Annotated in this window: 35 protein-coding genes; 18 read left to right on the top strand and 17 right to left on the bottom strand. The window is 69.4% G+C overall.

Translation table 11 applies throughout. From position 1 onward, the window contains the following. The coding region (locus HHL10_RS27565; protein ID WP_310734693.1) for a WD40 repeat domain-containing protein at positions 1–447 on the bottom strand (447 nt) is incomplete at its 3' end. Between the two features lie 615 nt (positions 448–1,062). Here HHL10_RS27565 and HHL10_RS27570 point away from each other — a divergent pair. The 9 genes from HHL10_RS27570 (at position 1,063) to HHL10_RS27610 (ending at position 12,008) form a co-directional block, all read left to right on the top strand. Then, positions 1,063–1,980, top strand: a complete 918-nt coding sequence (locus HHL10_RS27570) for a LysR family transcriptional regulator (protein WP_169163628.1) — start codon at positions 1,063–1,065, stop codon at positions 1,978–1,980. Positions 1,981–2,087: 107 nt separating this feature from the next. Next, on the top strand, positions 2,088–2,396 hold the full coding sequence (locus HHL10_RS27575; protein ID WP_169163629.1) for a hypothetical protein: 309 nt from the start codon (positions 2,088–2,090) through the stop codon (positions 2,394–2,396). Between the two features lie 276 nt (positions 2,397–2,672). After that, a complete protein-coding gene (gene aspA, locus HHL10_RS27580) occupies positions 2,673–4,112 on the top strand; it encodes an aspartate ammonia-lyase (protein ID WP_169163630.1) in 1,440 nt (479 codons plus the stop codon). Positions 4,113–4,410: 298 nt separating this feature from the next. Next, positions 4,411–5,715, top strand: coding sequence for a dicarboxylate/amino acid:cation symporter (locus HHL10_RS27585; protein WP_169163631.1), 1,305 nt, complete (start codon positions 4,411–4,413; stop codon positions 5,713–5,715). A gap of 44 nt (positions 5,716–5,759) precedes the next feature. Then, entirely contained in the window at positions 5,760–6,614 is an 855-nt protein-coding gene (locus HHL10_RS27590) for an aldo/keto reductase (protein ID WP_169163632.1), read from the top strand. 13 nt (positions 6,615–6,627) lie between these two features. Next, positions 6,628–7,104 (top strand): hypothetical protein, encoded by a 477-nt coding sequence (locus tag HHL10_RS27595; RefSeq protein ID WP_205833253.1) that lies wholly within the window; start codon positions 6,628–6,630, stop codon positions 7,102–7,104. Positions 7,105–7,370: 266 nt separating this feature from the next. After that, positions 7,371–8,942 (top strand): methyl-accepting chemotaxis protein, encoded by a 1,572-nt coding sequence (locus HHL10_RS27600; RefSeq protein WP_235971838.1) that lies wholly within the window; start codon positions 7,371–7,373, stop codon positions 8,940–8,942. A 211-nt stretch (positions 8,943–9,153) separates the two neighbouring features. Beyond that, positions 9,154–10,284: a PEP-CTERM sorting domain-containing protein gene (locus HHL10_RS30815; protein WP_169163660.1), complete on the top strand. Its 1,131-nt coding sequence runs from the start codon at positions 9,154–9,156 to the stop codon at positions 10,282–10,284. Between the two features lie 260 nt (positions 10,285–10,544). Next, positions 10,545–12,008 carry a sulfatase family protein gene (locus HHL10_RS27610; RefSeq protein ID WP_169163633.1) on the top strand — a complete coding sequence of 488 codons (1,464 nt, stop codon included), beginning with the start codon at positions 10,545–10,547 and terminating at the stop codon, positions 12,006–12,008. A 119-nt stretch (positions 12,009–12,127) separates the two neighbouring features. Here HHL10_RS27610 and glgX read toward each other — a convergent pair whose 3' ends face one another. Continuing rightward, complete coding sequence (glgX, locus tag HHL10_RS27615; protein ID WP_169163634.1) at positions 12,128–14,269, bottom strand: glycogen debranching protein GlgX; 2,142 nt, start codon at positions 14,267–14,269, stop codon at positions 12,128–12,130. A gap of 274 nt (positions 14,270–14,543) precedes the next feature. On the opposite strand from glgX, the gene HHL10_RS27620 reads away from it, so the two are divergent. After that, on the top strand, positions 14,544–16,004 hold the full coding sequence (locus HHL10_RS27620) for a sulfatase family protein (RefSeq protein ID WP_169163635.1): 1,461 nt from the start codon (positions 14,544–14,546) through the stop codon (positions 16,002–16,004). A 40-nt stretch (positions 16,005–16,044) separates the two neighbouring features. Here HHL10_RS27620 and HHL10_RS27625 read toward each other — a convergent pair whose 3' ends face one another. Both HHL10_RS27625 and HHL10_RS27630 read right to left on the bottom strand, forming a co-directional pair. Next, positions 16,045–17,127, bottom strand: a complete 1,083-nt coding sequence (locus tag HHL10_RS27625; protein WP_169163636.1) for an alpha/beta fold hydrolase — start codon at positions 17,125–17,127, stop codon at positions 16,045–16,047. A 159-nt stretch (positions 17,128–17,286) separates the two neighbouring features. Continuing rightward, positions 17,287–18,609 carry a hypothetical protein gene (locus HHL10_RS27630; protein WP_169163637.1) on the bottom strand — a complete coding sequence of 441 codons (1,323 nt, stop codon included), beginning with the start codon at positions 18,607–18,609 and terminating at the stop codon, positions 17,287–17,289. 214 nt (positions 18,610–18,823) lie between these two features. Here HHL10_RS27630 and HHL10_RS27635 point away from each other — a divergent pair, with 214 nt between their 5' ends. Continuing rightward, the gene (locus HHL10_RS27635) at positions 18,824–19,513 is read left to right on the top strand and encodes a hypothetical protein (protein ID WP_169163638.1); all 690 of its coding nucleotides are present in this window, start codon (positions 18,824–18,826) and stop codon (positions 19,511–19,513) included. Positions 19,514–19,538: 25 nt separating this feature from the next. Here HHL10_RS27635 and HHL10_RS27640 read toward each other — a convergent pair whose 3' ends face one another. After that, positions 19,539–19,988, bottom strand: a complete 450-nt coding sequence (locus tag HHL10_RS27640) for a pyridoxamine 5'-phosphate oxidase family protein (RefSeq protein ID WP_169163639.1) — start codon at positions 19,986–19,988, stop codon at positions 19,539–19,541. A gap of 296 nt (positions 19,989–20,284) precedes the next feature. On the opposite strand from HHL10_RS27640, the gene HHL10_RS27645 reads away from it, so the two are divergent. After that, positions 20,285–20,494, top strand: coding sequence for a DUF3606 domain-containing protein (locus HHL10_RS27645; protein ID WP_169163640.1), 210 nt, complete (start codon positions 20,285–20,287; stop codon positions 20,492–20,494). Between the two features lie 113 nt (positions 20,495–20,607). On the opposite strand, the gene HHL10_RS27650 is transcribed toward HHL10_RS27645, so the two are convergent. The 10 genes from HHL10_RS27650 to HHL10_RS27695 all read right to left on the bottom strand — a co-directional run bounded on the left by HHL10_RS27650 (position 20,608) and on the right by HHL10_RS27695 (position 33,664). Next, positions 20,608–21,183, bottom strand: coding sequence for a transglycosylase SLT domain-containing protein (locus HHL10_RS27650; RefSeq protein WP_169163641.1), 576 nt, complete (start codon positions 21,181–21,183; stop codon positions 20,608–20,610). Between the two features lie 685 nt (positions 21,184–21,868). Next, positions 21,869–23,218, bottom strand: coding sequence for a sigma-54-dependent transcriptional regulator (locus tag HHL10_RS27655; protein ID WP_169163642.1), 1,350 nt, complete (start codon positions 23,216–23,218; stop codon positions 21,869–21,871). Next, the gene (locus HHL10_RS27660; protein WP_169163643.1) at positions 23,215–25,146 is read right to left on the bottom strand and encodes a sensor histidine kinase; all 1,932 of its coding nucleotides are present in this window, start codon (positions 25,144–25,146) and stop codon (positions 23,215–23,217) included. The genes HHL10_RS27655 and HHL10_RS27660 overlap by 4 nt, the downstream gene beginning before the upstream one ends. 107 nt (positions 25,147–25,253) lie before the next feature. Next, positions 25,254–25,988: an amino acid ABC transporter ATP-binding protein gene (locus HHL10_RS27665; RefSeq protein WP_169163644.1), complete on the bottom strand. Its 735-nt coding sequence runs from the start codon at positions 25,986–25,988 to the stop codon at positions 25,254–25,256. Between the two features lie 8 nt (positions 25,989–25,996). Next, on the bottom strand, positions 25,997–26,662 hold the full coding sequence (locus tag HHL10_RS27670) for an amino acid ABC transporter permease (RefSeq protein WP_169163661.1): 666 nt from the start codon (positions 26,660–26,662) through the stop codon (positions 25,997–25,999). Between the two features lie 79 nt (positions 26,663–26,741). Next, positions 26,742–27,485 carry an amino acid ABC transporter permease gene (locus HHL10_RS27675; protein WP_169163645.1) on the bottom strand — a complete coding sequence of 248 codons (744 nt, stop codon included), beginning with the start codon at positions 27,483–27,485 and terminating at the stop codon, positions 26,742–26,744. 330 nt (positions 27,486–27,815) lie between these two features. Then, the gene (locus HHL10_RS27680) at positions 27,816–28,883 is read right to left on the bottom strand and encodes a type II asparaginase (protein WP_169163646.1); all 1,068 of its coding nucleotides are present in this window, start codon (positions 28,881–28,883) and stop codon (positions 27,816–27,818) included. Positions 28,884–29,009: 126 nt separating this feature from the next. Next, positions 29,010–29,903 carry a transporter substrate-binding domain-containing protein gene (locus HHL10_RS27685; protein ID WP_169163647.1) on the bottom strand — a complete coding sequence of 298 codons (894 nt, stop codon included), beginning with the start codon at positions 29,901–29,903 and terminating at the stop codon, positions 29,010–29,012. A 219-nt stretch (positions 29,904–30,122) separates the two neighbouring features. Further along, positions 30,123–32,645, bottom strand: a complete 2,523-nt coding sequence (locus HHL10_RS27690; RefSeq protein ID WP_169163648.1) for a PAS domain-containing sensor histidine kinase — start codon at positions 32,643–32,645, stop codon at positions 30,123–30,125. Positions 32,646–32,887: 242 nt separating this feature from the next. Then, entirely contained in the window at positions 32,888–33,664 is a 777-nt protein-coding gene (locus HHL10_RS27695) for an SDR family NAD(P)-dependent oxidoreductase (protein ID WP_169163649.1), read from the bottom strand. Between the two features lie 169 nt (positions 33,665–33,833). Between HHL10_RS27695 and HHL10_RS27700 the strand changes: the two genes are divergently transcribed. From HHL10_RS27700 to HHL10_RS27725, 6 genes are all read left to right on the top strand, one after another. Continuing rightward, on the top strand, positions 33,834–34,679 hold the full coding sequence (locus HHL10_RS27700; RefSeq protein WP_235971839.1) for an IclR family transcriptional regulator: 846 nt from the start codon (positions 33,834–33,836) through the stop codon (positions 34,677–34,679). Next, positions 34,676–35,656 carry a 2-dehydro-3-deoxygalactonokinase gene (locus tag HHL10_RS27705; protein WP_205833256.1) on the top strand — a complete coding sequence of 327 codons (981 nt, stop codon included), beginning with the start codon at positions 34,676–34,678 and terminating at the stop codon, positions 35,654–35,656. Before HHL10_RS27700 ends, HHL10_RS27705 begins: the two co-directional genes overlap by 4 nt. Further along, complete coding sequence (locus HHL10_RS27710) at positions 35,653–36,324, top strand: 2-dehydro-3-deoxy-6-phosphogalactonate aldolase (protein ID WP_375138992.1); 672 nt, start codon at positions 35,653–35,655, stop codon at positions 36,322–36,324. The genes HHL10_RS27705 and HHL10_RS27710 overlap by 4 nt, the downstream gene beginning before the upstream one ends. Positions 36,325–36,444: 120 nt before the next feature. Further along, positions 36,445–37,410 (top strand): tripartite tricarboxylate transporter substrate binding protein, encoded by a 966-nt coding sequence (locus HHL10_RS27715; protein ID WP_169163653.1) that lies wholly within the window; start codon positions 36,445–36,447, stop codon positions 37,408–37,410. 58 nt (positions 37,411–37,468) lie between these two features. Next, a complete protein-coding gene (gene kduD, locus HHL10_RS27720) occupies positions 37,469–38,233 on the top strand; it encodes a 2-dehydro-3-deoxy-D-gluconate 5-dehydrogenase KduD (protein ID WP_169163654.1) in 765 nt (254 codons plus the stop codon). A 241-nt stretch (positions 38,234–38,474) separates the two neighbouring features. Then, positions 38,475–39,449 (top strand): sulfite exporter TauE/SafE family protein, encoded by a 975-nt coding sequence (locus tag HHL10_RS27725; protein WP_169163655.1) that lies wholly within the window; start codon positions 38,475–38,477, stop codon positions 39,447–39,449. A gap of 116 nt (positions 39,450–39,565) precedes the next feature. Here HHL10_RS27725 and HHL10_RS27730 read toward each other — a convergent pair whose 3' ends face one another. Together HHL10_RS27730 and HHL10_RS27735 are read right to left on the bottom strand one after the other, a co-directional pair. Next, the gene (locus HHL10_RS27730; protein ID WP_169163656.1) at positions 39,566–41,011 is read right to left on the bottom strand and encodes a sulfatase family protein; all 1,446 of its coding nucleotides are present in this window, start codon (positions 41,009–41,011) and stop codon (positions 39,566–39,568) included. Between the two features lie 382 nt (positions 41,012–41,393). After that, positions 41,394–41,530, bottom strand: a 137-nt coding sequence (locus HHL10_RS27735; RefSeq protein WP_169163657.1) for an NAD(P)(+) transhydrogenase (Re/Si-specific) subunit beta, incomplete at its 5' end; no start/stop codon positions are given.

Consider the following 41,530-nt stretch of genomic DNA (forward strand, 5'->3'; position numbering starts at 1 on the left):
CAGCAGCTTCTTGCCCGTGCCCGCGTCGAAGAGGTGCACGTCGCTGTCGCGGCCCACCACCCCGAGGCGGCGCCCGTCGCTGCTGAACAGCACCCCGGTGGCCACCGCGCCGATGTCGATGTCGAACCTGGAGACGTCGAGCACGCTGTTGGCGTCGAGCAGCCGCACCTTGCCGTCCGCGCGCGCCACCGCCACCGAGCCGCCGTCGGGCGACAGCGCCACCGCCGTGACGCCTTTCTTGACGTAGCGGCGCAGCAGCTTGCGCAGCAACTGCGGCTTCTCCGCCGCGGCCGCGGCGGCCTCCGTGTTCTGCGCCTGCGCGCTCGTCGCAGCCGCCGAGGACCTGCCCGCCTCGTCACCGCCGCCGCACCCGGCCAGCGCAAGGCCCAGCAACACGGCCGCCGACGCCATGCCGATCCGCCGGAATTGATGTTCTGCGTAATTCATACCACCCCTCTCCATCGCAAGGAATGCGTGGCGTGCCGCAAATAACACGACCCGTACGCGACCCGGCCACCTCACGCCGCGAACGGAACCGCAATATCCAATGGACTCAATTCAAAAGACCGCGCACGAATATCCACCCCAGAATCGTCCGGGCCGCCGTCAGTCTCACGCCATTTCTGCGAATCCCTCGCAAACCGATTTTTCTGGGGCCATCAGCCCAATGTCGAGAATCTACTCGGACCACCGCCTCTCCCGACACCAACCAATCAGGGGTCCGAGGGCATGATTTCTGGCACAAATTGTTAGATGCTCGAATCAAAAAGCATTTTTGTGTGGCAGACATTGCATATTGTTGTAATTCTTGCCGGGACCCCTTTGACGGTCAGGGGCATAACGGGAATATCTCTGCAAAGTACATTTGGAAATATTTCGCCCGCTGAGTTGCCGGGAGAGAAGGTGCGATTGCCCCCAGAGCGGTCGCCCCGTTGTGCGCGCAATCCAGACTGCCAGGCATCCGGGCCGACGCTCCGGTGTGTGGCCTGAGTCTTCGAGGAGCGCCGCTAGACTCCCGGCCCGCCCATCCCGCCGTTCCCGGCCCTGACAAGACCGCATCCCATGGAACTCAAGTGGCTCGAAGACTTGTTGAGCCTTTCGCGCACGCGCAGCTTTTCCCGTACCGCCGCCGAACGCTTCTGTACCCAATCCGCATTGAGCCGGCGCATCAAGGCGCTGGAGCTCTGGGTCGGCGTGCCGCTGGTGGACCGCAGCGCCTATCCGGCCACGCTGACGCCCGCGGGCGTGGTGTTCCGCGACACCGCCGAGGAGGTGGTGCGGCAGCTGATGGAGGTGCGCGACGATTTGCGCGACCGGCTGCAGCCCAGCAGCGACGCCGTGACCATCACCTCGCTGCAGACGCTGTCGGTGGTGTGCTTCCCGCACTGGCTACAAGCCTGCCAGCAGCGCATCGGCCCTTTCGACGTGCGCCTGGTACCGGACAACATGCACAGCTGCGCCCGTGCGCTCATCGAGGGCAGCTGCGACCTGATGCTGTCCTATGCGCACCCGTCGGTATCGGTGCTGCTCGATCCGGAACGCTTCCCCTCCGTGCTGCTGGCGACCGAGCGTTTCCTTCCGGTGAGCAAGGCCGACACGGCCGGACGCCCGCTGTTCGCCCTGCCCGGCACGCGGCGCCAGCCGCTGCCCTACCTGGCCTACGGGCCGGAAACGATGCTCGGCCACGCGGCCGATTTCGCGCTCAAGCAGCAGCAGCACCAGGGCGTGTACCTGCGCTGCTGCTACCAGAACCCGATCGCCGAGGGGCTCAAGCCCATGGTCAAGGCCGGGCACGGCGTGGCCTGGATGCCGGCGAGCCTGATCAGGCGCGAGCTCGAAGCCGGCGAACTGGTACCCGCCGGCGACGAGAGTTGGGAGCTGACGCTGGAAACCCGCCTGTACCGCCGGGCCGACACCACCAAGCCGCGCGTGCTGCAAGCTTGGTCAGCGCTGCAGGACGGCCTGCCGGCGCAGTTCTAGCCGGCATCGCCGCAGGGCAGGTCCGTTTCGCGCATCGGCACCCCGGTTGCCGCGTTCCGGCACCAGGCCGGCAATCTTGCCGGCCCCATGCTTTCGAAGGAACCGACATGAGCAACCCCAGCGGCAAACCCAATTCAACGGACCTGGACCAACCGGAGGCCCGGAAGACGGGCGAGCTCAACACGCAGGCCGGCTCGCGCATGGGCCAGGACCAGCTCTCCAGCACCAACCTGGGCCGGCATGGACAGCAGATGCAGGGCAGCGTGGGTGGCAGCCCCAGTGCGGACCAGGCGGACCCGGCCTGGGTCGGCAACCGGCAAGAGGCGTGGCAGCAGGCCCAGCCCGGCCAGCAGCTGAAGCCCGACAGCCTGGGCCAGCAGGGCCAGGAACAGAAGACGCCCAAGCAGACGCGCTGAGCCGCCACCAGCCGACTCCTCAGGGTAAATCCCAGGTCTTCGGCGGGCTCGCACCCAGGCGCGCGACGCCGGGCCCTCTTGCGCCGCACGCATGGCATGCGCGCCGCGCAACAGCCTATGCGCCATGCGCAACAGCCCATGCGCCGCGCATTGGCGTTCGCCGCATCGTCATTGGACGCCCCAGGGGCCGCTGCCTACGCTGACGGCCATGGAGAGAGCAACGAAAACGCCCGGCAGTTCCGCCGGGCGGAGCCCGGACTCTCTACCCACCCCGCCATGACGATCCAAAAGATTGACACCGCAACGACTACCCGCATCGAGCATGACCTGCTGGGCGAGCGCGAAGTCCCGGCCCAGGCCTACTACGGCGTGCACACGCTGCGCGCTGTGGAAAACTTCCCCATCAGCGGCACCGCCATCGGCATCTATCCCGACCTGATCCAGGCGCTGGCCTGCATCAAGGAGGCCGCGGCGCGCGCCAACCACGACCTGGGGCTGCTCGACGCGGTGCGCGCCGACGCCATCGTGCGCGCCTGCCGCGAGCTGCGCGCGGGCCGGCTGCACGAGCAGTTCGTGGTGGACGTGATCCAGGGCGGCGCCGGCACCTCGACCAACATGAACGCCAACGAGGTGATCGCCAACCGCGCGCTGGAGCTGCTGGGCCATGCCAAGGGCGAGTACCAGCACCTGCATCCCAACGACCACGTCAACCTCAGCCAGAGCACCAACGATGTGTACCCCACGGCGCTGAAGCTGGCCGCGCACTTCGGCATCCTGCGCCTGGTCGAGGCCATGACCGTGCTGCGCCGCTCCTTCGAGCGCAAGGCCACCGAGTTCGCCGACGTGCTGAAGATGGGCCGCACCCAGCTGCAGGACGCGGTGCCCATGACGCTGGGCCAGGAGTTTTCCACCTACGCCACCATGCTGGGCGAGGACGAGGAGCGGCTGCGCGAGGCCGTGGCCCTGGTGCACGAGATCAACCTTGGCGGCACGGCCATCGGCACCGGCATCACCGCGCACCCGGAGTACGCGGCGCGCGTGCGTGAGCATCTGGCGCAGGTGACCGGCATCGCGCTGGTCACCGCGCCCAACCTGATCGAGGCCACGCAGGATTGCGGCGCCTTCGTGCAGCTCTCGGGCGTGCTCAAGCGCGTGGCGGTGAAGCTGTCCAAGACCTGCAACGACCTGCGCCTGCTTTCCAGCGGGCCGCGCGCCGGCCTGGGCGAGATCAACCTGCCGCCGATGCAGGCCGGCTCGTCGATCATGCCGGGCAAGGTCAACCCGGTGATCCCGGAAGTGGTGAACCAGATCGCCTTCGAGGTGATCGGCAACGACATCACGGTGAGCTTCGCGGCCGAGGCGGGCCAGCTGCAGCTCAATGCCTTCGAGCCCATCATCGCCCACAGCCTGTTCAAGAGCGTCACGCACCTGCGCAACGGCTGCCTGACGCTGGCCGAGCGCTGCGTGGACGGCATCACCGCCAACCGCGAGCACCTGAGCGCGCTGGTGCGCGACTCCATCGGCGTGGTCACCGCGCTGAACCCCTACATCGGCTACAAGCAGGCCACTGCCGTGGCGCGCGAGGCGCATGCCACTGGCGGCAGCGTCTACCGTATCGTGCTCGACAAGGGACTGCTCACCCAGGCGCAGCTGGACCACCTGCTGCGGCCGGAGGCGCTGACGACGCCGCAGGTGCTTGATCTGGCTGGACGTTGACGCGTCACGCGCACTGACCGGCGGGGCGCAGGCCGGGAGCTGAAGCGCCCCGCACCCTGTTTCGTCATGCCCGCGCAGGCGGGCATCCACGAACGCCGAGACCTCACCCAAAAAACGCATTGCGGTAGGCCACCTTATCCGGGCTGCGCCCCGGTACGCGTGGATGCCCGCCTTCGCGGGCATGACGGCGTAACGGGTGGGCCGTGTCGCTTCCGGCCCTCCCCTTTCACTCACTCCTTTGCTCCTACACACGAGGTCCAGCCGTGACTGGGCCCGCTTTCCCGGAGACATCCTTCCCATGAAGAACATGAATCCCCTGGTGCGCCAGATCCTGGTGGCCATGGTGCTGGGCGTGGCCGTGGGCTGGGCCTGCCACGCCGCGGCAGCCGACGCCGCCGCGGCCAAGGACATCGCGCGCTACTTCGGCATCGTCACCGACGTGTTCCTGCGCATGATCAAGATGGTCGTGGCGCCGCTGGTCTTCGCCACGCTGGTGGCCGGCGTGGCCAGCATGGGCGACGCCAAGATGGTCGGCCGCGTCGGCACCAAGGCCCTGACCTGGTTCGTCACCGCCTCGCTGGTGTCGCTGGGCCTGGGCCTGGTGTTCGTGAACCTGTTCCAGCCCGGCGCGGCCCTGGGCCTGCCGCTGCCCGATGCCCACGCAACCACCAACCTCAAGACCTCGGCGCTGAACCTGGCCGACTTCGTCACGCAGGTCTTCCCCACCAGCATCGCGCAGGCCATGGCCAGCAACGCCATCCTGCAGATCCTGGTGTTCTCGCTGTTCTTCGGCTTCGCCATCGCCGCGCTGCCGCGCGAGGCCACGGGCACGACCGTGCGCTTCGTGGACGAGCTGGTGACGATCATGCTCAAGCTCACCGACTTCGTGATGCGCTTCGCGCCGCTGGGCGTGTTCGCCGCCATCGCCTCGGTGATCACGACCCAGGGCCTGGGCGTGCTGTGGACCTACGGCAAGTTCATCGGCGGCTTCTACGCCGCGCTGGCCGTGCTGTGGCTGGTGATGATCGTCGCCGGCGCCCTGGTGCTGGGTCCGGGCCCGATGCGCCGGCTGCTGGGCCTCATGCGCGAGCCGCTGCTGATCGCCTTCTCCACCGCCAGCAGCGAGTCGGCCTACCCGAAGATGCTGGAGCAACTGAAGACTTTCGGCGTGCGCCAGCGCATCGCCAGCTTCGTGCTGCCGCTGGGCTACTCCTTCAACCTCGACGGCTCGATGATGTACCAGGCCTTCGCCGCCCTCTTCGTGGCGCAGGCCTTCGGCGTGGAGATGTCGCTGCCCACGCAGGTCACGATGCTGCTGGTGCTGATGGTGTCGAGCAAGGGCATCGCCGGCGTGCCGCGCGCCTCGCTCGTGGTGGTGGCCGCGGTGCTGCCGATGTTCGGGCTGCCCGAGGCCGGGCTGCTGCTGATCATGGGCATCGACCAGTTCCTGGACATGGGCCGCACCGCCACCAACGTCATCGGCAACGGCATCGCCACGGCCATCGTCGCGAAGTGGGAAGGCCAGCCCACGACCGCGGAGGACGAGGAGGACGAAGCCCAGGAGGCCGCCGCGCCGGCCCGGGCCCAGCCCCAGCCGGGTTGAGCGCCGCGGCTACGATGCGGCGCATGCCGCTACCGGAGAACGCCATGCGCACCGTCACGCTCCCCAACGGAACCCCGCTGCCGGCCCTGGGCCTGGGCACCTGGCGCTACGGCGAGGCGCCGCGCAGCCGCGCCGCCGAGGTGAAGGCGGTGCGCCAGGCGCTGGAGCTGGGCGTGCGCCTCATCGACACCGCCGAGATGTACGGCGAGGGCGGCGCCGAGGAGGTGCTGGGCGAGGCGCTGGCGCAGGCTTTCCGCGCCGGCGATGTCAAGCGCGAGGAGCTCGTCATCGTCAGCAAGGTCTACCCGCACAACGCCAGCCGCAGCGGGCTGCCCAAGGCCTGCGAGCGCAGCCTGCGGCGGCTGCAGCTCGACCGCCTCGACCTGTACCTGCTGCACTGGTCCGGCTCGCACCCGCTGCGCGACACGGTGGCGGCCTTCGAGGCGCTGCAGTCCAGCGGCCACGTCACGCACTGGGGCGTGAGCAACTTCGACGTGGACGAGATGCAGGCGCTGTGGCGCGTGGACGGCGGCCAGCGTTGCGCGGTGAACCAGGTCTACTACTCGCTGTCGCAGCGCGGCATCGAGTTCGACCTCGTGCCCTGGCTGCGCGAGCGCCGCGTGCCGCTGATGGCCTACTGCCCCATCGACCAGGGCGCGCTGGCGCGGGAGCCCGGGCTGCAGCCCCTCGCGCAGCGCCTGGGCGCCACGCCGGCGCAGGTGGCGCTGGCCTGGCTGCTGCAGCGCGGCGACGTCATCGCCATCCCCAAGGCCGTGCGCGAGGCGCACCTGCGCGAGAACGTGGCGGCGGCGGACCTGGCGCTGGACGCCGCCACGCTGGACGAGCTGGAGCGCCTGTTTCCGGCGCCGCTGGCCAAGCAGCCGCTGGCCATTGTCTGAAAGGGGCCCGCCCTTGCCCCACCCGGCCCGCCCGCGCTTCACGCGGGGCGACCTGTTCTGGGCCTGGCTCATCGCCACCGTCTTCAGCGGCATCCCGTCCACCGCGTACGCGCTGCTCACCGACGCCGACCCGATGGAAGCCACCTGGGCCGCGGGCGGGATGCTGCTGTCCATGAGCGCCCCGCCCGTGCAGCTGTTCATGGCGGCGGGGGTGGCGCATGGCACGGTGTCGGCGTTCTGGACCCTGGTGTTCAGCCGCCTGCTGCCCCGGCGCCACGTGCTGCCCTGGGCGCTGGCGGGCTCGGCCGCGGTGGCGCTGCTGGACCTGCGGCTGATCGCGCCGCCGCTCTTCCCCTCGGTCGCCGCGCTGGCCTTCTGGCCCCAGTTCGCCGACCACCTGATGTGGGGCGCGCTGCTGGGCGGGACGCTGCGGTGGCGGCTGGCCCGCGCTTCCCGCCGTGGCGCACCACCCGCCGATGCCCCCACATGAAGCCCACCCGAGCCGGCGCGAGCGAGCCTGGTGCATGGCCCGCGCGCCCGGCTGCGCCGCATGCCCCAGGACGGAGCCGGCCGACGGTTAAGCTCCGGTCAGCGCAGGTATCAAAAGGTTGCACGAACCTTGCTGTGACCCCTGCCGTCAAGAGTCCGGTCATGGCCTGGTCCATGCGCCGGTCCCGCTTTCCGAGTGCCTGTATCCAGCGGCCCGACACCATCGGCCCAAGGGCCAGGCGTACTCGACCGCAAACAACGCGTCCCATGTCAAAGCTTCGCCAGATTTCCATCCGGGCCCGCTTCCTGTTGGTCATGTCGCTCGTTACCGCCGCGCTGACGGTGGTGGGCGTGTGGGGGTGGCTGTCCACCGCCAGCGGCATCGCCACGGTGTCGAACCTCTTCAACCAAGCCACCGCGGCCAGCGCCGCCGCCGGCTCGCTGCGCGAGGCGCTGGCCGGGCTGCGCCGCTACGAGGCGGCGATGATCGCCCAGTCGGTGTCGAACCCGACCGAGGTCCAGACCTACCACGCGCTGTGGAAGCGCGAGCTCGACGCGCTGTTCAGGAGCGGCCAGGCGCTGGTGACGGCCAGCGACAACTCGGCCGAGATCGTGGGCCTGGTGGCCCGGCAAAAGCAGCTCGCCGGCGAGTACGCCGGCCTGATCGCGCCCATCGCCGAGAAGCTGGAGGCCGCGCAGCTCGACGCCTCGGCCGCGCTGGCCTATGCCGCGCAGGCCGAGGACACGGCCAAGGCACTGCACGCCGTCATCGACGCGCTGAGCCAGGCGCAGCTGGCGCACCAGGACAGCGTGCGCGCGCAACTCTCCGCCGGCATGACGCTGGCCTCCGCGCTGCGCCTGGCGCTGGTGGGCGGCGTGCTGCTGATCTTCCTGCCGCTGATGCTGCTGACGTTGCGCTCGGTGTGCGGCCCGCTCGACGAGGCCGTGGCCCTGGCGCGGCGCATCGCGCAGGGTGACCTGGGCACGGCGCCGGCGGTACGCGGCCGTGACGAGACGGCGCGGTTGCTGGCGGCGCTGGGCGACATGCAGGCCAACCTGCGCCGCCTGGTCGGGCAGGTGCGCGACGCAGCCTGCAGCATCCAGCTCGCCAGCGCCGAGGTGGCCAGCGGCAACGCCGACCTGGCGCAGCGCACCGCCTCCACGGCGGCCAGCCTGCAGCAGGCGGCGGCGTCGATGGAGCAGCTCAACGGCACGGTGGGCTCCAGCGCGCAGTCGGCCTCGGCCGCCAGCCGCCTGGCCGTGGAGGCGGCCGAGGTGGCGGTGCGCGGCGGCACGGTGGTGTCGCAGGTGGTGGCCACGATGGAGGAGATCGACGCGAGCTCCAAGCGCATCGCCAGCATCGTCGGCACCATCGACGGCATTGCCTTCCAGACCAATCTCCTGGCGCTCAATGCCGCGGTCGAGGCCGCGCGCGCGGGCGAGCAGGGCCGGGGCTTCGCCGTGGTGGCCAGCGAGGTGCGCAATCTGGCGCAGCGCACCCAGGAGGCGGCGCGGGAGATCAAGGCCCTCATCGGCACCAGCGTGGACAAGGTCGGCAACGGCGCACGCCTGGTGAGCGACGCCGGGCAGACCATGGGCGAGATCGTGGACGGCGTGCGCCGCGTGGCCGAGCTCATTGGCCAGATCAGCGCCGCGACCGGCGCGCAAAGCGGCGACATCGGCCAGGTGCACGCCACCGTGCAGCAGCTCGACGAGAGCACGCAGCAGAACTCGGCGCTGGTCGAGCAGTCGGCCGGCGCGGCGCACAGCCTGCGCCAGCAGGCCGAACGCCTGGCCGGGTTGGTGGCGGTGTTCCGGCTCGAAGCCCGCCCGGCCTGAGCCCCCTGCTTTCGGGCGCCCCGGGCAGGCGCAGCGCTTGCCGCGCCGTGCCCCGGACTTCCCGCCCCGCGAGAAAGCGGCAAGCCCTGCCGGCGGCAGGCGCTGCGCGGCCTTCTCTGACCGGCCGCTGACCGGCACCAGCGTCCCGCAGCCGGGCCGGAGCTCCCTGGGCTTGCCGCGGCCGGGCGGCGCTTCGGCATGGAGAACGCGCATGAGGACACTGACGAGTGTGGCCACCCTCGCCCTGAGCCTGGGCCTGCCGGTCTTCCCGGCGCAGGCTCAGGCGGGCCTGCCCAAGTACCGCGTGGAGGTGCTCAAGGGCCCCGCCGACATGGACCCCAAGTTCATCGCCGGCCTGGCCTTCAACGACCTCGGCCATGTCACCGGCTATGCCCGCTTCGGCGACCCGCTGCAAGACCGCTACGGCAGCGCCTTCATCTACAAGGACGGCAAGCTCGACGCGCTGGGGCCCTTCGGCGGCGAGCCCTCGCGCGGCCTGGGCATCAACAACCGTGGCGAGATTGCCGGCTACTACGTCAGCCGCGGCGCCGGCTCCGCCGTGCCGGTGCTGTACCGCGACGGCCGCATCATCGACCTCGGCGCGTCGCTGCGCCCCGGCGATGTCGGCGAGGCCGTGGCCATCAACCAGGCCGGCCAGGTGGTGGGCAACATGGGCGCCAGCGGGCTGTCCTTCATGTACGAAAACGGCCGCAGCCGCTACCTGCCGCGCGATGCCGGCACGCGCTTCTACCAGGTCAGTGGCCTCAACGACCGCGGCGACGTCATCGGCCAGGTCTGGAACGACTGCTGCACCTACCAGGGCTTCGTGCTGCGCGACGGCGAGCTGCGGCGGCTGCCGAGCTTCGGCGGCGACTACAGCTTCGCCAACGCCATCAACGACCAGGGCCTGGTGGTGGGCAGCGCCTGGACGCGCGACATGAACGGCTACCTGCCCGTGCTGTACCAAAACGACGAGCTCCGCAGCCTGGGTACCCTGGGCGGGCGCACCGGCAGCGCCAACGACGTCAACGAGGCCGGCTGGATCGTGGGCCAGGCCGACCGCGCCGACGGCCGCGGCGCCGGCTTCCTGTGGCGCGACGGCGCGATGCACGACCTCAACGGGCTGCTGGCCGGCGACTACGGCAAGAACCGCCACATCAGCGGCGCGGTGGCCATCAACGAGGCCGGGCAGATCCTGGCCTACAGCCAGTACAACGGCCTCTACCACTCGGCCCGCACCGTGATCCTCACACCCGTGCCCGAGGCCTCCAGCGTGGCCATGACGCTGGCCGGGCTGGGCGTGCTGGGCTGGGTGGCGCGGCGCCGGCGCCCGACCGCCTGAAATCCGGCCCGGCTGGGCAAATGCCATACCGCAACCCCTCACTGGAATAAGGGGCCGCAAATAACCAAATATTTCAACGACCCACTTTTTTTCATGGGCGCGCCACAATAAACGACCTGACCCCGAGAATATCGAGGTCATTCCACCCGACCCGGCCGGGTGCATTACCGTAGCCATGGAAAACACCGGTTTTCCATGAATTCCTGCTGCCAGTCCGGCGGCCGGGTATTGCCTTGCCCAAAATAGGAGGAGCGGCTGACATGGCATCCGTGAATATGTCCCGGCGGCGTCTGAGCCTGGCCCTGCCGTGCGGCCTGGCGGCACCGGCGCTGGCCGCACCGCCCGGCGGCCCCCGGCCCAACATCCTGTTCATCCAGGCCGACGACCTGGACTACGAGATCTTCAGCCACATGGTGAAGGTGCGGCAGCTCATCACCGAGCCCGGCATGGAGTTCGTCAAGCACTACTGCAGCCTGCCGCTGTGCGTGCCCTCGCGCGTCACGATGCTGCGCGGCCAGTACGCGCACAACACGCGCGTGATGGACAACCGCGACCCCTACGGCGGCTTCGACCGCTTTTTCCAGGACGGGCTGGAATCCTCGACCGTGGCCACCTGGCTGCAGGGCTCGGGTTATCGCACGGGGTACATGGGCAAATACCTCAACGGTTACCCGGGCGAGGCGGTATCGGCAGGGCTGACCTATATTCCGCCCGGCTGGACCGACTGGTTCGTTCCCAACGGCGGCGATGAATACCGCCAGCTCATCTACACCGTCAACGACAACGGCAACACGCTGAGCTTCAACGGCGACCCCAAGACGCATTTCCACGACGTGATGACGCAGCAGGCCGTGCGCTTCCTGCGCCAGGCGGCCAACGACCCGGTGAGCCGGCCCTTCTTCCTGTGCGTGAACCCCTACCTGCCGCACGGCCCGTCCATGGCGCCGGCGCGCTACCTGCAGCTGCTGCCCGACGTGCGGCTGCCGCGCCCGCCCAACTTCAACGAGCTCGACGTCAGCGACAAGCCGCGCTGGGTCAAGCAGCTGCCGCTGCTGGACGAGGCCACCATCGCGCAGATGGGGCGGCTCTACCGGCGCCGGCGCCAGTCGGCGCTGGCGCTGGACGACATGGCGCAGGCACTGGTGCAGGCGCTGCAGAGCACCGGCCAGCTGGACAACACCTACGTCTTCTTCACCTCGGACAACGGCCACTTCCAGGGCCAGCACCGCATCAAGGGCGACAAGAAGCGCGTCTACGACGAGAACCTGCGCGTGCCGCTGGTGCTGCGCGGGCCCGGCATCGCCGCCGGGCGCACGGTGAGCCACCTCACGGCCAACGTGGACCTTGCATCCACCATCGCCGCCATGGCCGGCGTCACCCCGCCCGGCTTCGTGGACGGGCGCTCGCTGAAGCCGCTGTTCCGTGGCCCGGGCCCGGCGCGCTGGCGCCAGACCCTGCTGCTGGAGTGCCAGCCGCCGGAGGTCAACAGCGTCTACCAGTCCTACGCCGGGCTGCGCACCACCGACGACCGCACCTTCGCGCTCTTCGCCTACGGCTTCGGCGAGTACTACGACATGCGCACCGACCCGTACCAGCTGGTCAACCGCCACGCCGCCCTGCCGCCCGAGGTCCGGACCGCGTTCCGCGTGCAGCTGCGCTCCATGCGCGACGCCGCCGGTGCGGCGCTGCGCCGCGCCGAGGAAACGATGGTGCCGCGGGCGTGATCAAGCCGCACCGCACCATTCCAGGTTCAAGTCGGAAGTGAAAGATCACCGTTTGCCCCGAGCTTGGCGAAGGGCTCCGCCCGAACGGGTTTTCTTTCAGTGTCAGCGAAGCGCTGGCATCACTCCCGGCTCACCCACACCACCAGCGAGCGCCCGGCGAGGCTGAAGGCCTCGCCCGCTTGCGCCTCGCTCACCTCGCCCTGCGGCTCGGCGGTGTCGAGCAGCTTGCGCCAGCGCCCGCCCTCCTCCGGATGCGCGGGCAACGAGAAGGCGATGGGCTCGTGCCAGGCGTTGAACAGCAGCAGCACGCTCTCGTCATGCGCCGGGCGCGGCACCGCGGTGGAGGGGGCGCGGCCGTCGATGAGCATGCCGAAGCAGCGGGTGTTGGCGTCGTCCCAGTGCGTGGCGTCCATCTGCGCGCCGTCGGGGGCCAGCCAGGTCACGTCCTGCACGCCCGGCACGCCCTCGGTGGCCGACTCGCCGGTGAGAAAGCGCTTGCGCCGCAGCACCGGGTAGCGCGCGCGCAGCGCCAGCAAGCGCCGCGTGAAGTCCTCCAGCGCCAGCCCGCGCTCGTCGATGCCGCTCCACTGCACCCAGGAGATGTCGTTGTCCTGGCAATAGGCGTTGTTGTTGCCCTGCTGCGTGCGCCCGAACTCGTCGCCGGCCAGCAGCATGGGCGTGCCCTGCGACAGCAGCAGCGAGGCCAGCAGGTTGCGCTGCTGGCGCGCGCGCAGCGCCAGCACTTCCGCGTCGTCGGTCGGCCCCTCGGCGCCGCAGTTCCAGGACTGGTTGTCGGAATGGCCGTCGCGGTTGTCCTCGCCGTTGGCCTCGTTGTGCTTGTCGTTGTAGGACACCAGGTCGGCCAGCGTGAAGCCGTCGTGCGCGGTGATGAAGTTGACGCTGGCCCAGGGCCGGCGCCCGCGCCGGTTGAAGCGGTCGCCGCTGGCGCTGAGGCAGCGCGACAGCGCCGCGGCCTGCGCCTCGTCGCCCTTCCAGAAGGCGCGCACGGTATCGCGGAAGTCGTCGTTCCACTCGGCCCAGCCCGGCGGGAAGCCGCCGACCTGGTAGCCGCCGGGGCCGCAGTCCCAGGGCTCGGCAATGAGCTTCAGGCTGGAGAGCACCGGGTCCTGCCGGCAGCTGTCCAGGAAGCCGCCACCCTCGTCGAAGCCGTAGGGCTCGCGCCCCAAGATGGTGGCCAGGTCGAAGCGGAAGCCGTCCACGTGCATCTCGGTGGCCCAGTAGCGCAGGCTGTCGGTGACGGTCTGCAGCACGCGCGGATGACTCAGGTTGAGCGTGTTGCCGGTACCGGTGTCGTTGATGTAGTAGCGCGGGTTGTCGGGCAGCAGCCGGTAGTAGCTGGCGTTGTCGATGCCCTTGAAGCACAGCGTGGGGCCCAGCTCGTTGCCTTCGGGCGTGTGGTTGTAGACCACGTCCAGGATCAGCTCCATGCCGCGCGCATGGACGCGATCGACCAGCTCCTTGAACTCGTCGATCCACGGTCCCGACAGGTAGGGCGGGTGCAGCGCGAAGAAGCCCAGCGTGTCGTAGCCCCAGTAGTTGGCGAGGCCCTTGTCCTCCAGCAGCTGCTGGCTGATGAACATCTGGATGGGCAGCAGCTCGATGCTGGTGACGCCCAGGTTGCGGATGCGGTCCAGCACCGAGTCCTGCGCCAGCCCGGCGAAGGTGCCGCGCAGCTCCTCGGGCACGTCGGGATGGCGCATGGTGAAGCCGCGCGCGTGCAGCTCGTACAGCACGGTGCGGTCCCAGGGCACGCGCCGCCCCAGCGTTTGCCGCCACTGGAAGTGCGAGTCCACCACCACGCACTTGGGCATGAACGGGGCGCTGTCGCGCTCGTCGAAGCTCAGATCGCCCTCGGGATGGCCCAGCGTGTAGCCGAACAGCGCCGCGTCCCAGCGCAGCGAGCCCATCACGGCCTTGGCGTAAGGGTCCAGCAGCAGCTTGTTGGGGTTGAAGCGGTGTCCCTCCAGCGGCGCGTACGGGCCGTGCACGCGGTAGCCGTAGCGCGCGCCCGGCTGCAGCCCCGGCACGAAGCCGTGCCAGACCTCGTCGGTGTACTCGGGCAGCACCCAGCGGTCGATCTCGTGCTCGCCGCTCTCGTCGTAGATGCAGACCTCCACGCGCGTGGCATGCGCGGAGAACAGGGCGAAGTTGACGCCTTCACCGGTGAAGGTGGCGCCGCGCGGAAAGGGCTCGCCCTCCTCGGCGAGCTTGACGCCGCGGGACAGGATCGGATCGGACATGGTCTCCCCAGGGTGTTGATCGAGCGCCGTGGGCAAACGGCGTACCGACCCCGCCGCCGGCGTCCGGACACTTTTCGCACAGGAGATTGCAGAGCATTGCCGATATTTCAATTACGGCCATATCCTGCTCATCCGGATAACACCCCCAAATTACGATCAATGAAATAGCAACGCCGGCATGCCACGTATTCCGTATGCGTTGGGGGCAAAGCTGCCTATATTTGCCGCCTCATATCCTTTGGGCTGATTTTCCAGCCCGGAAAGGAGGAGCCGCATGAAGACGCCCGTCAATATCCGCCGGCGGCGCCTGACGCTGGCGATGTCGGCCAGCCTGGCCGCGCCGGTGCGGGCCGCGCCGCTCGGCGCCGCACGCCCGAACATCCTGTTCATCGCCGTCGATGACCTGGACTACGGTATCTACCGCTTCATGGGCAAGCTGCGCCGGCTGGTGCGCGAGCCCGGCCTGGAGCTGGGCAGCCACTTCATCAACCTGACGCTGTGCGCGCCGTCGCGGGCCACCATGCTGCGCGGGCAGTTCGCCCACAACACGCGCAATACCGACAACCTCATGCCCTGGGGCGGTTTCGAGAAATTCTTCAAGGACGGACTGGAAAGCTCGACTTTCGCCACCTGGCTGCAATCCGCGGGCTACCGCACCGGCCTGGTGGGCAAGTACCTCAACAATTACCCCTCGGTGGATTCCGGTGCGAATTACGTCCCGCCCGGCTGGGACACCTGGTTTTCACCCAACGGCGGAGGCTCTTACGGCCAGTATTGGTACAGCGTCAATGACGACGGCAGCACGCGCCATTTCGGCGGCGCGCCGCAGGACCATTTCCAGAACGTGCTGCTGCGCCGGGCCCAGGCCTTCCTGCGCTCTGCGGCCGCCGACCCGCCGGCGCGGCCCTTCCTGCTGTGGGTGGCGCCCTACCTGCCGCACAAGCCGTACCGGGCGCCCGTGCCCTACCTGGAGCTGTTTCCCGGCCTGCGCGCGCCGCGCCCGCCCTCGTTCAACGAGGCCGACGTCAGCGACAAGCCGGCCTGGCTGCGCGCGCTGCCCCGGCTGGACGCCGCCGCCATCCGGCAGGTGGAAGAGACCTACCGCAAGCGCCGCCAGTGCGCGGCGGCGCTGGACGACATGGTGGAGGGGCTGGTGAGTACGCTGGCCGAAACCGGGCAACTGGACGACACCTACGTGCTGTTCAGCTCCGACAACGGTTTCTTCCACGGCGAACACCGCATTCCCGAGGACAAGCGCCGCGCCTACGAGGAGGCGATCCGCGTGCCGCTGGTGATCCGCGGCCCCGGCATCCCGGCCGGGCGCACGGTGTACCGGCTCACTGGCAACGTGGATTTCGCGCCCACTTTCGCCGAGCTGGCCGGCATCACGCCGCCGGCCTTCGTGGACGGGCGCTCGCTGGTGCCGCTGTTCAGCGGCATGCCGCCCTGGCGCTGGCGCCGTGCCTACCTGCTGGAGAGCCAGCCCGCCGAGGCGACCGACGCGGAGCGCGCCTACGCCGGGCTGCGCACCAACAGCCGCCAGACCTTCGTGCTCTACGACAACGGCGACGCCGAGTACTACGACATGCGCACCGACCCCTGGCAGCTCCAGAACCGCTACGCCGACATGCCCGAGGCGCTCAAGGGCAGCCTCACGGCCCGGCTGCGCGCGCTGCAGGGGAGCGGTGGCGCGGCGCTGCGGCGGGCCGAGGAACAGGTGTTCGGCGGGCAGTGAGGCGGGCGGCGCCCGGCGCAGGGCCCCGCGCCGCCACGGTTCACGGGTACCCCGGCTGCGCCTCCAGGTGCGTGGTGCGCCGCAGGATGTCGAGCATGGCCTCGGCGAAGGGCTCCGGGTCGGTGAAGAAGGCGAAGTGGCCTGCGTCCTTGAGCACGTAGGACTGTTTCATGGGCGCCTGCAGCCGGCCGGTGTACTCGTCCACCAGCGCCAGCGGCGTGACCGGGTCCTTGTCGCCCGAGATGAAGAACACCGGCACCTCGAAGCCCTCGGGTGCCGGCGCCTTGAGCTGCCAGAAGCGCGTCCCTTCGCCCGCGGCCAGCCGCTCCAGCGCCGAGGACAGGCCCTGCACGTAATGCAGCACGTCGGGCAGCGAGTATTCGGGGCTGCGCAGCAGCGTCGGCAGCAGCGACCAGGGCGAGGAGGCGTCGTCCAGCATCAGGCGGTATTTCCACAGCGCGCCGTACTTGAGGCGCAGGCCCGCGGCGGCGTCGGCATAGGGCGGCGGGCCCAGCTCCTCCAGGGCGTCCAGCATTCTGTCGTCGCCCTGGGCGCGGGCGCGGTCCAGGGCGAGCTCGTGCGACAGCTGCTCCTGCTGCTGCAGGTCGATGATCTGCCCGGTGCCGATGTAGGCGTACAGGTTTTCCGGATGCTTGCGCGCCTCGGCCAGGCCGAGATGGCTGCCCCAGGAGTGGCCCAGCAGGTAGATGCCCTCGCGCTCGAAGCGCTTGAGCAGCCACAGCACCATCTCGTGCGTGTCGGCCTGCAGGCGCTCCAGGGTCATGGTGTCCGGCGGCGTGTCCGCGTAGGACTTGCCGCTGCCGCGCTGGTCCCACTGCACCACGACGAAATGCTTCTCCAGCTCGCGCTGGTAGGCGTGAGCCAGGCCCATGCTCGGGTCGCCCGGACCGCCATGCAGCACCAGCAGCACCGGGTTGAGCACATGCTCGCCGCGCATCAGCACCCACTGCCGCATGCCGCCGATGTCCACCGGCTCCAGCACGGCGATGCTCTCGTTGTCGGGCTGGCCGATCAGCTCCTTGTAGGGCTCGGTGCGGGACGTGCAGGCCTGCAGCAGCAACAGCAGCGGGGCGAAAAACCAGAGCAGCAGGAACGGCCTCATGGCACGGTGGGGAATTTCAATCCAGGCGGGGGCCCGAATTGTAGGAAGCGCTTTTCAGCCGCCGCCGCGCCAGGCTTTGCCCAAACTTGCCGCCGGCCTGACTTATTGCCGCCGCCCCTGAGCCATATCAAGCCCGGGACATATATGCGTTTTGCGTCCTCATTGCACGATGCGCACGTTGGCCGTGGCCGGCGAGGTGGTGCCGCGGTTCTGCAGGCCGATGATCTGCGTGAGCAGCGACAGCACGTGCACCGTGCGGTTGTCCAGCGCATAGCGGGGCACATGGTAGGTGTCGCCCTGGTACTCGAAGCTGAACACCGAGCGCGCCGGCGCCGCCAGCGGCATGTCGAACAGCACGAAATCCGCGTCCCGGCTCACCGAGCCCGGGAACAGCAGCGCCCGCCCGCTCTCGTTCTGCTGCCGCACCAGCTCGCCCAGGTAATAGACCATGGCCTCGGGCGAGCGCAGCACCAGCCGGGCATTGACCTTGTCGGCGGCGGTGGGCGCTCCAGCGGCAGGCGCAGACGGCACCGGGGCGCCGGCCCGGGTCGTGGCGCCCTGGGCCTCGCCCGCCTCGGGCCGGTCCACGCCGGCGCGGCTGGTGGCGACCATGGAGGAAACGACGCGAGACTGGTCCTGCGCGGCGCCGGTGCGGAACTTGTACTGGTCGCAGCTGGTGCTGCCCGGCTTGTTGACCATGGTCAGGCTCAAGTCGCCGTTGTCCGCCGCCAGCTGGAAACCGCCGGCCGCGTCCTTTTCGGCGGTGACGATCTTTCCTTGCGCCACCGGCACCAGCCCGGCGGTCCTGGCCGCCGCGGCGCCGACCGGATCGCTGAGCTGGGCGCCAGCCAGCACGCCGGTGTAATAGACGAATTCCCCGGTGGGCGTGCCGTCGATTTCACAATGGAACAGCGTGGCGACGAGCTCGCGGAAGCGGTCGAATTCCGCACCGCCGCCGGGCGAATTGCGCACCCGCTCCTTCAATTGGTTGTTCTCGTCGAAAAACTCGATGGACTGCACGAACAGCGGCAGCAGCACGGCCATGGGCCAGCCCTGGTCCAGGTAATAGAGCAGCAGCGCGGATTTCAAGGGCGTGGTGATGCCGCGGAAGAAATCCTGCTCGTTCAGCACCGTGACATCGACATTCTGCGAGGCATTGAGCGAGGGCCGCAGCGTCAGCGTATTGGCTGCGTCCGCGCCCAGCGCAAACTCGGCACCGATGCCCGGAATACCCAGCCCGAAGCCATAAGGCGCCGAGCGCAGCGCCGAGATTTGCGTGAAATGCATGGGCATGCGGTGCACGGCGCGGGCCACGTTGAGGGCCAGGAGCTTGTTGTGAGCTTCCTCCTGCACGAGATTGGCCGAAACGGCGCTCTGCACCAGCGGCGCGGTGGTGCAACCCGTGAACATCGCACAGGCGGCCAGTGCGGCCAGCGCGCCGGCATGGCAGCGCCAACCGCGGCGGTTATTCTGGAAAGCCAAGGAAGGAATGGGGTTCTGCGCCATCGAAAAGTCTGCCGGAATTTCAAAACGCGGCCGCCCTGGCTCATTTGCTCCAAGGCGGCTGCCGCAACCCTGAAACCAGGGCAGGGTCCAGGGGCAGCTTTCGTGCCTCCCCGGCGCTGGTGGAATGAGCCGTGAATTTGGAGCGGGGCGGTCTTCGAGAGGCGTGGAATATTCTTGATCGAATGCCACCATGGGAAAGCGATCCAAGATGATCGATATGGCAATGATTCAAAACCTTGAGCTGGCGCTGGACCAGGAGCCGCCCGCTTTCTTGAGCCGTTTGCTTGCCTTCATCCAGGACTACGGCATCGAGGATATGCCAGTGCTCGTCTGGCAATGCCGCCCCTGCGAGGAGGCCGAGATCGAGGTGCTGGGGCCGCCTTTTCTGGACGTCCTGCCAAGCGGCGCGGTGGCCAGCACCCGTACCGAGGGCTGGTGCGGTTTCCGTTCCACGCACAAGCCCGTACCGGTATTTGCCGGGCTGAGCTCGGCCGAACCGGCCGGCGCGCCCGGATGGGCCTCCGAGCTGCATACCGACGGACATTTGATCGCTGGCCTGTGGGATTTTTCCCACGCCTCACCCGCGCCGGGCCACGGGCACTGCATCACCGGTTCTCATGCCGAGGCTTTTCTGGATTTCGCCCAATTTGCCGAACGCGTGGCCCGGCTGGTGGCGCCGCAGGGGCGATTCCAGATGACGGCCACGCTGGTCCACGCCGCCAATCTGCGCTTCCGATGGAGTGATGAAATCCAGCATCCGGCGCCGCGACAGGTTCTGCGCGAGGTGCTGCAGTGGCGGGTGCGCAGCGGCCCGGTCAGTGAATTGCGCGCCATCGGCGCGCGCATGGCCAACGATTTCAGACGCGCTTACGGCATTTAGCCACGCAGCCACCTGAATATTCCCTTCAGCCGGCCTGGCGCGGCGCGCCCTCGCGCCCGCTCATTTTCCCAGGCCCGATGCGCAGCCAGATCAGCGCGCCGGCCCGGATGCGCGCCTCATACTGCCTGGCCGCCCAATCCGGCATGTCGGCGAAGCGGCTGAAAAACAGCGGGCTGACGGTGGCGATTTCTGTAGCATCGCTGACGAATTCCACCGTTCCCTCGCCCGTCACACTCGTCCAGTCAAAGGCGTCGCGCGTGGCCGAATCGTCCACCTGGAAAGCCACGCGTGGATTGCGCTGCAGCATGCGTGTTTTCCTGCCGCGGATGGTGGCGCAATAGATTGCCCCGTCGTGCCAGACATAACCCAGGGGCAGCAGATAACGCTCGCCGTCGGCGTCCATGGCGAGGCGCAGGATGCGCTCGCGGCGGAGGAATTGCTCGACTTCCGCTGGAGACAGGGCAGCGAGATCCATGGGTTTTCTCCATCAAGGCGACTACCGCTTCGGCAACCGCTGCTCCCGACAATCACCAGGCACGCTCCCAGCTCGGGATACCGCGCGTCGTCCGCTGGCCGGGAAAATCAAGGGTGCCGATCCAGTCGGTGGTCCATCGCGGGCGGTTTCCTGCAACGCTGACAAAGCGAATCTCGACCGCCTGGATACCGGCCCGCGTCGCCCGGTCCGGGCTTCGACCCGGAAAACCCCTGTCACTTGCGCAGGAACCGCAGTTGCCAGTTCCGCGCACCACTTCATTCCCAAGGAGAAACGCCATGACGCAGGAAACCCAGGCCGCGCACGACTCCGGCTCGCAGGAAGAGATCAACGTGCAGGACGCGGCCTCGGTGGCGCGCTGGAGCCAGGCGCTGGGCACCACCGACGAGGCGCTGATTGCCGCCACGCAGGCGGTGGGCACGCGCATCGACCGCATCAAGGACTACCTTGGCGCGGGCGGCATGGCGGGCGACCAGGCGGACGCCTGAAGGCCGCACGGCGCGGGGCCGTCCGGGCCGCCGCGCCGGTTTCAGACGGCCCATGGGCCGGCACCAACTGCAATCAGGACGGCGCTGACTGGGAGCGCCGTGCCGGCGAAGGGTCAGGCGTTCGCGCCACGCTCCTCATCGGCCTTCTGCCGCACGCGCTCGAAGGCGTCTTGCTCGCGCATCACCTTCTCCATGTAGCGGCCGGCGCGGCCCGAGTACTTCTGCAGCGCGCGCGGCAAGTTCGACTCGGTGTCGATGTACTCGGCCAGGATGCGCGTGCCGACCTCGATGTTGGTCTCGGGATGGAACAGCGAAGCTTCGGCCGTGACGGCGCGGGCTTCCTGGAGCTTGTCCATGTGGAAGCGCGGCACCACCTGCATCAGTCCCTGCGCGCCGTAACCGCTGGTAGCCCGCGGGTTGAAGGTCGATTCGCGCGAGATGATGGCCAGCAGCAGCGTGGGCGAGAGCTGGTAGCGCGCGCTGGCGGCATAGGCCGCGTTGACGATACGCGCAGCCAGGGCCTTGGTGGTGTTGTATTCGGCGGTGATGAAGCGCACCAGGGCGCTCTTTTCCTTCACCTCCGTCACCTCGGCGCTCACCCGCTGGGGCGCGGGAGCCGCCTCGGGCAGAACCTGCGCGGCAGGCGCGTTGGCGGCGGCCAGCGCGGGCTGGACCAGCGCTTGCGGCACGGCCGCGGCTTGTTCGTCTACAGGGCTGCAGGCGCTGCAAGGCAGCGCGATAAATCCCATGGCAGCCAGAAGCGCGGCACATCGTCGGCGCGGTGCGACCGTGTTCAGCATGAGCAATCCTTGTTGTGGAGCGCCGGCTCTTTCGGTCGGGCGCCCGTGTCGTCCATCAGCCGCGCACGCATGCTCCTCCACCGCTCGGTAGAGAAGTCAACGAACGCGAACCGGACGGGCCGGCTCACAGCACCCGGAGCGCCTCAACGGCAGCGCCAGGCGGCGAACCACGACTCCACGGAAAACGCCCAAGCCGTACGGCACCTTGGCCGATGGCAGTACCGGTTCGTGGCCGGTACCGCGGCAGCGCGTCTGCTGCACGCCGCGCAATGAAGGCGCGTGCACCGTGGGACACATCACGCAGGCGCAACCGCTGGGACTACAAGCCGTGAACTAGATCACGACACCTGCATGACGGGGCGAAGTCTATAGGTGCCCCACCAAAGAGGGATCAAGCCGTAGGAAATGTCCCCAGGATCACTTCAAGAAACGAAAAAGAATGCAACTACAGCGCCGGCATAGGGTCTTCGCCTTGACATGAAGGCGCAGCCCTGTTCAAGCCAATGGCGATGTCTGGATGCGCACGAAAGATTGAGCGCGCAACCTGATCGGGCACGAGCAGCGCCGTGCCGCCCTACTCGCCCTGCAGCCCGTACTTGCGGATCTTGTCGTTGAGCGTGGTCTTGGGAATGCGCAGCGCCTTGGCGCTGCGGGCGATGTTGCCGCCCTGGCGTTGCAGCTCGGCGCGGATCAGGCTGCGCTCGTAGCCCTCCACGCTCTCCACCAGCGACACGCCACCCTCCTCGCCGGCGCCTGACGGTGCGGACGCATCCATCCCGGGCAGGTTCGGGCGCACGCCCAGCACCAGGCAGTCGGCCACGTTGCGCAGCTCGCGCACGTTGCCCGGCCAGTCATGCGCCATCAGCCGGTGCATCTGCTGCGTGCTCACCTCGGGCTGCGGCCGGCCGTAGCGGCTGGCCCCCAGCAGCATGAAATGCTCCAGCAGCAGCGGGATGTCTTCGCGCCGCTCGCGCAGCGGCGGCAGCTCGATGGTGACGACGTTGAGCCGATACACCAGGTCGGCGCGGAAGCTCCCCTGCCTGGCGCGCGCCAGCAGGTCGTCCTTGGTGGCGGCCACCACGCGCACGTCCACCGGGTGCGGCACGTTCGAGCCCAGCCGCTCCACCACGCGCTCCTGCAGCACGCGCAGCAGTTTTATCTGCACGCCCAGGGGCATGCTTTCCAGCTCGTCCAGGAACAGCGTGCCGCCATGGGCATGCTCGATCTTGCCCACGCGCTTCTTCTGCGCCCCGGTGAAGGCGCCGGCCTCGTGGCCGAACAGCTCGCTATCGAGCAGGTTGTCGGGCAGGCCGCCGCAGTTGAGCGCGACGTAAGGGGCGCCACGCCGGCGCGAGAGCTCGTGCAGCGCCTGCGCCACCACCTCCTTGCCGGTGCCGGTCTCGCCATGGATGAGCACGTCCACCGGCGAGTCGGCCACGTCCATCACCAGGCGCCGCACGCGCTCGATCTGCGGCGAGCGGCCCACGATCTTGCCCTCCGCGCCCTCGCGCTGCGACAGTGCGCGCCGCAGCGAGGCCACCTCCAGCGTCAGCGCGCGCTTTTCCATGGCGCGGCGCACCACCTCCACCAGCTGCTCGGGCGAAAACGGCTTGGTGATGAAGTCGTAGGCACCGCTGCGCATGGCCTCCACCGCCAGGCTCACGTCGCCATGGCCGGTGATCATGATCGCGGGCAGGCCGGCATCGAGCTCGCGGCAGCGGCGGATGAGCGAGAGGCCGTCGGCGCGCGGCAGCCGCATGTCCGTGACCAGCACGCCGGGGAAGCCCGCCGCGAGCTTGGGGCTGGCTTCCTCGGCCGAGCCCACGGCCTCGACGGCGATGCCGGCCAGCTGCAGCGCCTGCACGCAGGCGAGCTGCATGTGGAGGTCGTCTTCGACAAGCAATACGGTCAGTTCGAGGCTCATGGTTCGGGATTCTCCGGCTCGGGCTCCGGCGCCGCCGGCAGCCGCAGCGTCAGCCGCGCGCCGCCCTCGGGACGGTTGGCGGCCTCCAGCTCGCCGTGAAAGTCGCGCGCGATGTCGCGCGAGATCACCAGCCCCAGGCCCAGTCCGGCACCCACGGGCTTGGTGGTGAAGAAGGGCTCGAACACGCGGTCCAGCGCCTGCGAGGAAAAGCCGCTGCCGGTGTCGAGCACGTCGATGCGCACGCCCGCGGGCTCAGCATCGGCCTCCACCTCGGCGCGCAGCGTCAGTTCCTTGCGCGGCGCCTCGCGCATCGCGTCCAGCGCGTTGGCGATGAGGTTGATCAGCACCTGCTCCAGCCGGTTCTGGTCGCACCAGGCGAAGACCCGGCCGCTGTCGCACTCGTTGCGCAGCGCCACGCCTTCCTTGGTGAGGCGCTGCTGGAACAGGAACAGCGCGTTGCCCATGGCGATGGCGACGTCGCAGCGCGCGGGGATGGCGGGCGACTTGCGGGCGAAGGCTTTCAGCGGCTGGATGATCCCGCCCATCTGGTCCGACAGCCGCGCCACCAGCTCCAGGTTGCCCGACACCGCCTGCAGGTTGCCGCGGCGCAGGAACTCCGCGGCGTTGCCCGAGAGCGTGCGGATCGCGCCCAGCGGCTGCGTCAGCTCGTGCGTGATGCCGGCAGCGAGCTGGCCCACCACGGCCAGCTTGGCGGCCTGCACCAGCTCGTCCTGCGCCGCGCGCAGCGTCTGCGCGGCCTGCACGCGCTCGGCCACCTCGCGGCGCAGCCGGGCGTTGGTGTCGGTCAGAGCGCGGGTGCGGCGTGCCACCTTCTGCTCCAGGTTGGCGTTGGCCTGCTCCAGCAGGCGCTGCGCTTCCAGGCGCTGGCGCTGGATGCTGCGCCGCTGCCCCAGGAACAGCGCCAGCAGCACCATGAAGCCCGCCACCAGCGCGGACAGCATGGCGTGCTCCAGCGCCTGGTTGCGCGCCTGGCGCAGGTCCAGGAAGGTCAGCAGCCGCCAGTTCATGCCGTCGATGGAGCGGCCGATGAGCAGCATGTCGCGGCGCAGCAGCTGCTCGCGCGGCGAGGCGCCGCCGCTGACCTGGCCGTCCACCACCTGCCCGTCCTCGTCGAAGCGCAGCTGCACGGGCAGCGGGAAGGGGTCGATGGGGCGGTCGTCGTAGAGGCGGCTGATCTCCACGTCCACGCGCTGCTCCAGGGGCAGGTCCACCAGCGCCGTGTAGCGCCAGGAAGGCTCGGAGGAAAGAATGACCACCTGGTTGGCGTCGGCCAGCAGCGCCGGCGCGCCGAGCATGGACCAGGCCTCGTCCACCGCCTGCAGGCCGATCTTGATGGCGGCCACGCCCACCACGCGCGCGCCGTCGCGGATCGGGTGCGAGACGAAGTAGCCCGGCTCGCCCTGCTTGACGCCGATGGCGAAATGCCGCCCCACGCGGCCGGACAGCGCTTCCAGGAAGTAGGGGCGGAAGGACAGGTCCTCGCCCACCAGGCTGTCGTCGCCCTCGCCGGCGTTGCTGGAGGCCAGCACGATGCCGCGCTCGTCCAGCACGAACACCGAGATGCTGCCCAGGTGCGCGTTGAGGCGGCGCAGGTAGGTGTTGGCGGTGTCCACGCGCCGGGCGTTCCCCGGCTCGCGCAGCAGCGCCAGGATGTCCTGGTTGAGCTGCACCGTGGCCGGCACATGCTCCAGCCGCTTGATGACGCCCTGCACCACCATGGCGAACAGGTCCAGCCGGTGGCTGGCCTGGGCGCGCAGCGCCTCGGTGGCCTGGCGCTGGCTGAGGGTGAAGCCCAGCCAGCCGCTGCCCAGCACCACCGCCAGCGCCGCCAGGCCCAGCAGCAGGCGCCGGCGCAGCGGCAGGCGCCTTTCGGGCCTGGGCTCGGGAAGATCGGAGGGAGAAGGCATGCCGGAGGGCGGGGGTACTGCGTCGCGCGGGCAGGCGAGAGTGTCCGTCATGCCGGGGTGGGAGCGATGGGCAAGGCGGGCTCAGGCCTGTCGCCCTGCCCGGCAGCTCAATGCTGCAGGATCTTCGACAGGAATTCCTTGGCCCGCGGCGAGCGCGCGTCCGGATTGCCGAAGAACTCCTGCTTGCTGCAGTCCTCGATGATCTTGCCCTGGTCCATGAAGATCACGCGGTGGCTGACCTTGCGCGCGAAGCCCATCTCGTGCGTCACGCACATCATGGTCATGCCCTCGTTGGCGAGCTGCACCATCACGTCCAGCACCTCGCCGACCATCTCCGGGTCCAGCGCCGAGGTGGGCTCGTCGAAGAGCATCACGATCGGGTCCATCGACAGCGCGCGCGCAATCGCCACGCGCTGCTGCTGGCCGCCGGACAGTTGCCCGGGAAACTTGTCCTTGTGCGCCATCAGGCCCACGCGGTCGAGCATCTTCAGGCCGCGCTTGAGGGCGTCGTCCTTGTTGCGGCCCAGCACCTTGATCTGCGCCAGCGTGAGGTTCTCGGTGACGGACAGGTGCGGGAACAGCTCGAAGTGCTGGAACACCATGCCGACGTGGCTGCGCAGCTTGGGCAGGTTGGTCTTGGGGTCGGCGATGCTGGTGCCGTTGACCTCGATGTCGCCCTTCTGGAAAGGCTCCAGGGCGTTGACGGTCTTGATCAGCGTGGACTTGCCCGAGCCCGAGGGGCCGCAGACCACCACGACTTCACCCTTCTCGATGTGGGTGCTGCAGTCGGTGAGCACCTGGAAGCTGCCGTACCACTTGCTGACGTTGCGGATCTTGATCATGGCTGTGCTCAACGGATGATGGCGATGCGGGCCTGCAGGCGCTTCACGAGCATGGACAGGCTGAAGGAGATGGTGAAGTAGAAGACCGCGGCGACGAGGTACGTTTCCACGGGCCGGTTGAAGTTCTTGCCGGCGACCTCGAAGCCCTTGAGCAGGTCGTAGGCGCCGATGGCGTACACCAGGCTGGTGTCCTGGAACAGCACGATGGTCTGCGTCAGCAGCACCGGCAGCATGTTGCGGAAGGCCTGCGGCAGCACCACCAGCGTCATGCTCTGGCGGTAGGTCATGCCCATGGCCTGGCTGGCGTAGACCTGGCCGCGCGGCACGCTCTGGATGCCCGCGCGCATGATCTCCGAGTAGTACGCGGCCTCGAACAGCGTGAAGGTGACGATGGCCGAGAGTTCCGCGCCCAGGGTGCGGCCCAGCAGCAGCGGCACGAGCAGGAAGAACCACAGGATCACCATCACCAGCGGCACGCTGCGCATGGTGTTGACGTAGGCCGCCGCGGGCACCGCCAGCCAGGGCTTGCCCGACAGCCGCAGCAGCGCCAGCAGCGTGCCCAGCACGATGCCGCCGATCATCGCCACCAGCGTGAGCTGGATCGAGAACAGGAAGCCCTTGGAGACGTAGTCCACCAGCACGGGGCCGGTGAGGAAGGAAAAGTCGAGGTTCATCATCAGGCCTCCTGCCGAGCCGTCTCAAGGGAGGCCTGCGCCCCCGAGGGGGGCAGGAGCGAAGCGACGTGGGGGCTGTTCATTTGGCGCCTCCATGGGCCAGGCCCGGCACGCGCACCGAGCGCTCGATGAAGCCGGCGACGCGGTTGACCGCCAGCGCCGACAGGAAGTACAGGCCCGTGACCGCCAGGTAGATCTCGACGCCGCGCGCGGTCTCTTCCTGCGCCTGCATGGCGAACATGGTCAGCTCGGCGATGGACACCGCGAAGGCCACGGCCGAGTTCTTGATGATGTTCATCGACTCGCTGGTCAGCGGCGGCACCACGATGCGCAGCGCGTTGGGCAGCAGCACGTGGCGGTAGGTCTGCGGCAGCGTCAGGCCCATGGCCAGGCCGGCCATGCGCTGGCCGCGCGGCAGGGCCTGGATGCCGGCCTTGACCTGCTCGGCCACGCGCGCCGAGGTGAAGAAGCCCAGCGCGAACACCACCAGCACCATCCCGGGCAGTGCCTGCAACTTCGGGAAGACCTGCGGCAGCACGTGGTACCACAGGAAGATCTGCACCAGCAGCGGGATGTTGCGGAACAGCTCCGTCCAGGCGTTGCCCACGAAGCGCCAGCGCGCCGAGGGCAGCGTGCGCAGGATGCCGATGACGATGCCCGTCGCCAGCGCAACGATCAGCGCCAGGGCCGACACCGACAGCGTCCAGCCCCAGGCCGAGATCAGCCAGTCCAGATACGTGATGTCGCCGTTCTGCCCGAAGCAGCTGCCGGTGGGCTCCTCGCCCAGCGTGCTGTTGCAGAAGACTTGCCAGTCCCAGGTCACGGGGTACTCCTTGATGAAGACTCACGCGGAGCGTGAGAGATGTTGTTGTTGCCCGGAGGCTCAAGCGCTCCGCCTACCACTTCGTCATTGCCGCGCAGGCGCCCACCCTTGGTGAGCGCCCAGGCGGCCCCACGTCAGAGCGCGAGCCCATTGGCAGCGCTACAAGCCCAAGGCCCAGGCATTCCCACCCATCTGCTCATGGCCGACTTGGGGCCCGCCTGGGCGCTCACCAAGGGTGGGCGCCTGCGCGGGGATGACGAAGTAGAGGGCGGAACGTTTCAGCGTTCCGGCCACCGTCAGGTCGTGCCTTCCTTGGGCGGTACCGCGTGCTCAGTACTCCATGAAATACCGCTGCACCTCGCGCGCGTCCGTGGTGCGGGTCAGGGCCAGCGCGGCCAGGATGCGGGCCTTCTGCGGGTTCAGGTCATGCGCCACGACCCAGTCGTACTGGTCGTCGGGCTGCTCGGCGTTGCGCAGCACGAAGCCGCCGCCGCCCACGCGCGTGGAGCGGATGATCTGCACGCCCTGCGCGCGCAGCTCGCGCAGCGCCGGCACCACCTGCGCCGACACCGAGCCGTTGCCGGTGCCGGCATGGATCAGCGCCTTGGCACCGGAGGCGGCCAGCGCGCGGTAGGCCACGTCGGTGGCATTGCCGCTGCCGTAGGCGATGCCCACGCTGGGCAGCGACTTGATCGCGTCGATGTTGAACTCGGAATTGACCGTGTGGCGCTTGACCGGGGCGCGGAACCAGTAGGTCTTGCCTTCCACCACCATGCCCAGCGCGCCCCAGGGGCTCTTGAAGGCCTCGGTGCGGATGTTGATGGCCTTGCTGACGTCGCGGCCCGAGTGGATCTCGTCGTTCATCACCACCAGCACGCCCTTGCCGCGCGAGGCGCGGTCCGAGGCCGTGGCCACGGCGTTGTAGAGGTTGAGCGCGCCGTCGGCCGACAGCGCCGTGCCCGGGCGCATCGAGCCCACCACCACCACCGGCTTGTCGGTGGGGACCACCAGGTTCAGGAAGAAGGCGGTCTCCTCCAGCGTGTCGGTGCCGTGCGTGATGACGATGCCGTCCACGTTGTCCTGCTTCGCCAGCGCCGCGACGCGGCGTCCCAGGGCGATGAGGCTCTCGTCGGTGAAGCTTTCGGAGGCGATCTGGAACACCTGCTCGCCGCGCACGTCGGCGAGCTTGCCGACCTCGGGGATGCCGGCGATGAGCTTGTCCACGGGCACCTTGGCCGCCTGGTAGGTGGCGCTGTTGGCGGCGCTGGCACCGGCGCCGGCGATGGTGCCGCCGGTGGCCAGGATCACGACCTGCGACTTGGTTTGCGCATGGACCGCGGCGGCCAGTGCCAGGCCGGCCACGGTCAGGGCCAACGCGCGGGAGAACTTCTTGAGCATGCTTGTCTGCCTGTGTGGTGTGTGGTTCGGGGGAGCGGTCCGCCCGCGCCCTCGTGCGGCGCGGGCGGACCCTTGCAGCGCCACGGCGGTTGGCCGCGGCACGGTGCTCGGTGGATCAGGACGCTGCTATCCCAGCGGCCGGTCGTTGGGGTGGCGGTAGAGCTCCAGCAGCGCCTCGGAGGGCGGCCAGCCCAGGTTCAGGCCCTTGGGCGGGATCGGACGCTGGAACCACCGGGTGTAGATCTGGCGCGCCTCGCCGGAGTGCATCAGCCGCTCCAGGGCGCGGTCCACAACTTGCTTGAAGGCGGTGTCACCGCGCCGCAGCATGCAGCCGTAGACCTCCGAGGCCATGGGCGTGCCCACCACGATCCAGTCCTCGGGCCGCGGCGCCTTGGCGCGCTCACCGTAGAGCAGGGCGTCGTCGTGCATCACGGCGTCGGCCTTGCCTTCCTGCAGCAGGCGGAAGGTGGCGCTCTGGTCACGGGTGACGCGGATCTGCAAGCGGCGGCCGTGGCGCTCGTTGTAGGTGTGCAGCAGCCGCTCGGAGGTGGTGCCGCCGGTGACGGCCACCGTGCGGCCGGCGAGGTCGGCGAAGTCGCGGATGCCCGAATCCTTGTGCACCAGCAGCCGCAGGCCGACCACGAAGATGGAATGGGAGAACGACACCAGGCGCTCGCGCTCGACCGTGTGCGAGGTGGCGGCGCATTCCAGGTCCACGGTGCCGTTCTGCACCAGCGGAATGCGGTTCTGCGTCGTCACCGGCACGAGCCGGATGGTGAGCGCCGGCAGCTTCAGCTCGGCCTTGATGGCGTCCAGCACCCGCAGCATCAGCTCGTGCGAGTAGCCCACCACCTGCTTGCGGTCGTCGTAGTAGGAGAAAGGCACCGAGCCCTCGCGGTGGCCGAGGCTGATGGTGCCGGTCTGCGCGATGCGCTCCAGCGTGTCCATGTCCTGCGCGCGCACGGCCGCGCCCAGCAGCAGGCCGAGCAGCAGCAGGCCGAGGCGCGAGCGGAAGGACATCGGGACGGTCTCCTGGAACGTGGCGGCCCCGAACGGGCCGCGATGCCCGACTCATCGCAGGGAGCGTGCCAAGGCGACGCCATGCCGGCATCGCGCGCAAGTCGTTGATTTGCAAGAGCGCGAAGCGCCGAGGGCGGCGGCGGGCGTACTGAAATCCGACTCCTGGCGGCCCGGGAGGGACGGATTTCCGTCCGTGCGGCGACGGGACGGCGATGCCGCTCAGGCCACCGGCGCGCCGTCCTGCGCCACTTCCAGCGGCAGCCGCACCGTGAAGCGGCTGCCCTCCCCCGGCGTGCTGTCGAGCGTCAGCTCGCCGCCCATCATGTCCACCAGGCGGCGCACGATGGACAGGCCCAGGCCCGTGCCGCCGAAGCGCCGCGTGGTGGAGCTATCGGCCTGGGTGAAGGCCTCGAAGATGCGCGCCTGCACCTGCGGCGCGATGCCGATGCCCGTGTCGATCACCTCCAGGCACAGCGTGGCGCGCGCGCCCTCGCGTGCCGCCTGCGTCACCTTGAGCGTCACATGGCCGGCGGGCGTGAACTTCACGGCGTTGCCCAGCAGGTTGAGCAGCACCTGCTTCAGGCGCAGCGGGTCGCCCAGCAGCGTGGCGGGCAGCCCAGGCGCCAGGTCCAGCCGCAGCATCAGTGCCTTGGCGTCGGCCTGGGGCTGTACCAGCGCGCAGGCCGACTCCAGCAGCTCGGCCAGCGCGAAGGGCACGCGTTCGAGCTGCATCTCGCCGGCCTCGATGCGCGAGAGGTCCAGCACGTCGTTGATCAGCGCCAGCAGCTGCTCGCCCGCCTGCTCGATGTGGCGCACGAAGCCCACCGCCCGCTCCGGCAGGCTCATCTGCGCCAGCAGGTGGCTCAGGCCGATGACGGCATTGAGCGGGGTGCGGAACTCGTGGCTCATGTGGGCCAGGAAGGTGCTCTTGGCGCGGCTGGCCGCCTCGGCCTGCGCGGTGCGCTGGCGCAGCGCCTCCTCCAGCCGCTTGCGCTCGCTGAGATCCGTGACCACGGCCAGGAAGCCGGTGGCGTGGCTCAGCTCGTCATGCAGCACGCTGACGTTGAGCAGCGCCGGGAAGCGGCTGCCGTCCGCGCGCAGGATCGGCCACTCCTTGCCCTGCGCGCCCTGGCGGCCGCGCTGCCGCGGCCGGGCCTGCGGGCGCACCAGCTGCTGCACCTCCAGCGGCAGCCGATGAAAGCAGCGCTGCAGCGCGCGGCGGTCCATGAAGTCCGTCACCGGGCGCCCCGCGGCCTGCACCGCGGGCAGCCGCAACAGGGCCTCGGCGGCCGGGTTGAGCGTGGTGACGCGGCCGGCGCGGTCGGTGGCGATGATGGCGCTGGCGGCGCTGTTGAGCACCGCGCGCAGCTCGCTGGTGCGCTGCTGCACGCGCCGCTCCAGCAGGTCGCGGGCGATGCGCTGCTCGTGCACGTCGGTGGCCGAGCCGAACCAGCGCGGGCGCTGGCCGTCCACGCTGGCCAGCGGCTGGGAGCGCACCAGGTGCCAGCGGTACTGGCCGTCGTGGCGGCGGATGCGGTGCTCGTGCACCACGGGCTCCTGCTGCTGCAGCGCATGGCGCCAGAGGGCGCGCGTGTCGGCCAGGTCATCAGGGTGGATCACCGCCATCCAGCCCTCGCCGCGAGCCTCCTGCTGCGTCAACCCGGTGTACTCGCTCCAGCGGCCGTTGAACCAGTCCACGCGCCCGTCGGCGTCGTTGCTCCACAGCAGGTCGGGCACCAGGTCCACGATGGCGCGAAAGCGCTGCTCGCTGTCGCGCAGCGCGATCTCCGCCGCACGGCGTGCGCCGATGTCCATGGTGACGGCCAGCAGCCGCGGCTCGCTGCCGTCGCCCGGGTCCAGCCGCGTGACGCTGCTCTGGGCGTAGACGAAGGAGCCGTCCGGGCGCAGGTAGCGCTTGTCGAGCGTGGCGGACACGCCGGTGGACAGCACCTTGGAGACGGCCTCCACGGTGAGGCCCATGTCGTCGGGATGCGTGACCTCGGCCACCGTGAGCCGGCAGACCTCCTCCGTGCTGCGCCCGACGATGCGCGCCAGCTCCGGATTGACCTGCAGGAAGCGCCCGTCGGCCGCGATCTCGGACAGGCCCACCTGCGCGCGCTCGAAGATCAGGGCCAGCCGCGCCTCGCTGGCCCGCAGCGCCGTCTGCGCCTGCGCGGCGGCCACGGCGGCGGCGCGCAGCTGGTTAATGAGCGCCTGCAGCTCCTGCGGCCGCCGTGTCTCGGCGTCCCATCCGCTGCGCAGCCGCATGGCTTCGGTAAGGTCCTCGACGCGATGGATGATCAGCGTCACCTCGCCCCGGCTGCCGAGCACCGGCGTGTTGATCGGGTTCCACCAGCGCTCCTCGAAGCCGCCGCCCAGCGCCGCGGGGCGGCGAATGGGGTAGCGCTGCAGCGGCATCGCGTCGGGGCGCCGCGTGGCCAGCACGCGACGCAGGGAGGCGCTCAGGTTCTGCACGCCGCAGGCCTCGACATCGTCAGGGTCGTCCGGAAAGGCCTCGAACATCGGCAGGCCCAGCAGCGCCTCGCGCCGCGCCATGGTGGCGTGCAGGTAGGCGTCGTTGACGGCGACGATGCGGAACTGCGGCACGTCCACCACCAGCAGCGGCGTGGGCGCCGCATCGAACAGGGCCCGAAAGTCCGCCGACAGACCCGCGCCCTCTTCCGCAGCCGGGCCGGGGCTGGCGGATGGGGTGAACAGGGCGGGGCGCTGGCGGTCGTTCATGAGGCTGCTCGCTTGGGCCCGCCGACGGGCCGCCACCTTCCCGGACAGCGGCAACCCACGGGCTGCCCCAGCTGCCGGGGTGGCAACGGCCGGCTCGCGCGAACACCTTGCGCAAGCCTGTGCACTCCACCACGCCGGCGGACGGAACCCGCGATGCTACCGGCCCGCGCAAGGCGAACCTGCAGCACCGGGCGTGCAATCCGCATGCCCCAGGACGGCCCCGGGCCACCGGACGGTACGGCTCAGGGCATGAACTGGCCGCCGTTGATGTCCAGCACCTGGCCGGTGATGTAGCCGCTGGCGGCGTGCGAGGCGAAGAACAGGAAGGCCGGCGCGGCCTCCTCCGGCCGGCCCAGGCGGCCCATGGGGATGCCGCGCGCGATGGCGGACTTGGTCTCGGCCGACTTGTCGGCGTGGAAGGCGGTGTCGAAGGTGCCGGGCGAAATGGTGTTGAAGCGGATGCCATCGGCGCTGTGGTACGTCACCCAGTTCTTCTGGATGTTGTGCAGCCAGGCCTTGGCCGCGCCGTACAACCCCGCGCCGGGGCCGCCGCCCACATGCGCCGCCACCGAGCCGACCAGGATCACCGCGCTGCTGCGCCCGCTGGCCTGCGCCGAGGCCTTCAGGTGCGGCAGCGCGAAGCGCGTGGTCATCAGCGCCGAGCGGGCATTGAGGTCGTGCACGGCGTCGAAGAAGGCGTCGTCGATGTCGGGCAGCGGCTTGCGCGCCACCAGCCCGCCGGCGTTGTTGACCAGCACGTCAATGCCGCCGAAGCGCTCGACGAAGCCCTCCACCACGCGGCGGCAGGCCTGGGTGCTGGAGAGGTCGCCTTCCAGGAACAACCCCTCGCCGCCCTGGGCGCCCAGCTCGTCCAGCCGCGCCGCCAGGTCGGCCGGCGCGGTGCGGCCGTTGAAACCGACCCGCGCCCCGCAACGCGCAAACGCCTGCACCGCGGCCCAGCCAATGCCCTGTGTCGAACCGGTCACCAGCACCCGCCGGCCCTTCAAGTCTTCGTACATCGTGCTTCTCCTTGCTTCGCGAACCGGCGCGGCTCCCCTCTCGGAAACCGGGCCAAGAAGGGCGCGAATGCTAGGAACTTCAGCCAAAAACGGTCAACACTCTCACTATTTGGGCTTGATAACCGATATTTGACACTTCTACTGCTGCATCCCTACGATGAAAAACACCATGCACCCGCTCACTCCCACCTCCGACCGACCCGTGAACGACGCTGAAGCGCCCACGGGCGGCGCTGCGGAAGGCCGCAGCACAGCCAGCGGCACGCAGACGCTGCTGCGTGGGCTGGCGCTGCTGGAATGCGTGGCGGAAGGGGTCAATGACGTGCGCGGCATCGCGGCGCGGCTGGGCACGCCGCGCAGCACCACGCACCGGATGCTGGGCAGCCTGGTACAGGAGGGCTACCTGCACCACATCCCGTACCGCGGCTACCTGCTGGGCCCAAAGCTGCTGTTCCTGGGCCAGCGCGCGCTGGAGCAGCGGCCGCTGGCGGCGCTGGCGCGTCCGCACCTGGAGGCGCTGGCGCAGCAGACGGGCGACACGGTGCACCTGGGCAGCGTCGAGGGCGACGAGGTTTTTTATCTGGACAAGGTTTCCGGCACGAAGGGGCTGGAGATGCGCTCGCGCATCGGCCAGCGCATGCCGCTGGCCTCCACCGGCGTGGGCAAGGCACTGATGCTGGGCATGGACGAGACGCGCTGGGAGGCGCTGTACCGCCGCGCCGAGGAGGCACGCCAGGGCCGGGAGGACAAGCCGCCGCTGCGGCCCTGGACGCTGTACCTCGAAGAGATGCGCCGCTACCGCGCGCAGGGCGTGGTGCTGGACCTGGAAGAAAACGAGCTGGGCATCCGCTGCGTGGGCGCGCCGGTGCGCGACATCAGCGGGCAGGTGGTGGCGGGCCTGAGCGTGGCCAGCGCCCTGCCCTGGATGCCCGAGGAGCGCATGGCGCGGCTGGCGCCGGTGGTGCGCCAGCGCGCCGAGGCACTGTCCAAGGAGTTGGGATGGAAACCGAGCTGAACCGGCGGGGCGCGCGCCCCGCCCTGGTGGCGCTGGACTGGGGCACCTCCAGCCTGCGCGCTTTCCTGATGGACGCCGCCGGCGCGGTGGTGGCCGAGCGCGCAAGCTCGCAGGGCCTTCGGCACCTGCCGCAGCCCGGGCATGCCGGCTTCACGCAGGCACTGTCGGCCATCGCCGGCGACTGGCTGCGCGACGGGCCGCGCCTGCCGCTGGTGGCCTGCGGCATGGTGGGCAGCGCGCAGGGGTGGCGCGAGGCGCCCTACGTGGGCTGCCCGGCCGATGTCACCACGCTGGCCGCGCACGCCGCCCGCGTGGACGACGCGCTGGGCCGGCCGCTGTGGATCGCGCCGGGCCTGCTGTACGCGCCCGGCAACGAGCCGCCCGACGTGATGCGCGGCGAGGAGATTCAAATTGCCGGCGCGCTGGCGCGGCAGCCGCAGTGGGCGCGGCGCGCCTGCCTGGTGCTGCCGGGCACGCATTCGAAATGGGCCTGGGTCGAGGACGGCCGGGTCACCACCTTCCGCACCGCCATGACCGGCGAGGTCTATGCCGTGCTGCGCCAGCACTCGCTGCTGGGGCAGCTGATGTCCGAGGGCGAGAGCGAGCCCGCAGTCGCCGCGGCGGCTTTCAACCAAGGCGTGGAGCGCGCCCGCGCCAGCCGGCCCGGCGACCTGACGCATGAGCTCTTTGCCGTGCGCACGCTGGGCCTCACCGGCCGGCTGCCCGGGCCCGCGCTGGCGGACTACCTCTCGGGGCTGCTGATCGGCCACGAGATCGTCTCGGCGCTGGCGCAACCGGGCATGGCGGCGCCGGACGAGATGCCGCTGCTGCTGGTGGGCGAGGCCGCGCTGTCGCGGCGCTACGCCCAGGCGCTGGCGGCCTTCGGCCGGGCGCCGGCGGCCGAGCTGGGCAACACCGCGCCGCAGGGGCTGTGGCGCTTCGCCGGCGCGGCCGGGCTGATCGGCGCGGCGGCATGAGCACACAGGAGACAGCGATGGGCACACAGGAGCCGTTGCAGGCGCGTTTCGAGGCCGCGCTGCGGGCGCTGCCGCTGGTGGCGATCCTGCGCGGACTGCGGGCCGAGGAGGCCGAGGGCGTCGGCGCCGCGCTGGTGGAGGCGGGGTTCCGCCTCATCGAAGTGCCGCTGAATTCGCCGGACCCCTTCGACAGCATCGAGCGGCTGCGCAAGGCGCTGCCGGCCGAGGCGCTGGTGGGCGCGGGCACCGTGCTGCAGACGCTGCAGGTGCAACGGCTGGCCGGCCTGGGCGCCGAGCTGGTGGTGATGCCGCATGCCGACACGGCATTGATCCGCAGCGCCAAGTCCTACGGCCTGCTGTGCGTGCCCGGCGTGGCCACGCCGACCGAGGCCTTCGCGGCGCTGCACGCGGGCGCGGATGCACTGAAGCTGTTTCCGGCCGAGCTGATCACGCCGCCGGTACTGAAAGCCATGCGCGCGGTGCTGCCCACGGACACGCGGCTGCTGCCGGTGGGCGGCATCACGCCGGACTCGATGAGCCCGTATGTGAGAGCCGGTGCCGCCGGCTTCGGGCTGGGCTCGGCGCTGTACGCGCCGGGCATGGCGGTGGCGGAAGTGGCGCGGCGCGCGCGCGATTTCGTCACGGCCTGGGCTGCGCTGCGCGGCTGAGCCCGCTCCGGGCAGGCTCGGCAGGCCGGCGCAGACCGGCGCAGACCGGCTCCGACTCTGCCTGCATTCCCACGCGCCTGACGCCAGAGCAGGCGCTTCACCACCAAGAAGGAGACAGACATGAGCCTGAAGAGAAGAACCGCGCTGCTGGCCGGACTGGGCGCGCTGGCACTGCTGCAGGCGCCGGCGGCGCTGGCGCAGGACTACCCGGCGCGCCCCATCGAGCTGGTCGTGCCCTACCCGGCCGGCGGCGGCACCGACGCGGTGGCGCGCGCCTTCGCGGACTCGTTGCGCAAGCACCTGCCGCAGTCCGTGGTGGTGGCCAACAAGACCGGCGCCGGCGGCGCCATCGGGCTGACGGAAGTGATGGCGGCGCGCCCTGACGGCTACAAGGTCGGCGTCGGCACGGTGGAGATGACGATGCTGCCGCACCTGGGCACGGCGCGCTTCACCGCGCAGGACTTCGTGCCCATCGCCCTGCTCAATGCCGAGCCCAGCGCCATCACCGTGCACGCCAATGCGCCCTGGCGCACGGTGGAGGACTTCCTGGCCCATGCCAAGGCCTATCCGGACAAGGTGCGCGTGGGCAACTCCGGCGTGGGCGCGATTTGGCACCTCGCCGCCGAGCAGCTCGGCCGCAAGAGCGGCGTGAGCTTCATGCACGTGCCCTACGCCGGCGCCAATCCGGCCATCAACGACCTGATGGGCGGCCACATCGAGGCCGTGACGGTGAGCCCGGCCGAGGTGGCGCAGCATGTGGCGGGCGGCAAGCTGCGGCTGCTGGCCGTGATGGCGGACCAGCGCGTCAAGCGCTTCCCCGAGGTGCCCACGCTCAAGGAGAAGGGCATCGACGTGAGCATCAGCACCTGGCGCGGCATCGTGGCGCCCAAGCGCACGCCGCAGCCGGTGGTGGACACGTTGCGCGCCGCCAGCCAGAAGGCCGCCAACGAGGCCGAGTTCCGCGATGCCCTGGCCAAGCTCGACCTCACTCACGCCTACGCCGACGCGCCGGCGTTCCAGAAGGTGATCGAGCGCGACAACGCCTTCTTCAAGCAACTGATGGGCGAACTGGGCATCGCGAAGTAAGGCCGTCTCCGAGCCTCATCACCACCGCACCGCGCCCGGACAACAAGGAAGTACCCACATGAACGACAAGAAGCTTTTCGACCTCTCCGGCCGCGTGGCGCTGGTCACCGGCTGCAACAAGGGCCTGGGCCAGGGCATGGCCCTGGCGCTGGCCGATGCCGGGGCGCGCATCGTCGCGCTCACCCGCACACGCCCCGACGAGACGCTGGCGCTGCTGGCCGGGCGCGGCACGCCGGCCCTGCACCTGCAGACCGACTTCGGCGACATCGCCGGTTTCGATGGGCTGGTGGCGCAGGCCGCGGCGCATTTCGGGCGGGTGGACATCCTGGTCAACAACGCCGGCACCATCCGCCGCGCCGAGGCGCTGGAGTTCAGCGAACGGGACTGGGACGAGGTGGTCGATCTCAACCTCAAGAGCGTGTTCTTCCTGTCGCAGGCCGTGGCCCGGCGCCTCGTGGCCCAGGGCGGCGGCGGCAAGATCGTCAACATCGCCTCGATGCTGTCCTACCAGGGCGGCGTGCGCGTGCCCTCCTACACGGCGTCCAAGAGCGGCGTGCTGGGCCTCACGCGCGAGCTGGCCAACGAGTGGGCGCCGCACGGCATCAACGTCAACGCCATCGCGCCGGGCTACATGGCCACCGACAACACCGAGGCGCTGCGCGCCGATGCCCGGCGCAATGAGGCCATCCTGGAGCGCATCCCGGCCGGGCGCTGGGGCCGGCCCGAGGACCTGGCCGGGCCGGTGGTGTTCCTGGCTTCCGCCGCCGCCGACTACGTGCACGGCTTCACCCTGGCGGTGGACGGCGGCTGGCTGGCGCGCTGAGCCGCACATCCACTCATCCGCGGGACCCGGTGGCCGGGAACCCGGCTCCGGCCTGCCGCATTGCCGCCACTGCAGGAGCAACGAGTTGATAACCGGCAAAGGGTGCATTTGCAGCGTCTTACAAGCATGGAAAGCTCATAAGGAAGCCGAAAAAGCTTCGTAGGCGCGGCGCAAGGGCCTCATTACCTTGGCGACTCTTCATCGTTGTTCCCGGCATATCGCAGTTGCCGGGCCTTGCGCCATGGAAGCCTCCTCCCTCGACGTCGCTGCCCGCCCGCTGGCCCCGCCGCTGTCCGCCGACGCGCCCGTCGCCGAGGAGCTGTCGCACCATCCCGACCACCACCCGGAGCTGCGCTTCGCGATGTGGGCGGCGGTGTCCATCTTGTGCGGGCTGCTGTCCTTCCTGGCCTGGCGGCTGTTCTTCGGCGAGCACGGCGGCAGCGGGACGCAGATCGTGAAGGACACGCTGGCCAGCCCGGTGTTCTGGAGTGCGGTGGCGGTGGGCGTGCTGGCGCAGGCCATCGACGGCGCGCTGGGCATGGCCTACGGCGTGACGGCCACCACCTTCCTGCTCAGTGCCGGCGCCACGCCCGCAGCGGCCAGCGCCAGCGTGCACATCGCCGAGGTGTTCACCACCGGGCTGTCGGGCATCTCGCACGTCCGGCTGGGCAACGTCAACAAGGGGCTGTTCCTGCGCCTGCTGGTGCCGGGCAGCCTGGGCGCGATCCTGGGCGCGGTGCTGATCACGCAGGTGGACGGCAAGGCACTGAAGCCTTTCGTGTCGGCGTACCTGGTGCTGATGGGCCTCTACATCCTGCGCAAAGCCTGGCGCCACCGCGTTCAGCAGCGCCAGCCGCCCAGGCATGTGGCCAAGCTGGCCCTGCTGGGCGGCTTCGTCGATGCCGCCGGCGGTGGCGGCTGGGGGCCGGTGGTGACCAGCAACCTCATCGGCGCCGGCGGCGACCCGCGCACCACCATCGGCTCGGTGAACTTCGCCGAGTTCTTCCTGACGCTGTCCGGCGCCACCTCGTTCATCCTGCTTGCCGGCGAGCCCAGCACCTGGACCCTGGTCGCCGGCCTGGTACTCGGCGGCCTGTTCGCCGCCCCGTTCGCCGCGCTGCTGTGCAAGCGGCTGCAGGCGCGCACGCTCATGACGATCGTCGGCTGCCTGGTTACCGCGATCAGCGCCTGGAACGTCTACATGGCGCTGGCTTGAGGCTTCGGGCTGTCGGTCGCGGCCGCGACGGCACCCGCACAAAGCTTTCCATGAGGCGGCGCGCCGAACGGCTCATCTGCACCTTGCGCACGACCCACTCGACGCCCCGCGGCGGTTCACCTGCCGGCGCGCACCTCCTCGGCCGCACGCAGCGCCGCACCCTTGGCGGTGCGCAAGGCGCGGGCCTGTTTGGTCAGGGCGGCCTTCAGCGCGGTGGGCATGGTGTCGTAGCGGTTGTCGAGCTGGTAGGGGTCCACGTCCATGTCGTAGAACTCGCCGTCACCGTTGCCGTAGAGGGCGAACATCCGGTTCGTGGCCGTACGCAGGCCGTGGAACGATTTCTCGGGGGCAATGGGCTGGCTCTCCAGCAGCAGCGCCTGGCGCCAACGTGCCGGCGGCGTGCTGCGGAACAGCGGCACCAGGGAGCGGCCGTCCACGAAATCGGGCGGCGTCACGCCCGCGATGGCGGCAAAGGTTGGTGCCAAGTCAACGTTGGCCGCCAGGTGCGTCACCCGATGGCCGGCCGGAATGCCCGGGCCGCGCACGACCAGGGGCACGCGGATGTCTTCCTCGTAGGCGCGGCCCTTGCCGGTGGCCAGCCGGTGCTGTCCCATGTGCACGCCGTTGTCCGAGGTGAAGACGATGTAGGTGTTGTCCAGCTGGCCGGAAGCCTGCAGTGCCTGCACCAGGCTTTCGACCATGTCGTCCAGTGCATGCGTGGCGCGGCGCAGGCGCACGTAGCGCTGGTCGATCTTTCTTTGCTGCCAGGCGCTGACGGGCGGCAGGTTGCGCATCCAGCGCGGCTTGTCGCTCATGTCGGGCTCGTTGAATGAGGGCGTACGCGGCGCCTTGAGGTTGCCGTAAAGCTTCAGGTACCGGGGCGGTGCCACGGCTGGCAGGTGCGGCAGCGTGGGCGTGAGCATCAGGAAGAACGGTTGATGGGGCGGATCGGCGGCGGCTTCATGAATGAAACGCTGGGCCTGCCGCAGCAGCACGTCGTTCAAGTGATCCTCTGCCGCCTCGCCGTAGCGCTGCGTGGTGCCGTTGAAATTGATCTTGTAGTTGTACTGGAGGTCCATGTCTCCGCCATTGGGCACGAACCAGAGGCTCCAGCCCGGCGGCACATAAGTGGGCCCGACCTTGGGGTCCGGATATTGATTCATGTACTTCCCGACCAGCCCGGTACGGTATCCCGACTGTTTCAACCAGGTGGCCATGGTGGAGGCTTCTATACCGCTCTGGTAAACCTTGAGAAAGCCGCCGTTTGGAAACACGTTGCCGAATATGGTGGTGTTGTGCGCAAATTGGCCGCGCAGGATGGAAGCCCGGGACGGGCAGCAGACAGACAGGCTCACAAAACTGTTCTGGAATTCCATGCCCCGGTCGGTGAGCAGAAGCTTGAGCTTGGGCATGTGCTGGAACAGCGCATAGTCCATGTCATCGACCAGGATGAACAGGATGTTGCTGCGCGGCCCGGCCACTGCCGCGCCAGCCGGCAGTGCAACACCACACAGCAACGCCACCAGCAACAGCAGCCTTTGACATATCAAAGAGAATCCCATTCCGCAAACTCCACGGTGGCATACCACAACGGCAAGCCGCTTGTCCGGAAGGCAAACAGCTTTTGATGATGATCAATTCAGAAAGATGCAGGAGCTGCAGACTGAGATAATGTTTTACGAATAAAACTGATCACAACCGGTACGGCCTTATTGCGTAAGACATTCAGTATTGCGCGCACGGCACCCCGAAGATCAGCGATTACCGGCCATCGCCCCAATAGAAATAGGGCCAACAGGCTGCAACGGAAAATCTTCGGAATATCACGCTGCTGCGGCAATGGGAGCTTGCGCCTGTAGGCGCGGCAAGAAGTAGGCGCGGCAAGAAATTGGTAAGGAAAAGGCCGCCCGAAGGCGGCCTTGAAGCGCAGTGGGAAAGCGCGGGCTACTCCACCGCCTTGACCATCTCCTCGACCACCTTCTTGGCGTCGCCGAAGACCATCATGGTCTTGTCCATGTAGAACAGCTCGTTGTCCAGCCCGGCATAACCGGCGGCCATGCTGCGCTTGTTCACGATCACGG

Origin of the sequence: Azohydromonas caseinilytica (assembly GCF_012927045.1) — a bacterium.
Classification (GTDB): Bacteria; Pseudomonadota; Gammaproteobacteria; order Burkholderiales; family Burkholderiaceae_C; genus Azohydromonas; species Azohydromonas caseinilytica.

Excerpts from the sequence above, each read along its gene's own strand:
- HHL10_RS27570 (WP_169163628.1), top strand. The coding sequence starts at position 1,063 with ATGGAACTCAAGTGGCTCGAAGACTTGTTGAGCCTTTCGCGCACGCGC.
- HHL10_RS27575 (WP_169163629.1), top strand. The coding sequence starts at position 2,088 with ATGAGCAACCCCAGCGGCAAACCCAATTCAACGGACCTGGACCAACCG.
- aspA (WP_169163630.1), top strand. The coding sequence starts at position 2,673 with ATGACGATCCAAAAGATTGACACCGCAACGACTACCCGCATCGAGCAT.
- HHL10_RS27585 (WP_169163631.1), top strand. The coding sequence starts at position 4,411 with ATGAAGAACATGAATCCCCTGGTGCGCCAGATCCTGGTGGCCATGGTG.
- HHL10_RS27590 (WP_169163632.1), top strand. The coding sequence starts at position 5,760 with ATGCGCACCGTCACGCTCCCCAACGGAACCCCGCTGCCGGCCCTGGGC.
- HHL10_RS27600 (WP_235971838.1), top strand. The coding sequence starts at position 7,371 with ATGTCAAAGCTTCGCCAGATTTCCATCCGGGCCCGCTTCCTGTTGGTC.
- HHL10_RS30815 (WP_169163660.1), top strand. The coding sequence starts at position 9,154 with ATGAGGACACTGACGAGTGTGGCCACCCTCGCCCTGAGCCTGGGCCTG.
- HHL10_RS27610 (WP_169163633.1), top strand. The coding sequence starts at position 10,545 with ATGGCATCCGTGAATATGTCCCGGCGGCGTCTGAGCCTGGCCCTGCCG.
- glgX (WP_169163634.1), bottom strand. The coding sequence starts at position 14,269 with ATGTCCGATCCGATCCTGTCCCGCGGCGTCAAGCTCGCCGAGGAGGGC.
- HHL10_RS27620 (WP_169163635.1), top strand. The coding sequence starts at position 14,544 with ATGAAGACGCCCGTCAATATCCGCCGGCGGCGCCTGACGCTGGCGATG.
- HHL10_RS27625 (WP_169163636.1), bottom strand. The coding sequence starts at position 17,127 with ATGAGGCCGTTCCTGCTGCTCTGGTTTTTCGCCCCGCTGCTGTTGCTG.
- HHL10_RS27635 (WP_169163638.1), top strand. The coding sequence starts at position 18,824 with ATGGGAAAGCGATCCAAGATGATCGATATGGCAATGATTCAAAACCTT.
- HHL10_RS27640 (WP_169163639.1), bottom strand. The coding sequence starts at position 19,988 with ATGGATCTCGCTGCCCTGTCTCCAGCGGAAGTCGAGCAATTCCTCCGC.
- HHL10_RS27645 (WP_169163640.1), top strand. The coding sequence starts at position 20,285 with ATGACGCAGGAAACCCAGGCCGCGCACGACTCCGGCTCGCAGGAAGAG.
- HHL10_RS27655 (WP_169163642.1), bottom strand. The coding sequence starts at position 23,218 with ATGAGCCTCGAACTGACCGTATTGCTTGTCGAAGACGACCTCCACATG.
- HHL10_RS27660 (WP_169163643.1), bottom strand. The coding sequence starts at position 25,146 with ATGCCTTCTCCCTCCGATCTTCCCGAGCCCAGGCCCGAAAGGCGCCTG.
- HHL10_RS27665 (WP_169163644.1), bottom strand. The coding sequence starts at position 25,988 with ATGATCAAGATCCGCAACGTCAGCAAGTGGTACGGCAGCTTCCAGGTG.
- HHL10_RS27670 (WP_169163661.1), bottom strand. The coding sequence starts at position 26,662 with ATGAACCTCGACTTTTCCTTCCTCACCGGCCCCGTGCTGGTGGACTAC.
- HHL10_RS27680 (WP_169163646.1), bottom strand. The coding sequence starts at position 28,883 with ATGCTCAAGAAGTTCTCCCGCGCGTTGGCCCTGACCGTGGCCGGCCTG.
- HHL10_RS27685 (WP_169163647.1), bottom strand. The coding sequence starts at position 29,903 with ATGTCCTTCCGCTCGCGCCTCGGCCTGCTGCTGCTCGGCCTGCTGCTG.
- HHL10_RS27690 (WP_169163648.1), bottom strand. The coding sequence starts at position 32,645 with ATGAACGACCGCCAGCGCCCCGCCCTGTTCACCCCATCCGCCAGCCCC.
- HHL10_RS27695 (WP_169163649.1), bottom strand. The coding sequence starts at position 33,664 with ATGTACGAAGACTTGAAGGGCCGGCGGGTGCTGGTGACCGGTTCGACA.
- HHL10_RS27700 (WP_235971839.1), top strand. The coding sequence starts at position 33,834 with ATGCACCCGCTCACTCCCACCTCCGACCGACCCGTGAACGACGCTGAA.
- HHL10_RS27710 (WP_375138992.1), top strand. The coding sequence starts at position 35,653 with ATGAGCACACAGGAGACAGCGATGGGCACACAGGAGCCGTTGCAGGCG.
- HHL10_RS27715 (WP_169163653.1), top strand. The coding sequence starts at position 36,445 with ATGAGCCTGAAGAGAAGAACCGCGCTGCTGGCCGGACTGGGCGCGCTG.
- kduD (WP_169163654.1), top strand. The coding sequence starts at position 37,469 with ATGAACGACAAGAAGCTTTTCGACCTCTCCGGCCGCGTGGCGCTGGTC.
- HHL10_RS27725 (WP_169163655.1), top strand. The coding sequence starts at position 38,475 with ATGGAAGCCTCCTCCCTCGACGTCGCTGCCCGCCCGCTGGCCCCGCCG.
- HHL10_RS27730 (WP_169163656.1), bottom strand. The coding sequence starts at position 41,011 with ATGGGATTCTCTTTGATATGTCAAAGGCTGCTGTTGCTGGTGGCGTTG.